This window comes from Delftia sp. S65 (genome assembly GCF_016516495.1).
GTDB lineage: Bacteria > Pseudomonadota > Gammaproteobacteria > Burkholderiales > Burkholderiaceae_C > Comamonas > Comamonas acidovorans.
Genome location: NZ_JACVUR010000003.1, coordinates 228,883 through 285,045 on the forward strand (window position 1 = coordinate 228,883; position 56,163 = coordinate 285,045).

Annotated in this window: 54 protein-coding genes and 5 pseudogenes (1 of these 59 only partly in view); 48 read left to right on the plus strand and 11 right to left on the minus strand. The window is 60.5% G+C overall.

What is annotated here, in order from left to right; genetic code table 11:
* Positions 1 to 23 precede the first annotated feature (23 nt).
* On the plus strand, positions 24 to 257 hold the full coding sequence (locus tag IAE24_RS04610) for a hypothetical protein (protein WP_071956288.1): 234 nt from the start codon (positions 24 to 26) through the stop codon (positions 255 to 257).
* 73 nt (positions 258 to 330) lie between these two features.
* Here the strand turns inward: IAE24_RS04610 and IAE24_RS04615 are convergent, their stop codons facing one another.
* The 3 genes from IAE24_RS04615 to IAE24_RS04625 all read right to left on the minus strand — a co-directional run bounded on the left by IAE24_RS04615 (position 331) and on the right by IAE24_RS04625 (position 2,583).
* Positions 331 to 1,557 carry a PQQ-dependent sugar dehydrogenase gene (locus IAE24_RS04615; RefSeq protein WP_071956287.1) on the minus strand — a complete coding sequence of 409 codons (1,227 nt, stop codon included), beginning with the start codon at positions 1,555 to 1,557 and terminating at the stop codon, positions 331 to 333.
* Between the two features lie 126 nt (positions 1,558 to 1,683).
* Positions 1,684 to 2,097 (minus strand): VOC family protein, encoded by a 414-nt coding sequence (locus IAE24_RS04620; protein WP_199959624.1) that lies wholly within the window; start codon positions 2,095 to 2,097, stop codon positions 1,684 to 1,686.
* A gap of 96 nt (positions 2,098 to 2,193) precedes the next feature.
* Positions 2,194 to 2,583, minus strand: a complete 390-nt coding sequence (locus IAE24_RS04625; RefSeq protein WP_199959622.1) for a MerR family transcriptional regulator — start codon at positions 2,581 to 2,583, stop codon at positions 2,194 to 2,196.
* Positions 2,584 to 2,658: 75 nt separating this feature from the next.
* Here IAE24_RS04625 and IAE24_RS04630 point away from each other — a divergent pair, with 75 nt between their 5' ends.
* Both IAE24_RS04630 and IAE24_RS04635 read left to right on the plus strand, forming a co-directional pair.
* Positions 2,659 to 3,768, plus strand: a complete 1,110-nt coding sequence (locus IAE24_RS04630) for an SDR family oxidoreductase (protein WP_199959620.1) — start codon at positions 2,659 to 2,661, stop codon at positions 3,766 to 3,768.
* A gap of 12 nt (positions 3,769 to 3,780) precedes the next feature.
* The gene (locus tag IAE24_RS04635) at positions 3,781 to 4,725 is read left to right on the plus strand and encodes an oxidoreductase (RefSeq protein ID WP_233626111.1); all 945 of its coding nucleotides are present in this window, start codon (positions 3,781 to 3,783) and stop codon (positions 4,723 to 4,725) included.
* A gap of 46 nt (positions 4,726 to 4,771) precedes the next feature.
* On the opposite strand, the gene IAE24_RS04640 is transcribed toward IAE24_RS04635, so the two are convergent.
* Positions 4,772 to 6,220, minus strand: coding sequence for a DUF1501 domain-containing protein (locus IAE24_RS04640; protein ID WP_199959612.1), 1,449 nt, complete (start codon positions 6,218 to 6,220; stop codon positions 4,772 to 4,774).
* A gap of 55 nt (positions 6,221 to 6,275) precedes the next feature.
* Positions 6,276 to 8,180, minus strand: coding sequence for a DUF1800 domain-containing protein (locus IAE24_RS04645; RefSeq protein WP_199959611.1), 1,905 nt, complete (start codon positions 8,178 to 8,180; stop codon positions 6,276 to 6,278).
* A gap of 352 nt (positions 8,181 to 8,532) precedes the next feature.
* Between IAE24_RS04645 and dbpA the strand changes: the two genes are divergently transcribed.
* Positions 8,533 to 9,933 carry an ATP-dependent RNA helicase DbpA gene (gene dbpA, locus IAE24_RS04650; RefSeq protein WP_034395575.1) on the plus strand — a complete coding sequence of 467 codons (1,401 nt, stop codon included), beginning with the start codon at positions 8,533 to 8,535 and terminating at the stop codon, positions 9,931 to 9,933.
* 77 nt (positions 9,934 to 10,010) lie between these two features.
* Here the strand turns inward: dbpA and IAE24_RS04655 are convergent, their stop codons facing one another.
* Entirely contained in the window at positions 10,011 to 10,226 is a 216-nt protein-coding gene (locus IAE24_RS04655; RefSeq protein ID WP_199959608.1) for a hypothetical protein, read from the minus strand.
* Positions 10,227 to 10,702: 476 nt separating this feature from the next.
* Here IAE24_RS04655 and IAE24_RS04660 point away from each other — a divergent pair, with 476 nt between their 5' ends.
* Positions 10,703 to 12,328: a GGDEF domain-containing protein gene (locus IAE24_RS04660; RefSeq protein WP_199959606.1), complete on the plus strand. Its 1,626-nt coding sequence runs from the start codon at positions 10,703 to 10,705 to the stop codon at positions 12,326 to 12,328.
* A 22-nt stretch (positions 12,329 to 12,350) separates the two neighbouring features.
* On the opposite strand, the gene IAE24_RS04665 is transcribed toward IAE24_RS04660, so the two are convergent.
* The gene (locus IAE24_RS04665; RefSeq protein WP_012206289.1) at positions 12,351 to 12,839 is read right to left on the minus strand and encodes a MarR family winged helix-turn-helix transcriptional regulator; all 489 of its coding nucleotides are present in this window, start codon (positions 12,837 to 12,839) and stop codon (positions 12,351 to 12,353) included.
* Positions 12,836 to 13,741 carry an alpha/beta hydrolase gene (locus IAE24_RS04670; protein WP_199959604.1) on the minus strand — a complete coding sequence of 302 codons (906 nt, stop codon included), beginning with the start codon at positions 13,739 to 13,741 and terminating at the stop codon, positions 12,836 to 12,838. The genes IAE24_RS04665 and IAE24_RS04670 overlap by 4 nt, the downstream gene beginning before the upstream one ends.
* 197 nt (positions 13,742 to 13,938) lie before the next feature.
* Here IAE24_RS04670 and IAE24_RS04675 point away from each other — a divergent pair, with 197 nt between their 5' ends.
* The 30 genes and pseudogenes from IAE24_RS04675 (at position 13,939) to IAE24_RS04820 (ending at position 39,343) form a co-directional block, all read left to right on the plus strand.
* Positions 13,939 to 15,114, plus strand: coding sequence for an ABC transporter substrate-binding protein (locus IAE24_RS04675; RefSeq protein WP_199137355.1), 1,176 nt, complete (start codon positions 13,939 to 13,941; stop codon positions 15,112 to 15,114).
* Between the two features lie 110 nt (positions 15,115 to 15,224).
* Positions 15,225 to 16,145, plus strand: a complete 921-nt coding sequence (locus IAE24_RS04680) for a branched-chain amino acid ABC transporter permease (protein WP_013801787.1) — start codon at positions 15,225 to 15,227, stop codon at positions 16,143 to 16,145.
* A gap of 2 nt (positions 16,146 to 16,147) precedes the next feature.
* On the plus strand, positions 16,148 to 17,098 hold the full coding sequence (locus IAE24_RS04685; protein WP_199959596.1) for a branched-chain amino acid ABC transporter permease: 951 nt from the start codon (positions 16,148 to 16,150) through the stop codon (positions 17,096 to 17,098).
* Positions 17,095 to 17,889, plus strand: a complete 795-nt coding sequence (locus IAE24_RS04690) for an ABC transporter ATP-binding protein (protein WP_047219698.1) — start codon at positions 17,095 to 17,097, stop codon at positions 17,887 to 17,889. Before IAE24_RS04685 ends, IAE24_RS04690 begins: the two co-directional genes overlap by 4 nt.
* Positions 17,889 to 18,602, plus strand: a complete 714-nt coding sequence (locus IAE24_RS04695; RefSeq protein WP_063325688.1) for an ABC transporter ATP-binding protein — start codon at positions 17,889 to 17,891, stop codon at positions 18,600 to 18,602. Before IAE24_RS04690 ends, IAE24_RS04695 begins: the two co-directional genes overlap by 1 nt.
* A 235-nt stretch (positions 18,603 to 18,837) precedes the next feature.
* The gene (locus tag IAE24_RS04700; RefSeq protein WP_200016354.1) at positions 18,838 to 21,168 is read left to right on the plus strand and encodes a type VI secretion system Vgr family protein; all 2,331 of its coding nucleotides are present in this window, start codon (positions 18,838 to 18,840) and stop codon (positions 21,166 to 21,168) included.
* Between the two features lie 8 nt (positions 21,169 to 21,176).
* A complete protein-coding gene (locus IAE24_RS04705; protein WP_199959585.1) occupies positions 21,177 to 22,265 on the plus strand; it encodes a DUF2169 family type VI secretion system accessory protein in 1,089 nt (362 codons plus the stop codon).
* Positions 22,266 to 22,275: 10 nt separating this feature from the next.
* The gene (locus IAE24_RS04710) at positions 22,276 to 22,620 is read left to right on the plus strand and encodes a PAAR-like domain-containing protein (protein WP_096916715.1); all 345 of its coding nucleotides are present in this window, start codon (positions 22,276 to 22,278) and stop codon (positions 22,618 to 22,620) included.
* A 9-nt stretch (positions 22,621 to 22,629) separates the two neighbouring features.
* Positions 22,630 to 23,448 (plus strand): hypothetical protein, encoded by an 819-nt coding sequence (locus IAE24_RS04715; protein ID WP_199959584.1) that lies wholly within the window; start codon positions 22,630 to 22,632, stop codon positions 23,446 to 23,448.
* Positions 23,449 to 23,451: 3 nt separating this feature from the next.
* Positions 23,452 to 23,700: a hypothetical protein gene (locus tag IAE24_RS04720; RefSeq protein ID WP_199959582.1), complete on the plus strand. Its 249-nt coding sequence runs from the start codon at positions 23,452 to 23,454 to the stop codon at positions 23,698 to 23,700.
* A gap of 160 nt (positions 23,701 to 23,860) precedes the next feature.
* Positions 23,861 to 24,604 carry a hypothetical protein gene (locus IAE24_RS04725; protein ID WP_199959580.1) on the plus strand — a complete coding sequence of 248 codons (744 nt, stop codon included), beginning with the start codon at positions 23,861 to 23,863 and terminating at the stop codon, positions 24,602 to 24,604.
* Between the two features lie 71 nt (positions 24,605 to 24,675).
* Positions 24,676 to 25,417, plus strand: a pseudogene (locus IAE24_RS04730) (RHS repeat-associated core domain-containing protein); the annotation flags it as partial.
* A gap of 450 nt (positions 25,418 to 25,867) precedes the next feature.
* Complete coding sequence (locus IAE24_RS30705) at positions 25,868 to 26,281, plus strand: pentapeptide repeat-containing protein (RefSeq protein ID WP_199959578.1); 414 nt, start codon at positions 25,868 to 25,870, stop codon at positions 26,279 to 26,281.
* Positions 26,282 to 26,616: 335 nt separating this feature from the next.
* Complete coding sequence (locus IAE24_RS30655) at positions 26,617 to 28,422, plus strand: RHS repeat-associated core domain-containing protein (RefSeq protein WP_325100506.1); 1,806 nt, start codon at positions 26,617 to 26,619, stop codon at positions 28,420 to 28,422.
* Entirely contained in the window at positions 28,412 to 28,732 is a 321-nt protein-coding gene (locus tag IAE24_RS30205) for a hypothetical protein (protein ID WP_199959576.1), read from the plus strand. The genes IAE24_RS30655 and IAE24_RS30205 overlap by 11 nt, the downstream gene beginning before the upstream one ends.
* Positions 28,733 to 29,223: 491 nt before the next feature.
* A pseudogene (locus IAE24_RS04750) lies at positions 29,224 to 29,562 on the plus strand (RHS repeat-associated core domain-containing protein); the annotation flags it as partial.
* Positions 29,563 to 30,487: 925 nt separating this feature from the next.
* The gene (locus IAE24_RS04755; protein ID WP_325100507.1) at positions 30,488 to 30,712 is read left to right on the plus strand and encodes an RHS repeat-associated core domain-containing protein; all 225 of its coding nucleotides are present in this window, start codon (positions 30,488 to 30,490) and stop codon (positions 30,710 to 30,712) included.
* Between the two features lie 353 nt (positions 30,713 to 31,065).
* Entirely contained in the window at positions 31,066 to 31,419 is a 354-nt protein-coding gene (locus IAE24_RS04760) for a hypothetical protein (protein ID WP_199959572.1), read from the plus strand.
* Between the two features lie 121 nt (positions 31,420 to 31,540).
* Positions 31,541 to 32,214, plus strand: a pseudogene (locus IAE24_RS04765) (RHS repeat-associated core domain-containing protein); the annotation flags it as partial.
* Complete coding sequence (locus IAE24_RS04770; RefSeq protein ID WP_199959570.1) at positions 32,214 to 32,459, plus strand: hypothetical protein; 246 nt, start codon at positions 32,214 to 32,216, stop codon at positions 32,457 to 32,459. The pseudogene IAE24_RS04765 and the gene IAE24_RS04770, both read left to right, overlap by 1 nt.
* A 203-nt stretch (positions 32,460 to 32,662) precedes the next feature.
* Positions 32,663 to 33,287 (plus strand): annotated as a pseudogene (locus IAE24_RS30210) (RHS repeat-associated core domain-containing protein); the annotation flags it as partial.
* A gap of 326 nt (positions 33,288 to 33,613) precedes the next feature.
* Positions 33,614 to 34,099 (plus strand): hypothetical protein, encoded by a 486-nt coding sequence (locus tag IAE24_RS04780; protein WP_199959561.1) that lies wholly within the window; start codon positions 33,614 to 33,616, stop codon positions 34,097 to 34,099.
* A 399-nt stretch (positions 34,100 to 34,498) separates the two neighbouring features.
* Positions 34,499 to 34,933, plus strand: coding sequence for an RHS repeat-associated core domain-containing protein (locus tag IAE24_RS30710; RefSeq protein ID WP_442778794.1), 435 nt, complete (start codon positions 34,499 to 34,501; stop codon positions 34,931 to 34,933).
* Positions 34,930 to 35,508 (plus strand): hypothetical protein, encoded by a 579-nt coding sequence (locus tag IAE24_RS04790; protein WP_199959559.1) that lies wholly within the window; start codon positions 34,930 to 34,932, stop codon positions 35,506 to 35,508. Before IAE24_RS30710 ends, IAE24_RS04790 begins: the two co-directional genes overlap by 4 nt.
* A gap of 355 nt (positions 35,509 to 35,863) precedes the next feature.
* The gene (locus IAE24_RS30715; RefSeq protein WP_233626110.1) at positions 35,864 to 36,586 is read left to right on the plus strand and encodes an RHS repeat-associated core domain-containing protein; all 723 of its coding nucleotides are present in this window, start codon (positions 35,864 to 35,866) and stop codon (positions 36,584 to 36,586) included.
* Between the two features lie 150 nt (positions 36,587 to 36,736).
* The gene (locus tag IAE24_RS04800; RefSeq protein WP_199959557.1) at positions 36,737 to 37,063 is read left to right on the plus strand and encodes an Imm58 family immunity protein; all 327 of its coding nucleotides are present in this window, start codon (positions 36,737 to 36,739) and stop codon (positions 37,061 to 37,063) included.
* A gap of 298 nt (positions 37,064 to 37,361) precedes the next feature.
* Positions 37,362 to 37,670 (plus strand): annotated as a pseudogene (locus IAE24_RS04805) (RHS domain-containing protein); the annotation flags it as partial.
* Between the two features lie 139 nt (positions 37,671 to 37,809).
* Positions 37,810 to 38,235: a DUF6896 domain-containing protein gene (locus IAE24_RS04810; protein WP_199959546.1), complete on the plus strand. Its 426-nt coding sequence runs from the start codon at positions 37,810 to 37,812 to the stop codon at positions 38,233 to 38,235.
* Between the two features lie 275 nt (positions 38,236 to 38,510).
* Positions 38,511 to 38,765 carry an SCO4402 family protein gene (locus IAE24_RS30220; RefSeq protein ID WP_442778795.1) on the plus strand — a complete coding sequence of 85 codons (255 nt, stop codon included), beginning with the start codon at positions 38,511 to 38,513 and terminating at the stop codon, positions 38,763 to 38,765.
* A 176-nt stretch (positions 38,766 to 38,941) separates the two neighbouring features.
* Positions 38,942 to 39,343 (plus strand): hypothetical protein, encoded by a 402-nt coding sequence (locus tag IAE24_RS04820; RefSeq protein ID WP_199959544.1) that lies wholly within the window; start codon positions 38,942 to 38,944, stop codon positions 39,341 to 39,343.
* Positions 39,344 to 39,362: 19 nt separating this feature from the next.
* On the opposite strand, the gene IAE24_RS04825 is transcribed toward IAE24_RS04820, so the two are convergent.
* Together IAE24_RS04825 and IAE24_RS04830 are read right to left on the minus strand one after the other, a co-directional pair.
* Entirely contained in the window at positions 39,363 to 40,109 is a 747-nt protein-coding gene (locus tag IAE24_RS04825) for an enolase (protein ID WP_199959542.1), read from the minus strand.
* Complete coding sequence (locus IAE24_RS04830; protein WP_199959540.1) at positions 40,106 to 40,360, minus strand: DUF7661 family protein; 255 nt, start codon at positions 40,358 to 40,360, stop codon at positions 40,106 to 40,108. The genes IAE24_RS04825 and IAE24_RS04830 overlap by 4 nt, the downstream gene beginning before the upstream one ends.
* A gap of 187 nt (positions 40,361 to 40,547) precedes the next feature.
* Between IAE24_RS04830 and IAE24_RS04835 the strand changes: the two genes are divergently transcribed.
* The 7 genes from IAE24_RS04835 to IAE24_RS04865 all read left to right on the plus strand — a co-directional run bounded on the left by IAE24_RS04835 (position 40,548) and on the right by IAE24_RS04865 (position 48,532).
* Positions 40,548 to 42,896 carry a bifunctional salicylyl-CoA 5-hydroxylase/oxidoreductase gene (locus tag IAE24_RS04835; RefSeq protein WP_199959532.1) on the plus strand — a complete coding sequence of 783 codons (2,349 nt, stop codon included), beginning with the start codon at positions 40,548 to 40,550 and terminating at the stop codon, positions 42,894 to 42,896.
* Positions 42,897 to 43,100: 204 nt separating this feature from the next.
* Entirely contained in the window at positions 43,101 to 43,904 is an 804-nt protein-coding gene (locus tag IAE24_RS04840; RefSeq protein ID WP_199959522.1) for an SDR family NAD(P)-dependent oxidoreductase, read from the plus strand.
* A 45-nt stretch (positions 43,905 to 43,949) separates the two neighbouring features.
* Positions 43,950 to 44,807 carry an enoyl-CoA hydratase family protein gene (locus IAE24_RS04845; protein ID WP_097201990.1) on the plus strand — a complete coding sequence of 286 codons (858 nt, stop codon included), beginning with the start codon at positions 43,950 to 43,952 and terminating at the stop codon, positions 44,805 to 44,807.
* 2 nt (positions 44,808 to 44,809) lie between these two features.
* Positions 44,810 to 45,979 (plus strand): acyl-CoA dehydrogenase family protein, encoded by a 1,170-nt coding sequence (locus tag IAE24_RS04850; protein ID WP_013801799.1) that lies wholly within the window; start codon positions 44,810 to 44,812, stop codon positions 45,977 to 45,979.
* A gap of 41 nt (positions 45,980 to 46,020) precedes the next feature.
* A complete protein-coding gene (locus tag IAE24_RS04855; RefSeq protein ID WP_199959520.1) occupies positions 46,021 to 47,661 on the plus strand; it encodes an AMP-binding protein in 1,641 nt (546 codons plus the stop codon).
* 9 nt (positions 47,662 to 47,670) lie between these two features.
* The gene (locus IAE24_RS04860) at positions 47,671 to 48,123 is read left to right on the plus strand and encodes an acyl-CoA thioesterase (RefSeq protein ID WP_199959503.1); all 453 of its coding nucleotides are present in this window, start codon (positions 47,671 to 47,673) and stop codon (positions 48,121 to 48,123) included.
* Between the two features lie 4 nt (positions 48,124 to 48,127).
* Positions 48,128 to 48,532, plus strand: coding sequence for a RidA family protein (locus IAE24_RS04865; RefSeq protein ID WP_012206268.1), 405 nt, complete (start codon positions 48,128 to 48,130; stop codon positions 48,530 to 48,532).
* Between the two features lie 87 nt (positions 48,533 to 48,619).
* Here the strand turns inward: IAE24_RS04865 and IAE24_RS04870 are convergent, their stop codons facing one another.
* Positions 48,620 to 48,898, minus strand: a complete 279-nt coding sequence (locus IAE24_RS04870) for an H-NS histone family protein (protein WP_012206267.1) — start codon at positions 48,896 to 48,898, stop codon at positions 48,620 to 48,622.
* Positions 48,899 to 49,665: 767 nt separating this feature from the next.
* Between IAE24_RS04870 and IAE24_RS04875 the strand changes: the two genes are divergently transcribed.
* From IAE24_RS04875 to IAE24_RS04900, 6 genes are all read left to right on the plus strand, one after another.
* The gene (locus IAE24_RS04875) at positions 49,666 to 50,280 is read left to right on the plus strand and encodes a TetR/AcrR family transcriptional regulator (protein ID WP_012206266.1); all 615 of its coding nucleotides are present in this window, start codon (positions 49,666 to 49,668) and stop codon (positions 50,278 to 50,280) included.
* Positions 50,281 to 50,414: 134 nt separating this feature from the next.
* On the plus strand, positions 50,415 to 50,795 hold the full coding sequence (locus IAE24_RS04880; protein ID WP_199959501.1) for a DUF2946 family protein: 381 nt from the start codon (positions 50,415 to 50,417) through the stop codon (positions 50,793 to 50,795).
* A 117-nt stretch (positions 50,796 to 50,912) separates the two neighbouring features.
* A complete protein-coding gene (locus tag IAE24_RS04885) occupies positions 50,913 to 53,123 on the plus strand; it encodes a TonB-dependent siderophore receptor (RefSeq protein WP_199959499.1) in 2,211 nt (736 codons plus the stop codon).
* 8 nt (positions 53,124 to 53,131) lie between these two features.
* Entirely contained in the window at positions 53,132 to 53,959 is an 828-nt protein-coding gene (locus IAE24_RS04890) for an ABC transporter ATP-binding protein (RefSeq protein WP_199959497.1), read from the plus strand.
* Entirely contained in the window at positions 53,956 to 55,383 is a 1,428-nt protein-coding gene (locus tag IAE24_RS04895) for an ABC transporter permease (RefSeq protein ID WP_013801805.1), read from the plus strand. The genes IAE24_RS04890 and IAE24_RS04895 overlap by 4 nt, the downstream gene beginning before the upstream one ends.
* Positions 55,380 to 56,163: the 5' portion of a DUF3526 domain-containing protein gene (locus IAE24_RS04900; protein WP_199959495.1), read on the plus strand. It continues 581 nt past the right edge of the window; the window shows 784 of its 1,365 coding nt (coding positions 1-784); the start codon lies at positions 55,380 to 55,382; its stop codon lies off the right edge, out of view. Before IAE24_RS04895 ends, IAE24_RS04900 begins: the two co-directional genes overlap by 4 nt.

Consider the following 56,163-nt stretch of genomic DNA (forward strand, 5'->3'; position numbering starts at 1 on the left):
GTCATTGGCTGGAAGCTCTCAAAATGATCGATTGGGTCCCCATAGTCTTCGTCACCTTCAAGGTGCTCGTGTTCGGCACGGCCATGTTCTTCGCCATCAAGTGGCATTACGACCAGGGCAAGAAGAAGGGGGCGAGCCGGCGTGAGCTGCTCATTGCCAGCGGCAAGATCGTTGCCATCTTCACGCTGCTGCTGTTGTGCGTGCTGCTCTTCACCTTCGGCCTGGCCACCATGCTGGGCATGGACCTGAGCCTTTGATGGCAGGTGGCGCTGCCAGCGCCGGGCCTCTGCCCGCAGGCCGTGCCCAGCGCGGCAACCATCCCCCAGCTGCCTACTTCGGTGTGAGCCGATACAGACCGCCCTTGCGGTCGTCCTCGATCAGCCACAGCGCACCATCCGGCGCCTGCGCCACGTCGCGGACGCGAAAGCCTACCGTCCAGTGCTCGGCAGGCGTGGCGCTCGCGCCGTTCACCTCGATCCGGTGCAGGGCGCGGGTCAGCAGGCCGGACGCGAAGGCTGAGCCCTTCCACTGCGGAAACATCTCGCCGCTGTAGAACATTAGGCTGCCCGGCGCGAAGACAGGCGTCCAGTAGATCACGGGCTTGGTGAGGTCCGTTCGCGTATCCGGGCTGGCAATGGGCACGCCGTTGTAGTTCACCGCATAGGAAACCAGCGGCCAGCCATAGTTCTTGCCCGGCTCGATCAGGTTGAGCTCATCGCCGCCGCGCGGCCCATGCTCAAGTTCCCAAAGACGCCCATCCGGCGCGAACGCCAGGCCGTAGGGCGTGCGATGCCCCGTGGACCAGGTCTCGGACGGCGTCAGATTCGGACCGTCAAAGACAAACGTGCGCAACACCGGCGCAGTCTTGGCGGCTTCGGTGTCCTTGGGCGGATCGATCACCGGAACCGACGTTGCGCCGGTCTGCCCCTGCATCGGATTGCCGGGCGCGGGCTTGCCGTCCAAGGTCAGCCGCAGGATCTTGCCGGCCGGCTGATTCGGGTCCTGGGCAGGCGTGAAGCGCTGCCGGTCCCCGGCCGTGAGGAACAGAAACTTCTGGTCCGGCGAAAAAGCCACGGCGGCACCCACCTGCCCGCCCTTGCCCTTGACGGGGTCGCGCCAGATGACCTTGAGGTCTTCCAGCGCAGCGGTGCCGGCACCGATCCTGAGCGTGGCGCGCGCGAGCGCCAGGCTCGACGTGCCGCGGATCTCTCCGGGCTCCGAATAGGTCAGGTAGATGGCCCCGTCGCTCGCATACGAAGGGGCCAGGTAGACACCGAGCAGGCCGTTCTGGTTTTCATGCAGCACGGGTGGCACGCCGGTGACTTCGAGCTTTTGCCCGTCCTGGGCCGCGAGAAACAGCTTGCCAACCTTCTCGGTGACCAGCATGCGCCCGTCCGGCAGGAAGGCAATGCGCCAGGGCAGATCGAATTGCGCAACCTTGGTGACCTTGAACGGAGGCGATGCAGTGGCAGGCAGGGTTCCCGCATTGATCTGCGCCAACACAGGGGTTGCAGCCATGAGCAACCAGGGAATGAGTCCAGACTTCGGCAATCGCATGCTTTGCTCCGCAGTGGGGGACGGGACAGTATCCGCGCATCACCGCCGCACCGCAGAATGCACCGCCGAATTCCGGGCTATCTGCGCGGCAAGCCTGAAGTGGCGTCCAGCCGCGTCCAGCCTCGCTCAACCAGCGGATGCAGGCATGGCCGCCGGGTCCATCCACAGTGCCGCCCACATGTGTCCATCAGGATCGGCCAGATCGCGCGTGTACATGAAGCCGTGGTCCTCCATCGGATTCACGTCGGCCTGCCCGCCATGGGCCGCGGCGGCCTCGTTCATGGTATCGACGGCGGCGCGGCTCTCAAGGGCCAGGGAAAGCATCAACCCGCAGGAGCCGGCCGGCGGCAACGGGCGCTGGGTGAAGGTGCGCCACTTGGCATGCGTGACCAGCATGACCTGGATCGCCTCGCTCCAGACCATGGCGGAACCATCCTCACTGCTGAACTGCGGGTTCTGGCTGAAGCCCAGCGCCTTGTAGAAGGCGGTGGAGGCGCCGAGGTCGGTCACGGGGAGGCTGATGAAGAGGGACTTGGTCATGCTTGGCTCCGTGGGTTGGGCTGCAGTCCTGGTGGGTGCAGGACTGCTCGGTCAGAACATCCATCATGCAGCATCTGCACTCCGGATGCTGCGCCCTTAATTGGAAGATCCATTGATTTGCTGAAGCTCAAGTTGCCTGGCCGCACTGGCTTCAAGGTTTGCGCGCTCCGCATCCAAATACCGATAAATGCTCTTGAGGTCAGTGATTTTCTTTTTGATTTCCGCCATCTTCCTTTCAATCAGTCTTGCACCCCCGGCGCAATCTATTGACTTGTTTCTCTGAGCATTCAGAATTTCGCCTATTTCCCCAAGAGAAAAACCCATGCTTTGTGCCCGCTGGATAAAGTCCAGGTCTTGCAGGGTTTGCGGTGTGTAAACGCGATAATTGTTGGTTCGCCGCAAGGGTGAAATAAGACCGATTTTCTCGTAATAGCGCAAGGTATGGCGCGTGGCGCCGCTGCGGACCTCAAGTTCTCCGATATTCATGGAAAAAATCGCTTGACTGTAGAGTTGAGTCGACAGTCTACACTTGGTTTTTTCATCGTGCCAAGGAGCAGAAAAATGAGCGTGGAGTGCTTTGTTACGGGAGGGTCGGGCTTCATCGGCCAGCATTTGCTGTCGTACCTGAGCGCGAAAGGTCACACCATTCGGGTGCTGATGCGTCGCCCGGAGCGCCTCGCTGAACTGCGCCAGCAGGTCGATGGTTTGGGTGGCGTTGCAGCCCGCGTCTTTGCCGTAGCCGGCGATCTGGAGCAAGAAAACCTCGGTCTGAGCCTTGCGGACAGAGAGGTCCTGCGGCAGGCCAAGGTCGTATTCCATCTGGGCGCCCACTTCGCCTGGGGCCTTTCGATGGAGCATGCACGTGCAGTGAATGTGGAAGGGGCAAGGCGTGTGGCGAAGTTGGCGGCCGAGCAAGAGAGCCGGTTGGTGATGATTGGCGGCTACATGCTGAAAAACCATGAACATCTGCAACGCATCGGGATTGATCCCGGCCATCCGGAGCTGACGGATTGGCCTGCCATCTATCGCCAAGTCGGTGCTTACGAGGCGAGCAAACTGGAGGCGCATTTCGCGACCCTCGGCTTCATGAATGCCAAGGGTGGAGAGATGGCTGTTGTACACCCCGCCACGGTTTGCGGACATAGCCGCACGGGGCATATGGCGGATGGCCAGCCGCTGGTGGATCTGATACGCAATCTGGTGCAGGGAAAGCTGGCTGCAGTACCCGGTACTGCCGCGCACTGGTTGCCACTGGTCACTGTGGATTATCTGGTCGAGTTGGTGTCGGCATGCGCCTTTGATCCTTCCATGGTGGGCCAGGAACTGCTGGCCCTCGATGCCCAGAGCCCTGGCTTGCAGGAGCTCCTGAAGCAGGTGGCACAACCTATTGGGCTGAAGGCGCCCGGGCATCATATTCCGCTGCGATTGCTGAAATGGCTTCTGGGTATTCGTCCCATTGCGAGGTTTTTGAATACCAGCGCCGAGGCCCTGGATTTTATCCAGACAACCCGTTTTGACACGACGGAAGTGGAGCAATTTGCCCAAAGGCACGGAATCAAAAAGCCGGATATGCGCCAGTCGTTGAGGAATACTGCAATATATGTCAACTCATATTGCATTCCAAAAGGCAAGGCCCGCCGACTTGCCCCTCCACTGCGCAGAACATCATAATCACCGCTTTCAATGGTGCCCGAGTTGCCGCTGCGCACCAAAATCAAGGAGCTCGTTTCAGTGAATCAACCAACCCATCCACGCATTGCGGTGCTGGGGCCCGGGGCAATCGGGACAACGGTTGCTGCTGCGCTGCATGAAGTCGGTCGCACGCCGTTGCTGTGCGGTCGTACGCCGCGCGACAGCCTGACGCTGCACGGCAGCGGTCTTCGCATCGTGGTTCCCGGCCCGGTCAGAACGGATCCGGCCCAGGTCGAAGGTCCGGCGGACCTCGTTTTTCTCGCGGTCAAGGCGACTCAAACTGCTGCGGTTGCGCATTGGCTGGCGGCGTTGAGCGGTCCGCAAACCGTCGTGTGTGTCCTGCAAAACGGGGTTGAGCAGGTGGAGAGTGTCACCCCGCTGTGCCCGCAGGGGCGAATCGTACCCGCAGTCGTGTGGTTCCCTGCACAGGCGCAACCCGACGGGTCGGTGCTCTTGCGTAGCGACGCCCGGATCAGCCTGCCTGACGAGGCTGCGGCCCTCGTGGTCGCGCAGGCACTGCAAGGCACCCGATGCTCGGTAGACTTGGTTTCGAATTTCAAATCCCTGGCGTGGCAAAAGCTGCTGCAGAACGCAGCGGCCGGGCTCATGGCGCTCACGCATCGCCGCTCAGGCATGTTCGGCCGGCACGACATTTCGAAGCTCACTCTGGACTATTTGAGGGAGTGCCTGGCCGTGGCACGCGCCGAAGGTGCTGAACTGGGCGATGAGGTCCCGCAGGCGATCCTCGACAAGTTCCAGGCATTTCCGGCCGACCTGGGCACGTCCATACTGGCGGATCGCGAAGCAGGCCGGCCGCTCGAATGGGATATCCGCAACGGTGTCATCGCGCGCCGCGGCCGGGCGCGCGGAGTTCCGACACCGATTGGTGATGTCCTGGTGCCGCTTCTCGCCGCAGCGAGCGACGGCCCCGGCTGATCATTCGTGCCTTGACCACAAAGCCCGCCATCGCAAAAGCAAGGCTTCAGCCCATGAACCCCAGATCGATGGGATACGCCGAGCCGCCGAAGTTGCCGATGTGCGGCAGCACCCCCGCCAGCTCGGTATTCGCCACGCCGAACCAGCGCGCCAGGGTGGCGGCGTACTGGTCCACGGCGGTGCTGGGCAACAGGCGCCCCTGGCCGACATGCCACTGGTCTTCGCTGCCGCTGCCGTTGCCCACGCTGATGGGCGGTGGCGCGCCATAGAAGGACGCGCCACGCACCGCGCCGCCCACCACGAAGTGGTGGCTGCCCCAGCCATGGTCCGAGCCGTCGCCGTTGGAAGTCAGCGTGCGGCCGAAGTCCGACGCGGTGAAGGCCGTGACCTTGTCGGCCACGCCGAGTTCGGCCGTGGCGTTGTAGAAGGCCGTCATGGCACTGCTCACCTTGTCGAGCAGCTGCGGCTGGTTGGCGATCAGGTTGTCGTGCAGGTCGAACCCGCCCAGCGAGACGAAGAACACCTGCCGGCGCGTGCCCAGCGCGTTGCGTCCGGCGATGAGCCGGGCCACCACCTTGAGCTGGTCGGCCAGCGGGTTGCTGGCAGGGAAGGCGGTGGACAGGCTGCCGCTGGAGAGGGCCGAAGAGATCTGCCCCTCGGCACTGATGGAGCGCTGCGTGACGCGGGCGTACTCGGCCTCCATCGCGTGGCTGCCGGCCGTCTGCACCAGCTCGCTCAGCAGGCCGCGCACGGCGGTCGAACCATAGACGTTGGCGCCCTTGACGGCGTTGATGGGCACGGCGCCGCCCGGGCTGATCTGGTACTGCAGCGCCTGGTCGCCCGAGAGAAACACGGCGTTGCCCGTGGCCGAGATGCAGGTGAAGAGCGACGTGGCGTTGGACGACAGCGCCAGGTCGCCCAGGTTGCCGCCCCAGCCCACGGTGGAGCCTTCGGCGCCCTGCGACTGCCAGACCGACTGCTGGTCGTTGTGCGAGAAAAGCTTGGGCGGCAGCGGGTAGCTGCGCCGGTCGCCGGTGGCATATTGGGCCCGCGTGAGCGGCACCAGCAGCGGGCCGACGTTCAGCTGCACCGCCGCGCGGCCCGCGTTGAAGAGGCCGGCCAGGCCTGTCATGGACGGGTGCAGCGCGTACTGCATGCCACCGGCCAGCGCCGTGCGGGGCTGCAGCAGCGTATTGCCCAGCGCGGCGCGGGCCAGGGCAATGCCACCGGCCGTGCCGTCGCTGTTGCCGCCGCGGATGGTGGAGTACTGCCCGTAGCGGGTGCTGTCGTAGGGCACGACGGTGTTGGCGTAATCGCAGCCGCCGTAGAGGAAGACGCAGACCAGCGCCTTGTAGTCGTTCGCCTCGAAGGCGGCGGCCTCGCCCAGCGCGGCAAGATTCAGGGCGAAGGGCAGGGCGGTGCCGGCGGCGGCCAGTTGCGTGCTGCGGCGCAGGAATGCGCGGCGCGTGTGGTGGGCGGGGTCGATGAAATTCATGGCGATATCGCTTTGCTTTGCAGACGTTCGGTCACCTGTTCGGTCGCTTGTTCGGTCACTTCTGCACCAGATATTCGGGACTGGCCATCACCAGCAGCACGGCGGCTGCCACGCGGTTGAGCTGGGTGGCGGCGTTGCTGGTGGCTGTCACCGGCGTGGCATTGAGCGCTGCCACGATGCGCGCCTGCGTGGCGGCCGATACCTGCCCTGCCGACAGCAGCAGCGCCACCTTGCGCACCAGCGCGGCGGCGTCGGCCACCAGGGGCAGCAGGTTGGCGTAGCTGCAGGTGATGTCGAAGCCGTTGGCTGCGCTGCTGCCGCCCTGGGGCAGGTCAGGCGCGTTCACGTAGTAGCCGAAGCGGATCACGTTCTGCATGAAGTTCAGGTAGCCGCTCACGCTGGTCTCGGTGACGATCTGGAACTCCGGCGCCACCTGGCCCGTCGTGGCCAGGGGCGTGGAGGGCGGCACGTAGCCCGGGCGGAAGAAGTTGAACACCGAGCCCGAGCGCAGCGGGCTCTGGCCCAGGCGGGTGGCCGGGTCGCTCAGGTTGTCGATCTTCCAGGTGCCGCGTGCCGACCGCAGCCCGAAGGTGCGGCCCCACTGCACGAAGCGCACCATGGGCTCGCGCAGGCGGCCGTACTGGGGGCTGGCAAGCCCTGCCGCGCCGCGCGCCTCCGGGTCCAGCAGCACGGTGGCGATCACGGCGCGCAGGTCGCCCCGCGTGCCGCTGCCGTTGTCGGCGAAGGCGGCGGCCACGCGCCCCACATAGGCGGGGCTGGGGTTGCTGGTGACCAGGCGCTGGATCAGCTGGCGCCCGATGAAGGGCCCGACGTTGGGGTGGTTGAACAGCGTGTCCAGCGCCGCCTTCAGCGCCGCTGGCCCCGACGTGCCCGCAGCCACGGTGGTGCCCAGGAAAGTGGCGGCCAGCGTGGAATGGCGCGCTGCGTTGAAGGCCATGGGCAGCAGCGCCTGCTGCAGCCCCGTCACCGTGCTGCCGCTCAGGTTGGTGGGCTGGTTCTTGCTGGTGTCGTAGTCGTAGCCGGTGAAGACGCGCGCCAGATTGCTCACATCGGCTGCCGAATAGGTGTCGATGCGGTTGCCGCTGCCGTCGCGCTGCTCGGTGCCGTCGGGGTTGAGGCGGTAGAGGCCGATGGTGAACAGCTGCATCACCTCGCGGGCGTAGTTCTCGTCGGGCTGGCGGCCGCTGCGGGCGTCTTCCTTCTGGTTGCCGCGCGTGCTCAGGTAGATGCCCATGGCCGGGCTGAGCGTGACGGCCTCCAGCAGCGTGCGGAAGTTGCCGAAGGCGTGCTGGTTCAGCAGATCCCAGTAGCCGGAGGCCAGGAAGATGCTCCAGGGCTGCTCCAGCCCGGTGGTGGAGACCACCATGATCTCCGACAGCGCCAATGCCACACGCTTGCGCACGGCGTCGCGTTCCGTGAAAAGCTGGCTCCAGAGCATGAAGTCGGAGGGATACGAAACGTTGTCGTAGCGCGTGCCAGCCTCTGCCACGCCATAGCCGCGCTGCATCAGCCAGGCCGTGCCCGTGGTGTCCACGGGCAGCGCGAACTGCTCGGCCAGCCAGGGACCGTAGCCCTTGGCGCGCAGCGCTGCGATCTCCTCGTCGGTGGCCGAGAACTGCGCCTGCAGCAGGAAACGCGCGGCTTCCTCGTCGCTGGCGGGGGTGGCCGTGGTGCCCGTACCGGTACCGGTTCCGCCACCAGGGCCGGTGCCCGTGCCGCCGTTGCCTCCATTTCCGGTACCGGGTGCCGTATCGCCCCCACCGCCCCCGCAGGCCACCAGCAGCGCGGCCGCCAGGGAGGCGGCCATGGTGGGGGGCATCAAGGAACTCCTGGCTTCGTGGCCGAGGTGGCCGGGCTCTGCGCAGGCAGGCAAGGAGTTCGCGGGCGCGCGGTCGGGCGGCTGCAGCGTGGAGGCTGCAGCCTGTGATGTGGGGTGCATTGCGGGCTTTCAGGCGGCGGCCGGGGCGGGGTGACGGACTGCCCCGCTCTTCGGCGCGTGGCGCAGAGTGTTCCAAGGTTTTCGGATGTGAGCGGACACTTTGCAGTCCTAAAGCGTGTCAAGATGTTAGGCGTTGCAGGGGCGGCATGCAGAAACACGGCGTTGGGCCAAGACGCATGGGTCTCGCCCGGGGCCGTCGCCGGTTGACGCGTCTTTTGCCATCCATGGCTTCAACCTCCCGCTGGCCGTCCTCTCGCACATGCTGGCAATTGGCCAGCATGCCTCCTGTTCTTTTTCAGTGACCAGCGTGTGCGCTTCGGTCTTGGAATCGCCAACTTTAAAATGCCCCCCCATGACTCCTCCCTCGGCTTCCCCCAATTCCTTCGACAAACTTGCGCTTTCGCCTGCAACGCTCGCCAATCTTGAGCGGCTCGGCTACCTTGAAATGACGGCGATCCAGCTCGCCAGCCTGCCCCCTGCGCTTGAAGGCAAGGATGTGATCGCTCAGGCGAAGACCGGCAGCGGCAAGACCGCAGCCTTTGCACTGGCGCTGCTGGCGAAGCTGGATACGCGCAATTTCTCGGTGCAAGGCCTGGTGCTCTGCCCCACCCGCGAGCTGGCCGATCAGGTGACGACCGAGATTCGCCGCCTGGCGCGTGCGGAAGACAACGTCAAGGTGGTGACCCTGTCCGGCGGCGTTCCGCTGCGCGGCCAGAACGCGAGCCTGGAGAACGGCGCGCACGTGATCGTGGGCACGCCCGGCCGTGTGATCGATCACCTGGACCGGGGCAATCTGAACCTTGATTCACTGAATACCTTGGTGCTCGACGAAGCGGATCGCATGCTCGACATGGGTTTCGTCGATGACATCGCCAAAGTCGCCAAGCAGTGCCCCCCGCAGCGCCAGACCTTGCTGTTCTCCGCCACCTACCCCGAAGGCATCGCCAAGCTGGCCGCGCGCTTCATGCGTGACCCGGTCACGGTCAAGGTCGCCGCACAGCACAGCGGCGAGCAGATCGAGCAGCGCTGGTACGAGGTGGACAAGGAAGAACGCTTGCCATCGGTGGCTCGCCTGCTGGAGCATTTCCGGCCCGAGAGCACGCTGGCCTTCTGCAATACCAAGGCGCGCTGCCGGGCCCTTGCCGAGCTGCTGCAGGCCCAGGGCTACAGCGCGCTGGAGTTGCACGGCGATCTGGAGCAGCGTGATCGTGACCAGGTGCTGGTGCGCTTCGTGAACGGCAGTTGCTCCGTGCTGGTCGCCACCGATGTGGCGGCTCGCGGGCTCGATGTGACCAATCTGGGCGCCGTCATCAACGTGGACATCACGCCCGACCCTGAAGTGCATGTGCACCGCATCGGCCGCACAGGCCGCGCCGGCCAGAAAGGGCTGGCCCTGAGTCTCGCGACGATGGACGAAATGGGCGCGGTCGGAAACATCGAACAGATGCAGGGCAGCCCATCCGTCTGGTACCCGCTGGACGAACTGACGCCGGCTCCCGGCGGCCGGCTCCTGCCATCCAAGGCCACCATCCACATCAATGCCAGCCGCAAGGACAAGATCCGCCCGGGCGACGTGCTGGGCGCGCTCACCGCAGACCTGGGCTACACCCGCGAGCAAGTGGGCAAGATCGACATCAACGAGTTCGCAACCTATGTGGCCGTGGACCGCAAGATTGCCCATGACGTGGTTGCCCGGCTCAATAGCGGGAAGATCAAGGGGCGAACGGTGAAGGCGCGCTTGCTCAAGGATTGAGGGGTTTCAGGCGCATCAGTCGGCGTGCGAATGTATGCACTTGGCTGAACGCGCTTCGCCCCTTCAAGCGGCCCTGCCTAACCCGCAGGTCCCCTCATTACCTCCCGGGCCTGCACCGCCTCAACAGCCCCCTGCAGCGCCTCCCGCTGTGCAATCAGGAAGCTCAGCAACGCTTCAGTCCCGAGCGTGGTCTGCACGGCAGAAATCCCGCAGCCCAAGTCCACAAGCAGCGATATCTGCTGCATGCAATCCTGAACCACTTGCAGCTCTTCCTCGGCAATCGGGTAGTACATGCCTGTCCCTTTCAGCGATGAGTCAGCACGGCCTGCTGGTGTCTTGAGACAGGAATGAGAACTGGCGCGCCAGCATGCGCTGTGCGGGGGAGGGTGGTGTCGGTCAATGGCGGCTCCTGTGTATGGATGTTTCGCATGGCTGCATTGAAATGAAGCCATGTCCAGCGCAGCACTGGGAAAACTGAAAGCCGCACACCATCAAGAGGGGGCGGCTGCTGCGCCTGTGTCCGGGCCGCCAAGCCCGTGTCCGCTGAGGGACGGCGAAATGTTATCGCAAATACGTTGCCTACCCAGCCGGCAGCACCCCCCAATCCCAGCCCGTCCGGCCGATTTTTCCGAAGCCGGGGACAATACCGGGTTCGCGGGTTTTTCCGGCTTGACTTGGGTCAAGGCCGGAAATGCCCGCGCAAAGACGCTGCCCAGGTGCTGAGCCGGACGCAGAAAACCCAAGATCGGACGGCAGCAGGACTGCCGAGATGGCGCAGGTGCATGTGATGGAGAGGGATTGGTGGACAAAGGCCTGGTGCGGGGGCAGAGGCCGGCCCGTGAAGCGTGATGCCCGCCTGGTGGCCTGGTTGCTGGCGGTGGTGTTCGTGTCGGTTTCTGCGGCCACGGTCTGGCAATTGGTGGCGGCGCGCCAGCGCACGCTGGCCGAGGTCGATACCAGCAACCGCAACCTGGCCCAGACACTGAACACCTATGCCGAGGGCGTGATCACCCAAAGCTCCATGCTGCTGCTGGGCATTGCCGAGCGGCTGGAGGTGGATGGCACCAGCCCCGTGCTCCTGGAGCGGGTGCTGTATCTGGTCAACCGGCAAGAGCATCTGCTGAACCAGCTCAACGAGCTGCTGATCGTGGATGCGCAGGGCCATTGGCTGATGTCGTCCAAGGGGGCGTTCCCCGAAGGATCGGAAAGCTCCGGCCGGGACTACTTCACGCACCACCGTGACGACGCATCGTCAGGCATCTACATCGGGCCGCCGATCCGCAGCCGCTCCACGGGCGAATGGGTGATCACCATCAGCCGGCGCTATACGGACGCCGAGGGCCAGTTTGCAGGCGCGGTGGTGGTGGCGCTGGGTGTGGAGAATTTCCTGCGGCTGTTCGGCAAGATCGATATCGGCGAGAAGGGGGCCATTGCGCTGAGCACGCCGGGCGGGCAGTTGCTGGTGCGCCACCCGTTCCGCGAGCAGGACCTGGGGCGGGACTTCTCGCAGTCGCCCAATTTCCTGCGCCACTACGTGGGGGCGATGTCGGGCACGGCGTCGTTCCGCTCGGCCCTGGATGGCACGGAAAGAATCTATGCCTTCCTGCGCAGCGAGCGCTATCCGCTGGTGACCACGGTGGCCCTGGGCCGCGATGAGGCGTTGAGCTCCTGGCGGCGCCAGGCGCTGCTGACGCTGGCCGTGGTGCTGGGGCTGTTTCTGGCGATTGCGTTGATCGGCTGGCGCCTGACGGCCGCGATGCGGCTGCGTTCGCGCGCCGAATGCTCCCTGGTCAGCGCGCGCGAGGAATTGCTGGACGCCAATCGCCGGCTGGAAGTGCTGGCCGCCCAGGACCAGTTGACGGGCCTGGCCAACCGCCGCCGCTTTGACGAGGTGCTGGAGCGCGAGGCCCGTCGCGCTGCGCGCGAGGGCACGCCGCTGTCGCTGCTGCTGATCGACCTGGACTACTTCAAGGGCTACAACGATGCCTACGGCCATGTGGCGGGCGATGCCTGCCTGCAGGCCGTGTGCAGCGCGCTGGCCCAGGCGGTGCAGCGGCCCGGCGACATGGCAGCGCGCTATGGCGGGGAGGAGCTGGCCGTGGTGCTGCCCAATACCGACAAGGCCGGCGCGCAGCAGGTGGCCGAGCGGCTGCGCGCGCGCATCGAGGGCCTGGCTCTGGAGCACCGCATCAGCCGCTTTGGCCATGTGACGGCCAGCATTGGCGTGGCCACGACGCAGGGCGATGAGGCTGGCGTGACCCAAGGCGCTACACAAAGCGCGACCCAAGGCGCGACACCAGGCTCCACCCAAGGTGCCGCCGTGGCGCTGGTGGAAGCGGCCGACCGTGCGCTGTACCGCGCCAAGGCCGCAGGTCGCAACTGCGTGCAGGGCTGAACTGGGTTGGGTCTGCGCGCGCTCAGTCCGTGGGCGAGCGGTGGGCCACCACCTGCTGCTTGAGGTCGCCCAGCGCCTGGTACAGGTCGTTGCGGCTGGCCTGCGGCATGTCGCCGAACATGCCCATGACCCAGGATTCATGCGCCTTGGCCATGCGCGCAAAGGTCTTGCGGCCCAGCGGGGTGAGGTGCAGCACGGAACTGCGCCGGTCGGACTCCACCTTGGTGCGCACCACCAGGCCCTCTTTCTCCAACTGGTCGGTGATGCCGGTGATGTTGCCGTTGGTCACCATCATGTGGCGCGACAGCTCGCCCATCTTCATGCCCTCGGGCGCGCGCTGCAGCTGGGCCATGAGGTCGAAGCGGGGCAGGGTGGTGTCGAATTCGCTGCGCAGGCGGTTGCGGATCTCGCCTTCGATGAGGTTGCAGCAGGTGAGCATGCGCAGCCACAGGCGCAGCGCATGGTGGTCGTCGGGCGCGGCGCGCGACTCCAGGTCGGGAGCGTGGGTCATGGCTGGTTCTGCGGTGTGGGGGCGCTCAAGCCCATCTGCGCGAGGATGGCGCGCGTCAGCGGGCTGGCCGGGTCGTTCAGGGTGAGCACGATGTCGAAATGGTTGGTGCCGGGCATGGCCACGTACTGGCCTGACGATGGACCGGGGCCACGGCGCTGGTTCCAGGCGGCCAGGTAGTCGTCGCTCTGGCGCTTGAATTCATCGGTCTCGCTCTCGCCGTAGCTGACGATGAGCGGGCAGGCCGCGCCGTGCGGCAGGAGGGCGGGGCTGGTGCGAATGGCGTCCTGCTCGCTCAGGCGCATCCATTCGTTGATGTGGGTGTGCACCAGCGGGCGCAGGTCGAACAGGCCCGACAGCGGTGCGGCGCCGCGCACCACGTCCTCGGGCACGCCGTAGTCCGCATGCCAGCCGTCGGCCAGCAGCATGCCCGCCAGGTGGCCGCCGGCCGAGCTGCCGCAGACATGGATGCGGCCCGGGTCGCCGCCGTAGCGGGCGATGTGGGCATGCACCCAGGCCAGGGCGCGGCGTGTCTGGTCCACGATGCGATCCAGCGTGGCGGCGGGCGCCAGCGAGTAGTTCAGGGCCACCACCACGGCGCCGGCGCGCGTGAAGGTGGGAGCCATGCTGCTGGAGTCGTCCTTGGACAGCAGCCGCCAGTAGCCGCCGTGGATGAAGAAGAGAACAGGGGCGCCTGCCGCCCCGGTTGCTGCCGGGAAAATGTCCAGCAGCTCGTCGGCATGCTCGCCATAGGCCACGTTCAGCGCGCAGGGCAGGCTCTGGCGCGCGGCCCGGCTGTCGTCGGCATAGGCCTTGATGATGGGGGTGATGTCGGGTACCGTCGCGCGGGCGTTGTACTGGACATCGAGTCCGGCGCGGTCGTAGTGACGGTAGAGTGCGGGCATTGGAACGGAGATGGCGCGAAATGGTTTGTATGGCAGGTATTGGTACAAGTCCCAGACTTGTTCTGCAAAATACTTTAAACCTAAACTAAGGCCCGCGCCAACCGTTCCAGCCCTTACAGAGTTTCCCGTCCAGCGTGACGGAAGACTGCCTCACCACCGATTGCCATCCGCGCGGCCCGCGCAAGGAGCACAGCAGCATGCGTTTCCTCACCCCCTTCCTGGCCGCAGCGGCCCTGGCCCCTGCCTTTGTTCCCGCGCTCGCGCAGGCGGACACCATCAAGGTCGGTATCGCCAACGATATTTCCGGGCCGTTTGCCGCGCTGGGCGCCGAGGCGCGTGACGGCTTCAACCTCGCCATCAAGCAGCTGGGCGGCAAGCTGGGCGGCCAGCCGGCCGAGTTCCTGCAGACCGACATGGGCGGCAACCCCGACCAGGCGCGCCAGCTGGTCACGCGCTACATACAGCGCGACAAGGTGGATTTCTTCACCGGCCCCATTGGCTCCAACGTGGCCCTGGCCGTGGGCCCGGCGCTGTTCGGTGCCAAGGTGCCCTACCTGTCCAACAACCCCGGCCCCAGCCAGTTCGCGGGCGCGCAGTGCAATGCGTTCTGGTTCGGCACGTCCTACCAGAACGATGCCTTCCACGAGGCAGCCGGCAAGCTGGCCGCCGACCGTGGCTTCAAGAAGATGTTCATCATGGCGCCCGACTATCCGGCGGGCAAGGATGCGCTGGTCGGCTTCAAGCGCGGCTACAAGACCGCGCCCGGCGAGGAGGTCTACACCAAGCTGGGCCAGATCGACTACGCGGCCGAGCTGGCCCAGATCCGCGCGGCCAAGCCCGATGCGGTCTACATCTTCCTGCCGGGCGGCATGGGCATCAACTTCGTCAAGCAGTTCGTGTCCACGGGGCTGTCGCAAAGCGTCAAGCTGATCGGCCCGGGCTTCTCGGCCGACGAGGACGTGATCCAGGCCGTGGGCGAGCCCATGCTGGGCATGGTCAATACCGCGCAGTGGGCGCATGACCTGGACGTGCCGCAGAACAAGGCCTTCGTCGAGGCCTTCCGCAAGGAGTACAAGGGCCGCAACCCCTCGGTCTACGCGGCCCAGGCCTATGACGTGATCATGGCCATGGATGCGGCGGTCAAGCAATCCGGCGGCAAGGCCTCGGACCGCCAGGCCATTGTCAAGGCGCTGGAGAAGGCCGACTACGCCTCGGTGCGCGGCCCCTTCACGTACGGCAAGAACCACTATCCCATCCAGGCCTATTACCAGCGCGTGATCGAGAAGGACGGCAGCGGCCGCATCACCAACAAGCTGGTGGGCAAGGTGTTCGACAAGTACCAGGACGTCTACGTCAACGACTGCAAGATGTGACCCCGCCGCCGCGCCCCCGTCGGGCGCGGCGTGCCTTGATCTTGATTTTCAAAGCCGGATGATTTGTTGACCGCGCGCGGGCCACTGCGCCTGCGGCAGGGGGCGTGTGGATGACGTGGACGCTGCTCTTGGAGCAATTGCTGAATGGCCTGCAGTTCGGGCTGATGCTGTTTCTGATCGCGGCCGGGCTGACCCTGGTGTTCGGCATCATGGACATCATGAACCTGGCCCATGGCTCGCTGTACATGGCGGGCGCCTATGTGGCGGCCGAGACCATGCAGCGCACGGGCTCGTTCACCGCGGCCGTGCTGGTGGCAGCCGTGGCCACGGGCGTGGCGGGTGTGGTGCTGGAGCTGGTGCTGATACGCCGCCTTGCCGTGCGCGACCATCTGGCCCAGGTGCTGGGCAGCTATGCCGTCATCCTCATTGCCAATGACCTGGTCAAGATGGTCTGGGGCCCGGCGCCGGTGATGCTCAACATGCCGGCCGCGCTGTCCGGCCCGGTGCAGTTGCTGCCCGATCTGATGTACCCGGCCTACCGGCTGATGATCATCGTCTTCGGCCTGGCCGCCGCGTTGGGCCTGTACTGGTTCGTGACGCGCACGCGCGCCGGCGTGCTGGTGCGGGCAGGGGCCTCCAACCGCCAGATGGCCACGCTGATGGGCGTGCGCGTGCCGCTGCTGTTCCTGGGCGTGTTCACGCTGGGCGCCATGCTGGCGGCGGTGGCGGGCGCGCTGCTGGGGCCCATCACTTCGGTGCAGGTCGGCATGGGGGAAGAGATCCTCATCCTGGTGCTGGTGTGCATCGTCATCGGCGGCATAGGCTCCATACGTGGGGCCCTGGTGGGCGCCTTGCTGGTGGGCATGGTGGATACGGCGGGGCGGGCCTTTCTGCCCATGCTGCTGCGCCAGGTGTTCTCCCCGGCCGTGGCGTCCAGCGTGGGGCCCACGCTGGCGGCGATTTCCATCTATGTGCTGATGGCGGTGGTGCTGGTGTACCGGCCTTCCGGCCTTTTCCCCGCGCGAGGCTGAGCATGGAACACAGCACATTACAGGCCCGGTTCTTCTGGACCGCGCTCGCGCTGCTGGCGCTGGCGGTGTTCCCGCTGGTGGCTCCGGCGCTGGGGCTGGACTTCTACATCTCCTTCGTGCGCCGCGTGCTGATCTACGCGCTGGCCGCCACCAGCCTGAACCTCATCCTGGGCTATGGCGGCATGGTGGCCCTGGGGCACGCGGCCTTCTTCGGTGCGGGGGCCTATGCGGTGGGCATCCTGGCGATGAACGGCGTGACCTCGGCTCTGGTGGCCTGGCCGGCCGCCGCGCTGCTGGCCGGGCTGCTGGCCACCGCCACGGGCGCCGTGTCGCTGCGCACGCGCGGCGTGTACTTCATCATGATCACGCTGGCCTTTGCGCAAATGCTGTTCTACATCTTCATCTCGCTGCGCCAGTACGGCGGCGAGGACGGGCTCAACCTGCCCGGCCATTCCGTGCTGCCCGGGCTGGACCTGGGCCACGATGTGTCCTTCTACTACGTGGTGCTGGCGCTGTTCACGGTGCTGATGGCCGTGTTCGGGCGGCTGGTGGATTCGCGCTTCGGCAAGGCGCTGCAGGGCGTGCGCGAGAACGAGTCGCGCATGGAGTCGCTGGGCTACCCGGTCTACCGCATCAAGCTGGCAGCCTTCGTTCTCAGCGGCTCCGTGGCCGGGCTGGCGGGCGCGCTGCTGGCCAACCACAACCTGTTCATCTCCCCCAGCCTCATGCACTGGACCCAGTCGGCCAACCTGCTGATCATGGTGCTGGTGGGGGGCGTGGGCCTGCGCTGGGGCGGCGTGGCCGGCGCCGTCGTCATGCTGACGCTGGAGGAAGTGCTTCGCATGTGGACCGAGTACTGGCACCTGCCGCTGGGCCTGCTGCTGCTGTGCGTGGTGTTCGGTGCGCCGCGCGGCCTGATGGGCCTGTGGCCCGCACGCGGGAGGCAGGCATGAGCGGCGCGGCCACACCTATCTCCATTCCCACTCCGGCCCTGGAAGCCAAGGGCCTGGTGCGCCGCTTTGGCGCGCTGCTGGCCACCGACCATGTCTCGTTGTCGCTGGCGCCTGGCGAGATCCATGCGCTGATCGGCCCCAATGGCGCGGGCAAGTCCACGCTCATTCATCTGCTGTCCGGCACGCTGGCGGCCGATGCGGGCAAGCTGGTGCTGGCGGGGCGCGACGTGAGCGCGCTCAACGCCCACCAGCGCGTGGCGGCGGGGCTGTCGCGGTCTTTCCAGATCACCAACATCTTCAAGCAGTCCAGCGTGCTGGACAACCTGGTGCTGGCCGTGCAGGCGCATGCGGGCAGCAGCTTCAGCTTCTGGCGCCCGCGCGCGGCCGAGACCGCGCTCTACGAGCAGGCCCGCGAGCTGGCGCGCGAATGCGCCATTGACGCCAGCCTGCTGCAACGCCCCGCAGGCACGCTGCCGCATGGCGAGCAGCGCAAGCTGGAGTTTGCGCTGGCCCTGGCCGCGCGCCCCGGCGTGCTGCTGCTGGACGAACCCATGGCCGGCATGGGGCCTGATGAAACACTGCGCCTGACCGAGCTGATCGAGTCCCTGCGCGGCCGTGCCGCCATGCTGCTGGTGGAGCACGACATGCAGGCCGTGTTCCGCCTGGCCGACCGCATCTCCGTGCTGGTCTACGGCCGCATCATCGCCACCGGCACGCCCGACGAGATACGTGGCAACGCCGATGTGCGCCAGGCCTACCTGGGAGACGAAGAAGTGAAGGAGGGCGCGTGATGCTCGAAATGCAGGCCGTGCAAAGCGGCTACGGACCCAGCCAGGTGCTGTTCGGCGTGGACCTCCGCATCGAGGCAGGCCAGGTCGTCACCCTGCTGGGCCGCAACGGCATGGGCAAGACCACGCTCCTGCGCACGCTGCTGGGTCAACTTCCGCTGCGCGCCGGCCGCATGGTGTTTGCCGGGCAGGACATTGCCGGCTGGGCCACCGACCGCATCGCCCGCGCCGGCGTGGCCATCGTGCCCGAAGGCCGCCAGTGCTTTCCCAATCTCACGGTACGCGAGCACCTGACGGCCTTTGTGGCCCAGCGCAATTCGGGCAGCCCCGGCGCGGCAGAGCCCTGGACGCCCGAGCGCGTGTTCGCGCTGTTCCCCCGCCTGGGCGAGCGCGCCTCCAACATGGGCAACCAGCTGTCGGGCGGCGAGCAGCAAATGCTGGCCATAGGCCGTGCCCTGGTCACCAACCCGCGCCTGCTCATCCTGGACGAAGCCACCGAGGGCCTGGCCCCCCGCATCCGCGAAGAGATCTGGTCCTGCCTGGCCCAGCTGCGCGCCGCCGGCCAGACCATCCTGGTCATCGACAAATACGTGGAGCGCCTGCTGGGCCTGGCCGACCGCCACCTCATCCTGGAGCGCGGCAAGGTCGTGTGGAGCGGAGACTCGGCCGCGCTGGATGGGGACAGAGCGCTGTGGGAACGGTATTTGGGAGTGTGAGCACGCGCAATGCATTCGCGGTTCAAGGCGAAATTCAAGGCGCGATGGAGGGTTGAATGGCATTGAAGATCAATGGGTGGCATGCCATTCAAATGCAGGAATGTATCCAAGATGGGCAATTGCTTACATTTACAGGATGTATCCGGCCCTGCATTTGATTGCCCTATGGCCATCGGCTTGTCTATGATCCCCGCTCACCAAGAGCAGGGAGGCCGCCCCCAGGGCGGCGCGCACTATGACACGCCGAGTCACCATACACACGCCATTGGGCGAGCAGCTGCATTTCCGTGAATTGCGCGGCCAGGAAAACATCAGCCAGCTCTTCAGCCTCGATGTGGAAATGCTCAGCGAAAGCGAGAGCATCGATCCCAAGGCCCTATTGGGCAAAAACGCCACCATAGAAATAGAAACCCAGGGCGGCGGCAGGCGCTTCATTGACGGCATCGTCACCCGCTTTGGCATGCAGGGCCAGGACCACCGCCACTACGCCTACAAGGCCCGCCTGAGCCCCTGGCTGTGGCTGGCCACGCGCAAGAGCGACTTTCGCATCTTCCAGAACCAGACCGTGCCCGACATCATCGAGCAGGTATTGGGCGCCTATGGCCATCCCCTGCAAAAGAAACTCACGCGCGCCTATCGCAGCTGGGACTACTGCGTTCAATACAACGAAAGCGATTGCGACTTTGTCTCGCGATTGATGGAGCACGAAGGCATTTACTACTTCTTCGAGCATGCCTCGGGCCAGCACACCCTGGTGGTGTGCGACGACATCATTGCCTCGCACAGCGTATTGCCCGGGGGTGCCTCCATTCCCTTTTACCCCCCGGAAAAAGCCGCCGCAGGCGATCAGGAAAACATCCACGCCTGGCATCTGGAGCAGGAAATCAAATCGGGCCGCCATTACAGCGACGACTACGACTTCAAGAAACCCCGGGCCGACCTCACCCACCTGCGGCGCGACCCACCGGGCCACGCCCATGACGGCCACGAAATCTACGAATGGCCGGGCGGCTACACCCAGCTGAGCGACGGCGAGGACTACATCCGCGTGCGCCTGAAGGAAAGCCTCACGGGCCAAAGCCGGGTGCGGGGCCAGTCCTGCCACCGGGCGCTGGCCACGGGCTATACCTTCAGCCTCTACAACTACCCGCGCGGCGACCAGAACCAGCCGTACCTGATCACGGGCCTGAGCTACCACTTGAAGGAGAATCCCCGCGTCAGTGCCGTGGCCCCTGGTGCCAAGGGCAGCGCCGCGGAAGACGGCTCCTTCCAGCGCTACGAGTTGCAGGCCCAGCCCACGAGTCTTGCCTACACGCCCGCGCGCACCACGCCCAAGCCGCGCACCACGGGCCCGCAGACCGCCGTCGTCGTGGGCCCGGCCGGAGAAGAAATCTGGACCGACGAATACGGCCGCATCAAGGTGCAGTTCCACTGGGACCGGCTGGGCGGCATGAACGAGAACTCCAGCTGCTGGATCCGCGTGGCCACGAACTGGGCAGGCCCGGGGTTCGGGGCCATCTCCATTCCGCGCATAGGGCACGAGGTGGTGGTGGACTTCCTCAACGGCGACCCGGACTACCCCCTGGTCACGGGCTGCGTCTACAACGCGGCCAACATGCCGCCCTGGGCGCTGCCGGCCAACGCCACGCAATCGGGCATCAAGACAAGATCGAGCAAGGGCGGCGCCGCAGGCGCGGGCATGAAGAACGGCCCGGGCGACGCCAACGCCATCCGCTTCGAGGACAAGGCCGGGCAAGAGCAGCTTTGGCTGCATGCACAGAAGGACCAGCTCACCGAAGTCGAGAACGACGAAGACAAATGGGTGGGCAACGACCGGCGCAAGACGGTGGACCGGGACGAGACCAGCGTGATCCACCGCGACCGCACCGAGACCGTGGACCGCAATGAGGACATCACCGTGCACAACAACCGCACGGAACGCGTGGACCACAACGAGAAGATCAGCATCGGCGACAACCGCAACGAAGACGTTGGCATCGACGAGAACATCTCCATCGGCAAGAACCGCAGCAAGACCGTTGGGGTGACTGAGACCGACTCCATTGGCAGCCAATGGAAGATCAGTGTCGGAAAAATAAAGACCGAAACCATCGGCCTGATGAATATGTACAACGTGGGCATAGGCAAGATGGAAAACATCGGCGTGGCTCGCATGACCAACATCGGCATGGCCTACAACCTCAATGTGGGCATGATGATGGTGACCACAGTGGGCATGAGCCAGAGCGCCACCATCGGCCAGAGCAAGGACACCAAGGTCGGCAGCCAGTACACGCTCACCGTTGGGGGAGGCGGCAGCGGCGGTGGCGGTGGTGGTGCAGCGCCAGGCATGGCAATGAACATCGTGGGCTCCTCTGATTCCGGCAGCGCGGCGCAAGGCAGCGAGTCCAGCATCGCAATGCAGCCCGACAGCATCACGCTCAAGGTCGGTAAGAGCGTGCTGGAAATGAAAAGCGATGGCACGGTCAACCTCAACGGCAAGCTGATCACGCTCGACGGAAGCGAGCACGTGCAGGTCAGCTCCGAGCGGATTGACCTGAACTGAGTGCCGTCATGCAACTGCAGCAGGTGGATAACTACACGCCCTTCGAATGGTTCGCCTTCGAAAAAATGGGCCCGGGCAAGCGCATGTATGACGTGCTCATCGTCAAGGCAGCCTGCCAACTCGTGCAAGACAAGCGAGGCCTGTGCCTGGCGCCGGCTCCCCAAGGTGAGGTACCGCCCATCCACATGGCGGACCAGCCCCGTGAGTTCAGCCGCGATGCATACACATCCTTGCAAAAAACGGGCGACGTGCTGCTGCACAAGATCGCCACCGACTTCCTGATCAGCGGAGCGGCACGACCCGCATCAGCTGGGGCCAGTAGCTGGGCAGCAGAAGTCACCATCAAGAGCCATGGCGCAACCCGCAAGCAAACCATGTTTCTGCATGGCGAGCGGCATTGGCAGTGGAGCCTGCTCAAGGGCTGGCATCTTAGTGCTCCCAAGCCTTGCGAACACGTGGAGCTGCGCTATGAGTTGGCCTACGGCGGCAGCTACCAGCAGGGAGATGGCTGGATCAGGCATGACCTCAACCCCGTAGGCCGAGGCCACCTTCCAGTGCACCGCATGGACAAGGAGGTGCACTATCCCGCCGCCCGGATAGAGCTCGCTGCCAATCCCCTGTCCGCTGTAGACAAATCCATTGCCATACCCGCATTGGGACCTATCGCCCGTACCTGGGACAGCCGCAAACGTCATGCGGGAACCTACGACGCGCAGTGGAAAGAGGACCTGCGGCGCAACCAGACTGCGGACTACCCCGCCGACTTCAACCCCCGCTTCCTGCAGGCTGCGCATCCCGACTGGATCTTCGAGCCCTATTGGACAGGCCATGAATCCATCCAGGTGCTGGGCCTGACCGCAGACAAGCCGCTGCACTGCGACCTGCCCGGTTGGCGCATCGCCGCCAGCGGACAAGGTTCGCAAGGCACCTTCGCGCCCCAGCCCATGAATCTGGACACCGTCGAGTTGGATTTGGATGCGAGGCGCCTTTACATGACATGGCGCCTGACCATGAACCAGGCCATGCAGACGCAGCAGGTGCGGATTGACCTGGCCGTTCAGGACACCGTCACGGCCAAAACGGCCCCGCGCAAATGAAAGGGCATCCATGGCTGACAAACACATAGCCAATCGCGAGTCCCAATGGGTTGCCATCAACAGCGAGCCCGACTGGTGCGAGGTAGGAGATGACGTCATTCCCTTTGACATCAGCCGCACGCTCGACCACGAACTTGCCCTCTATGCCAAGACAGTCTTTGCCAGAGGGGTGCCGGTACTGATGCTGGACAGCATCGTCCAAGGCGTGGAGGGTGATGCTGGCAGCGGTGTGAGCTCCAGTGTTTCCGAAGGCGCGGGACATGTCTGGGTGAAGGAAGGCAGCCCCACGGTGTTTGCAGAAGGGCGTCCCGTCTCGCGGCATCTGGACCGGGTGTTCATGAACTGCAAGCGGTGAGGGCTTGGCATGGCTGATGAAACCGGTAAAAGTGATGTACTGAATCCCTATGGACTCAACCCTAACTCGGGCAAGCCCATGCCCTGGGCCAGAGAGTCCCTGGCGGTCAGCCTTTTGCCCAATGTGACCCAAGCCAGGCTGTACACCTGCTGGGCGCCTGGGCATGAGCCTGACTGGGCCAAACCCAGGCAGCCCGAGATGAGGGCGTGGGACCCTGCGGAGGATGAGCGGCGACGCGCAGCGGCCAACAATTTGGGCATCCTGTTTTTAGGGCCTGTGTTTGGTGCACCTGCTGCGCTGGCCAGGATGGCTGGTGCGCCCGAGCCTGTTGTGGAGAGCATGGGGCAGGTGGGGTTGGATTTGGCGGGCGTTGCTGGCGTGCCTGCTGCACGTGGCGGGGTGATTAGGACGAGGCCTGTTCCAAATGTGCCGTCGGTGTCAACGAAAGGAGTTTCCCGCCCGCGCTATGAATTTGGCGTTGTTATAAAAAAACAAACAACACAATTAGATTGGAATGCGGTAGTTCCAAAAAAGGGAAAATACAAAGGGGAGAAAAGAGAGGACCATGTTCGACGTCACAACAAAAATGATTTAACAAAAGAAAAGCATGGCGTATTTAATGAGGATGGTGTTAAATTGGCAGACGAAGCATGGCAGTTGGCTGATAAGTCTGGGCTAAAGCCTGATGCAAATGGGCAATTGTCCGTTCCAATGGGAAGAGTTGTTGGTCACGAAGGTGGTTCCTTAGGAAAAGGGGCGCCGTTAAACAGTATTAGAATATCGGTTCGACCAGGAACAAATGAATTAATAACGGCATATCCGGAGTGAATTATGAAAATATTCGAAACCATTGAATGTCCAAATTGCAGGCAAGATAAATTAATTATCTCGAAAAATACAGATACGGGAAAACTTTATTTGTATTGTAGTGAATGCTTTGCTGCGTGGAATTCAATTGAAGAAGTTGCTGAAAAAAATCGCATGTTTATTGATCTAGATGGGAATTCAGAAGACCCTAGCTATGAAGAAATATTGGCTAATGGATGGGGTTTATTTGTGTCTAGAATAATTGAGGTTTAATTTTCTGAAAATAGCCATTAAGTTGAATATGTTTATTTTCGATTAAAAATCCAATTGCCATTGACTATGACATGGTTTGGGTTGTTGGTTAAATAGCATTTGATAAATATTATTACTTTCTATTTTCTCTGGTTCATAATCCAATTAAAACGGCAATCTTATGAATGGAAGAATCTCTGACTTACCAAAAGCTCTCGCGGAGCAGCTTGGTACCCAGAGTCGCCTGGAATGGCTGCTCCTCCTGCCTGATTTGGAAAATGTTCCTTCAGATGTTATTTTTCAACATCTGAGCGAAAGTATTTATCATTTCAGTTCTGCAGAAAATGGATTGACACTTGCCGTGCAATGTCTGAATCCAACGGCTGCTGAAGAGAGTTTGAAATGGGGGCTGCAGAGTTTTACTTTGGATGCATATTCCTGGCAGGGCCCTTGGTTTCAAAACACCAAGCCTAGAGACATTGAACCAGAGAGCTTGATGCAGTTGTTGAGTCCTTCTCCCGACGAAGTGATGCATATGCACCCCATGCTGTGCTTCCCCATCGAAGGAAAGGGAGGGCAGACATGGGGTGTAGTGGCCACCTTCGATCAACAAAACAGGCTGAGTACTTTCAGCCTGGTGCATTCTGGAGACTGGCGGGAGGCGGCGCCTATTCCGCAACCTGAGCAAGCCAGTGCAGTGCCTGTTGAAACGCCTACACGCAGATCATTGACTTGCCGCTCTGGAGCAAGAACACCCGAATCAGGTATCTGGGAAGGGCGGCTACCGGCTGGCCATCCCCAGGCTCAAATGCTGGCAGAAGCACCGCACAGGTTCATATTTAAACGTGCTGGTGATGAAATGGGTATCTTGGGTCTTGCCCCGTTTGATGAGGCAACTGTGGTTTGGACTTGGCTGAGAGACTAGTAACACTGATAACAGCGCAGTCAGGACCCACTGCACAGCCGTTACCACCTCGATCCCCTGTTGCACCGGCACGTCGCCACTATTGCGGCTGGGACGGCGACCGCCTCATCCACACCGAAAGCCTGCAGCACGGGAGCGACACGCGCCACATAGAACACACCATCTACGAGCCGAGCAGCTTCACAACCCTGGTGCGCCTGCCAGCGGCGACCCGCAAAGCGAGCCCCACCAGTGGTGCAGGCCATCGCCGCAGGCCTGCCCGACCAGACGACCCCAGCCACACCGAGGGACTGGCCCTCATGCGAAGCATGCTCAGCGCCATGCCGCGCGACATACAGCAAGACGCCGCCCGCCACCTACGCCACACCCTGGAGCACGGCCTGCCGCCCAGTGCCCAGGCCATGCTGGGCGAACAGGCAGACAGCACTACACGCCTACTCAACGGCATGCAGGCAAAGCTGCAGGAACAGGAAAAAGAACAGCACGCCCGCATCGCCATCCACCACTACCACTGCGACCATCTGGGCACGCCCATGGCGCTGACGGACCAGACCGGCCAGGTGGCCTGGGCCGCAAAGCTGGACCCCTGGGGCAATGTGCTGCAGGAATACAACCCGCAGGGCATCCACCAGACGATCCGGCTGCCGGGGCAGCACTATGACCGGGAAACGGGGCTGTATTACAACCGGCATCGGTATTACGATCCGGTGGTGGGGGCCTACATCAATCAAGATCCGGCTGGGTTGATGGGTGGGGTAAATGTAAGAAAATATCATGATAATCCAGCGGCATTTATTGATCCAATGGGGTTAAGTGCCTTGGCCGGATCTTTGCCTGCTGCCGGAGGGCTTGCTGCAGCCGACGGGCCACTACCTGTAGGAGATATATTGGCGGTCATTTTGCTGACAGGCGCTGCAGTCTACGATCTGACAAAATGCTTGCAGAAATCCGAAGATAAAAAGAAGTGCAAAGATGCAACGCCTGATAATATTAAAAATACAGTATCGAAATCGCCACTATTAACAACTCAGAAGGCAGTCTCTGTTCCGGCTGTAGCTGCGTATAAAAAAATGATAGAGGCGTGGAAGCACGCCTCCCCCTGTGAAAATGGACGGAGTAACAATTGTTGATGGAAACCATAGGATGGTTGCTGCATATGCTATGCGATGTTAATCCACCAGTGGAGCCAGGAACTGCGCCATTGTCAACGCCAAAATATTCATTCAAAGATATTTATCCGGATACAGTAGATTGGGGGAATAGATGAGTGAAGATATTGAATTGTTTTTTCGAAAAATATCCGTAGATAAAGAGGTGAAATTAGAATATGCGGTTCTTCATAAAGCTGACTTATCTGCTAGATTGATTTGTTCTGCTAGCTTTATAGAATGTGATTTCCGAGGAACTTATTTTTCGGAGTCTATTTTTATCAACTGTGAATTTACTGCCTGTTCTTTGATAACCGCAGTATTTTTTAAATCAACGTTTATTAACTGTGTTTTCAAAAACTCGAATATGAGGCATGTTGTTTTTGGGGAGTCCTTTATGAAGGATTGTTTTTTTCATGGAAATGATATTTTCATGGCGGATTTCTCTGGGTGCAAGCTATTGTATGTCAAGTGTAGTGAGGATAGTCTTGGTGATCCAATTATTAATGATATGAAGATATTTGAGTAACGCTTGCCATTAACTATAAGAAATGCCAATAATTTGATTCTTGAGAAAATGTTAAGATTCAGGAATTTTCAGTTTCTGCAGAGAATTTAATATGCGAAATAGGGTTTGTTAAAAATCGATTTTTGAAGAATTTGGCAATTTACAGCATGTTATGAGATGTGTAATGGAATGCAGGCCGTGAGGGGCATACGCGCGCAGGCTGACCATATTTTCCACACACCCGCCTGGGCCAGCACAGTGCACTCACGCACCGCTACGACCTGCTGGACAACCGCATCTCCACCTGCCTGCCCGATGGCCGGACCATCCACACGCTGACCTATGGATCGGGCCACGTGCATCAGATCCATATCGACGGTGAAGTCATCTGCGACTTTGAACGCGACGCCCTGCACCGGGAAATCGAGCGCAGCCAAGGCACCCTGCGCAGCCGCTACCACCTGGACCCCCTGGGGCGCCTGCTGGCCAGCCAGGCCGGGCCCGCCTCAGACGGGGCAAGCACGGCGCCTGCTGCCAGCACCCACAACACCACCAGCGGCCAAAGCATCGCAAGGCGCTACAGCTATGACGCTGCAGGCCAGTTGCAAAGCATTGACGACAGTCGCACGGGCCGCACGCTCTACCAGTACGACGCCATCGGCCGCCTGACCCAAGCCCTGGCGGGCCATGCGGCGGAGCGCTTCGCCTTCGACCCGGCGCACAACCTCATCGACCCCGATCCGCCACCGCCACAGCAGACCAGCCCTGCCAGCCCGCGCCTGCCAGGCACAGAGACACCGGACGAACAATGGGCGCGCTACGTCAGGGAGCACCTCTCAGACCCCAACTTCAACCTGCTCCAGGCGAGGGACGACGCGCTCATCGCCAGCGCCGACCCCGCGCAATGGGATCGTGTGGCGGGCAACCGGCTCAAGGTCTGGCAGGAGCACCGCTACCAGTACGACACCTGGGGCAACTGCACCGACAAACGCAGCGGCAAGCGCCAGATACAGCACTACACCTGGGATGCGGAGCACCAGCTCATTGCCGTCCACACGGAAAACCAGAACCAGCGCCAGGGTGACCAGGCGCACTGGCGTTATGCCTACGATCCCTTTGGTCGGCGCATAGCCAAATGGCAGGAACACCACGCCCCTGCAGTCCAGAAAAAGCTCGCACGCCACGCAGTCACACATTTCCTGTGGGACGGTAACCGCCTGCTGGCCGAGCACGCCCTGCAGCACAAGGACGGCAGGGACACGACAAGCCACAGGCTCTACCTGTATGAGCCCGACAGCTTCGTGCCGCTTGCCCAGGTGCAAAGCCTCTGGAACAAGGACCAGCAGGCGGGCGACAAAGCCCTGGGCAACCCCTTTGTGCAACAGTCCCTGCACGAAGCGCGCAATGACGACAAGCTCTGGAGCACCAAGGTCCTGCCGCTGCAGCGCAAACTGCAATCGCGCCTGAAGGGCGTGGTGCCGCAGGAAGCTCCCCTCAAGGCGCTGCAAAGCCGTACCTTGCATGTGCACACGGACCATCTGGGCACTCCGAGGGAATTGACCAACGCGGAAGGCCACATCGTCTGGGCCGCCAGCTACAAGGCCTGGGGCGCCACGGCCAGCATCGACCATCCGGCCGTGCTGCAGACGGTACGCATGGGCAATACCTTGACCCAGCACTGGGTGGAGCAGGACCAGGACAGCCGACCTGAGCAGCACCTGAGATTCCAGGGCCAATACTTTGACGTTGAGACGGGGCTGCATTACAACCGCTTCAGGTACTACGATCCGGATGTGGGGAGGTTTATTAGTCAGGATCCGATTGGAGTATCAGGGGGTATAAATTACTATCATTACGATCCGGTGGTGGGGAGTTATGACAATCAGGATCCGATTGGGTTGAATGGAGGAACGAACATATCAGTGTATGCGCCAGATCCATTGCAATGGATTGATCCACTGGGATTAGTGAGGTGGGCTGATGCAGTGAATAATGGGTTAGGAATTTTAGGGAACGCGGGCGGTGCAATCGTTGGCGGCGCCTTGCTGGCGGCACCAGAGCCAACCCTGGTAACAAAAGTGGCTGGATCTGCCGTGCTTTCAAAATCTGTATATGGTTTTTTGTGCAAGCTGGTATGGATTTACAAGAGCCTTGAGCGATGACCCAAGCTACGATATACCGAGCGATCAATCTTCATTGCCTCGTGCACTCGTTTGTGCTGCTGGATGCAATGATGCAGGCAGAGGGGTTGCAGATGTGATGGATTTAAGCTTGGATTTGGCTGTTGGAAAGATTCCAGTTAATAATAAAATAAAACTACCAATAAAATGGGGCATGGATGTGGACCCACCATGGAAACAGCCTGTCAGCAGTATGTTCACTCCCCGGCAAAACACTGCTCTGGATGTATTGCAAGGAGCGACTGCTGCGCAAAGCATGATGAACTCCGGGGCGTCCATTTGCAAGAGATAGAAATCAATGAAAATAGATCATAAATCATCTTTAGTGCATTTTGAAAAATATTCAGATATATGCGCTGGACTTGTATCTATTCTGATGAATTTAATGCTGGTTATTAATTTATTCGAGAATAATGTAAGTTTACTATTTAGTTTCTTATTTTACATTTTTTGTGGATTGTATATATTTAGCGCAGGCTCAAGGGAACTAAGAAGAAAAAATACTAGAGGTTATTTTATTTTCTTTTTATTCTATCTAATTCCATATTTTTTTTCTGGTGTATTTTGTTTATATTTTTCATTATTTAATAATTCTTAAAAACCCGCGAAGAATTCAAAATATCAATAAGCGTGCAACGATATTTTTATTCAAGTAGTAGCAAAATATGCCTGCACTACACTCAGCATCGTAGCTGCAGACACCTTGGCCCTGCTGGGGCTAGCAGTCCCAATGTGCCACGCACATTCATGCAATATATGTAGTGCAACTGCAGAGAAAAAAGAGAACAGCAACAGCGCATCGCCATCTATCACTACCACTGCGACCACCTGGGCACACCCATGGCCCTGACGGACCAGACCGGCCAGGTGGCCTGGGCTGCCAAGCTGGATCCCTGGGGCAATGTGCTGCAGGAATACAACCCGCAAGGCATGCACCAGGCGATCCGGCTGCCGGGGCAGCACCATGACAGGGAAACGGGGCTGTATTACAACCGGCATCGGTATTACGATTCGGTGGTGGGGAGTTATATCAATCAAGATCCGATTGGTTTGATGAGTGGGACTAACCACTACGGATATGTTAGAAATTCGCCTGTTAATTTGGCCGACCCGCTTGGTCTTGAGCCAGGAACAATGGCGCAACGGGGCTATTTAAGCAATAATAGAAAGAGCTACCACGGATTGCTAGGCGAAGACAGTAACGGAGTAATGCTTTTTGATGAAGGCAACAACGACTTTCACAGTTACAACACGAGGAATTCTTGCAAGAAGAGTACAAGTGGCTGCACTCTTAAAAAACGTATCCGAAGGACTAATGCGTTATCCTGCCCCAGGTGCAAAAGGGGAGCCTATACAAAACGGCCAGCGCGGTTTCGCAATTCCTGTGGGCCCCGTGAGCCATGTAGTTAATTCAGATCGTACAATGGTCGTTAACGTTACGGAAAATTCGCACCTAATCTACCCAGGAATAGTACGCTGTTGGGTCTCAGAAAGTGCAATATGAAGCTCTACAATAGGGGCTTCGAACAGCTAGATTCGAAAATAAAGGCATAAGTATGCAAATAATGAGGTTTCTAATACTTTTAGGGCTACTTTCCCTAGCCTCATGCACTTACACAACAAAATCTGCTGTTGATGTGAGAAAATTAAGAATAGAAGAACATACAAGCCGTGAATTAATCGAATTGTTGCAAATTTTTTCTGAGAAAAATAAATTAAAAATCGAATGTTCCAACAGCAAGTTTCCAGAGGAACGAGAGTTATTGATTTGCAGTCTAAAAAATAACGATGATTCATTAATCAGCGTTATCAAGAGAATAGAGGATAGAGAGTTCAATTTTAATCTATATAAATCAGATGAATTAAGCCGAAAGTTATTTCGTGATTTATTAGAGATATTTGCCAATGAAAAATCCTCTATGGAGACGCAGAGCAATTAAATCTTAACGATCCAGAGAGGAAAGACGATCTGCGCCATGGAATTGGACCCCTGGGGAAATGTGCGAAGGAGTACAACCTGCGGGGCATCCACCAGGCGATCCGACTGCTGGGGCAGCACCATGACAGGGAAATGGGGCTGTATTACAACCGGCATCGGTGTTACGATCCGGTGGTGGGGAGTTATATCAATCAGGATCCGATTGGGTTGACTGGAAGTGCAAATATGAGCAGCTACCCAACAAATCCTGTGGATTGGATTGACCCACTGGGATTAAATAAGATGGGGAGAGGTAAAAGTGGTTTTACGGGAAAAATCCTAAACCTCCGGTAAAGCCAGATCCAACATCAACGGGGAAAATTGCTGAAGGCTGGAATCAGACGAAACAGAAAGTTTCCGATGTGACGGATTCATTTGCAGAATTGAGGAACAAAATCTCAGGCAAGGATGATATGCAGAAGAGGACTGAAGAAGCAATTGTTTGCACGAAACAGGAGAATAAAGAAACCAAAGAAGTTTCAATTCCCACAGACATCATTGTCCCGGACTCTAGAGGTGTTGGGGTGATAAGACCTCCATCTCCATCCGAAATCGGAGTTGGGGGAAAATGCATTAGCCAAAAGCTAAGAGTCATGCCGTCAGGGCCACTCCCAGGTATGTCAGCGCCTGGTCAATAAAATCTTTGTATGAGAATATATATATATAAAGCAATAGTCATTGCTATATCAGTCTATGCAGGATATTGGCTGGGTATCTATAAAAATAATCAATACACTATGGAGTATATGAATTTCTTAAATAGTCAGTATATTGCAATAAGAGCAGCCAATGGAATTCATGGCATTTCAAATATGAAAAACCATATTATGAATAAAAATCTTTTACTTTGCGAAATGAAAAAGGAAGTTTCTCGTCTTTCAGAAGATTGGATGGATTGCAAATCTGATAAAGCTTGTTCAAAAGAAGTTGACGGTGGGTTTTTTTCAAATATCGATGGAATAATATCTGAATTTAAAAATGAAACCTGCGAAGATAACTAATTACCAAAATACCATTAAATTCAATACTATATTAGCGAGCAGCATGCAAGCCTAACTGTAAGCACAATACAAATAACAAACAGATCATCCCTATCCACTACCAATACAGCGCCCCCCAAAACAGAGGGGCCAGGTGGCCTGGGCCGCAAAGCTGGACCCCTGGGCAATGTGCTGCAGGAGTACAACCCGCAGGGCCTGCACCAGGCGATCCGGCTGCCGGGGCAGCACCATGACAGGGAGACGGGGCTGTATTACAACCGGCATCGGTATTACGATCCGGTGGTGGGGAGTTATGTCAATCAGGATCCGACTGGTTGGTTAGGCGGAACTAATCATTTCAATTACCATGAAAATCCATTGAATTGGACAGATCCGATGGGATTACGCTCAATTGGTCCCCCTGCGGCGGGAACATACTATCCACGAGGACAAATACCAAGACCTATTTTGCGTAGCGATCTGCCTCGTCGCGCAGCATATGAGGCTGCTGCGAACATGACGCAAACGCCAAATCCGGGGTATCCAGGAGATCCACTTGATCTTCCATGTATTGAATGGGATTGTTCAGATAAAAATTCACTTACTTGCAAATCTGGCGATTTAAAAAAATCTACGCACTTCATTCCCCCTGCAAATTCAACTGCAGATCCTCCACAGGGATGCCGCTGCGTATATGCAGGTAGAGATCCAGCGTATCAAATGCCATTCGATCCAAAAGTAGATCCATTCTCCAATGCTTATGATGTTAAAGATAATTGGAAGAGAGGGTCAAGAATTATTCGCCTAGGAAGATAATGAAAAAATTACTTTTCTTAATTGGTTGCTTCTTCATTGTTGTCACACTTGGGTTGCCTGATGGAGTGAATGTTCAGTCAGGAGTAAAATCATCTCCGTTCTATTTTATTTATTGGCTGGCGCTTTCGTTTCTAGATTTTTTTGGAAAATGGGGTGGTGTATTTTGGGGCGTGGCATTTATTATTTTCGCTATTTTAATAGGAAATAAAAAAAAGAAAAGCCAGCACGATGGCAATAAAAATTAATAATTACATTGTATCGAATTAATTAACAGCTTACGCGAAATTAATAGAAACGAATGGACTACTTAGTCCATCCAGCGCGTCGACACAAACTAAAGACCAGTGGCGAAAAATCTAGTGAGCAATGTCTTTTCGTACAGTCCTCACCCCAAATCGCTACACATTCGACAGCAACAATCACAGCCTGCACCAAGCGGAACACCTGGAACACCATGGCCAGCGGCGATCCCCAAGACCAACCTACCTGCTGGTGAAGGCCATCGGCGCAGGCCTGCCCGACCAGGATGACCCCAGCCACACGCCGGCCCTGGCCCCCATGCAAACCATGCTCAGCGCCATGCCGCGCGACATGCAGCAAGACGCCGCCCGCCATCTGCGCCACACCCTGGACCACGGCCTGCCGCCCAGTGCCCAGGCGATCCTGGGCGAACAGGCCGAGAGCACCGCGCGCCTGCTCAGCGGCATGCAGGCCAAGCTGCAGGACCAGGAAAAAGAACAGCACGCCCGCATCGCCATCCACCACTACCACTGCGACCACCTGGGCACGCCCATGGCCCTGACAGACCAGACCGGCCAAGTGGCCTGGGCCGCCAAGCTGGACCCCTGGAGCAATTTGCTGCAGGAATACAACCCGCAAGGCATCCACCAGGTGATCCGGCTGCCGGGGCAGCACCATGACAGGGAGACGGGGCTGTATTAAAACCGGCATCGGTATTACGATCCGGTGGTGGGGGTTATGTGAATCAGGATCCGATTGGATGGAATGGAGGCACTAATCACTATGACTACCCAGTAGATCCGCTTTCGTGGATAGATCCACTGGGGTTGCAAGGGCAAGGAGGTGTTGGTGCGGCTGCAAGTACAGCAAATAAAGCAAGGAAATCTGCAAATTTTGGAAAAGATGTGGCAGATGCACAGCAAAAGACGAAAAAAGCCAATCGGGAATAATCAGATTTATACAAATGTATTGCTGTACCAACACCGCCCAATTGTCAGAAATCCGCTCAAGATCTTGAGGCAATGAATGAACAAGCGGGAGAATCCGAAAAAGAAGCTATCAAAGCTATGCGCGAAGCATATAAAAGTGGCTTGAAGGTACCCGGAACGCTAACCGGGGGACCGCTTGCAAAACCAATCCCATAAATAGATTTAGTAAGATGATTAATTTTTATTTCGAAAAAATCAAGAACATACTTCATGCGGCAATTTTATTGCCATCAACAATATTTCTTATATCTGGTTGTAATCAATCAGCTGAATTTAAATTAAAAAACAAGAATATTCACGAACATTCTATTATTGATATAAATGATTATGAGATTTATATTCCAGATTCCTGCAAATTGAGTTACTTAAACTACGATGACGACATGGGTTTTGCGACAATTTTGTGTAAATCAGAAATTGATAACGAATTAAATGCGGTAAGCCTTCTTGATTTAAGGAGAAATAAAGAAAAAGAATCCATTGTGAAACAAACCATGGCGCAGAAAAGAAAAATTAAATCTCATGAATGCGGCATTATTCTCTACCCTAAATTATCTTGTTATTCGGCGGAGATTGGTGTATTAATAAGTTCTGATAATACTTTTGTTTTGGAGGAGTTTATTGAATATCAAGATGAGGCTGGCGATTCACGGTAAAAAGATTGAAATAAATAATTTACTCAAAAATAAGATTCTGCAGGAATTTAAAAGATATCAAATTTACTTTGATGGAAAAAAATCTAGCTAATTTATTATTTCCGCTCTAGCTTCTTAAAGAAGATAACCTGTTTTACTTGAGTATATCGCTTGATTCAGTATTTGCAAAATATCCGGGGCAGTTCTACTGATAATTCTCTAATAATTGTAACGCGCTAAAAGTCTTTCGAATGCAGATGGACGAGTAATCCTGGACCCGATCTCTGGGCGAACAGACCGAGGACACCACGCGCGTGCTCGGCATGCATGCAGGCCTAACTGCAGGAACAGGCAAAAGCGTAGCAGTCGCGCATCGCCATCCTCCATTACCACTGCGAACATCTTGGCACACCAATTGCCCTGACAGACCAGACCGGCCAGGCGGCCTGGGCCACCAAGCTGGGCCCCTGGGGCAATGTGCTGCAGGAGTACAATCCGCAGGGCATGCACCAGGCGATCCGGCTGCCGGGGCCGCACCATAACAAGGAGACGGGGCTGTATTACAACCGGCATCGGTATTACGATCCGGTGGTGGGGAGTTATGTGAATCAGGATCCGAACGGGTTGATGGATGGGGTAAATTTCTTCACCTATCCCTCAAATCCACTGACAAGAAGCCACGATAGTATTCCTTCCTCTCCTAAATCAATGCCTTTACCAGTTGGCAAAAAATGCAATAAATCCCGACTGAAGAGCGACCCCACCGGGCCAGGCACCGCTCCTACAGCAGATACGTACGATATATTGGAAATTATGCAAAAAATCAGGACTAGAACAATAGGCACTCGACGATGAGATATTTATTTTATGTATTTGCTATTTGTTTGAATTTTTCTTCATCGTACGCCAAAGATATTGAAAATCGAGAGCCAGAATGTTTGGTTGGCGTAGATTCAAAGAAATTTGTAGCCAGTTTTCAAATCATTGATAAAGATCAAAAAATATGGATTATTAATGATAGAAGTAATGAGAAAAATGAAATCAACTATTCTTGGATGGTTGAACCTGGGTTAATAAAGAATGGTAATTTTCTTCCTGTAAAATATGCATTTGGTGTCGGACATAGAAATGAGTATGAATCAAAGGGGAAGCAAGAAAATTCGCTATCGGTTCTGTTGGAAGAAATAGAAAATAGTGGAACGATTTATATAAATAGCCCTGATAAAAAGAGTAGGCAGAAAATATCGAGGAATTTGGAAAATGTTCAAATTCATATGCTTTTAAACAAAGATGAAATAATTCTCTATTCCAGGAATATTGAAGGGAGAAATGCTATTTTCTCAAGTAAGCCTACACATGCAAGGATGACCATGAGAACTCCATATAAATCGCAATCTTACATCTGCTTAGTAGAAATTGATTATCAATAGAATTCTTGCTAGGAGATCATTGATTGGTTTGTTGCGGATTATCTATATCTTTGAATTCGGTGTATTTATTGCTATTAACGCAAGTGGGGTATTTATTCTAATTAATTGACTGTGCTTTGGGGCCAGGCTGGGTATTTACTTAGGGAATTTCTGCACAAAGCACGGTTTCTACTTTGTAGGCATTGAAAGTCATTGATTTTTAACAGCCTGCTTTTCGGAAGTTTGATTTATACAGAGCTTCCATAGGCTGAGGATATGTCCGAAACAGCGAAGTTGCGCGGGTGGGTATGGTCAGGATGGAACAGTAACCCAACTCCATCGCAGACGCACAAAGCCCTCTCCAGGTACCGAGCCAATGGGGCCGCCGACAGCACCACAGGCCTGCTCAGCGGCATGCAGGCCTAAACTGCAAAAACAGGAAAGAGAACAGCACGCCCACATCACCATCTTCCACTACCACTGCGACCATCTGGACATACCAATTGCCCTGACGGACCAGACCGGCCAAGTGGCCTGGGCTGCAAAGCTGGTTCCCTCGGGCAATGTGCTGCAGGAATACAACCCGCAGGGCATCCACCAGGCGATCCGGCTGCCGGGGCAGCACCATGACAGGGAAACGGGGCTGTATTACAACCGGCATCGGTATTACGATCCGGTGGTGAGGAGTTATATCAATCAGGATCCGATTGGGTTGATGGGAGGTAATAATCACTATATCTACCCTGTAAATCTCACGGGGTGGATAGATTCGTTAGGCTTACAGCAAGCCTGCGTTGTTAATTTTCCAGATTATCCGGTTGAGTACGCCGAAGGTAAAACAAGCACATGGCTTGGTGGGCATAGTGGTGTGTTGACATATGATACTTCAGGGAAAACACAATACTTCGAATACGGTAGATATAACCCAAATGCAAAAGGAATTATGGGCTCTAAACTACCCCAAGACGACGGAAACGTTCGGAAAACTCCAATGCCTAATCTAAAAATAGGTAAAGATGGTGTTCCAACAGATGATTCCATGAGGAATCTGGAGGAGCAGCTTTCAAGAGATCAGGCAAAGGGTCACCGGCAAAGTTAACCTGTAGTTCTGCCGACCCTAAAAAAGTTGCTGACTACGCAGAAGAAATTTCAGAAAATAAAGATAGAGAAAAATATAATTGAAATCCATTCAATTCCAATCACTGCCGCACTTTTGCAATAGATGCCGCCAAAGCAGGTCAATAATTTTATGAAAATAAACAAATCATTTATCTTGATAATTGCGCTAATTTTGGTGATTATTTACTTGGCATACTCGGTTGTCGATAAATCAATAGCATTATCTTACTCAAGTCAAGGGTGTGAATCAGCGCGCGCAGATATTGATAATGTCATTTCACTCATCGAGCGAGAATGGAGAGGGATGGATATGGAGCAGACTGCATATAAGTTAAAGAACTCATCCATCAATAAAAAAGCAGTTAACCCTCAAATAAAAATGGAAAATGATCTGATATGGTATGGCGATGTTAGATTTATCTTCTCTTCGGGTAGATTGGCAAAGGTTGAATATTGAAAATTAGATTATGTTTTTTGGGAAAAAATAAATTCCAAATTATATTGTTGAAGCAATAGAAAAGTAAATGATGTAAGTTATTTATAATAAATTATATTTCCATCAATAATAGTCATATAAATAATTACTTCTTCTAAATACAGCAACTTCCATGGAAACATGGGATAGTAGCTTAGTATTAAATACTCATAGTTCAAGCGCAAGTTTAAGGAATTTTTCAAATTTTTGCGCTTACTTATTCTATTAATCTCACCCTCGCTCATGCGATTAATTATCTGCAGCAAGACCACAAACTGCAGAAACAGGAAAAGAACAGCGCGTCCGCATCGCCTCCACCACTACCACTGCGACCATCTGGGCGCACCAATCGCCCTGACCGACCCCAGACAGGCCAGGTGGCCTGGGCTGCCAAGCTGGACCCCTGGTGCAATGTGCTGCAGGAATACAACCCGCAAGGCATCAACAAGGCGATCCGGCACCATGACAGGGAGACGGGGTTGTATTGCAACCGGCATCGGTATTACGATCCGGTGGTGGGGCCTATATTAATCAAGATCCGATGGGATTGAATGGCGGAATCAATCTATCAATTTACATAAGAGACCCAAATTGGGAATAGATGCGAAAGTTGGACTTGACGAAGTGCCTGTTAGAGTGCTTGATGTTCCTCCCGATATCGCAAAGATAAGATGGGAACAGGCTCAAGACGCCGCCGCTGCTCGTTCAAATAGAACAAGGTATTGATTATGGTAGATTATTCCCTTATTAAAAATATTGCTTTTGGCATAAAAAAATATGTAGAAAAACAGGAGATTCTACATCTTTCTTTCATCAGAGCCCATAGTGATCTTGTGAAGCTATCAAATATAGAATTTCTTCCTCGCAGCGGATTTGTTTTTGATGAAGAAATGAATAAATGGGAATTTAAAAAGCATGGATGTGGTTATGAATTCTCTCATGAAGGTACGGTTATTGATATAAATGATTATTTCCTGTCGAATGGAGATTTTTTTAGCGCAAATAGATTATTTTTCTATTTCGAATCGATTAAATTTAATTTCAAAAACCAAGATGCAGACGATGCGATCAAATCTGCCTTGATTTATTTGGAATCTACAGGAGAGATCGTGAAGGTGCTACCAACGGGGTATTATAAGTTCCTTTCATCTTAATGCTGTCATTAATTTAATTATTAATCTAGTTAATAAGGGAGATAAAATCTTATTTATTTTATAAAGTGCATAACACGCTCCAGGGCTACTCACAATCGGCGGGTAACAGGATAGGAGATATTGAGATGCCTCGCTTGAAATATCCTGAAATGAGAATGGAGTTGCTCGGATATTTGAGGAAACTCAAGGATTTGAAGTATCAAATGAAAGCCTGGGTGAACCATGATTTCCCTGCAGGCGTTCAATACGACCATTTTGATTAGGCCATACATTTCATTTTTGACGATACGGATCTTGGCAGTGATGCTCGTATGGCGATCGGTGAAATTCTTCTCGATGGGCAGGAGGCAGCGCTGATGGGGCAGTTGGTGGATGCCATCAATGCCGTCTTTGAGGCGTACGGCACGGACATGCCGGACAGCTTCTACATGCAAGTTGGCGAATGGACGAGGGTGGTGGCCTGTGCCGAAAGGGCGTTCGATTGTCTGGAGGGGAGCAACGCCGCTGGCTGCCCCGAGCCGCTGGATTGACACGGGCATGCCTGCCAGCCGACTAGCCGGGGCAAGGCCATGGCTGATCGTGATGTCCAGTCGGTGGTGAAGAGTACCGTAGCGTTTCCAGGTTCGTGGAACAGCAAGATGTTTTCCACGCCGGTAGCCCACCCCCAAACCTGCCAGACAATCCATAAAAACCGAGGCACCGTTCCATGACAACTTCAACCCCCCTTCCCGAGCCCGAATTGAGAGCCTTCGCCGCGGCGGCGGCCGAGCAGCAGCGATGTGCAGACTGCGCGGTGTTGTGGAAACCGGGTTGGGAGTCCTTGTCGGGAGCGGACAAGACTTCGCATCTGCTGCAGGTCGGCGCGCTGGGTACGCCGGACACCCGGGAGATGCTCGATGAATATCACCCACAGGGCACGAACCAGTGGTCGCCGGATGCCCCCATCGCCCTGGGCTGGCACCCGTACAACCGCTGCACGCTTTGGCGCTGCCACCATTGCAATGCCGCTTTTCTGCGCTACACGGAATACGGCGGCTACTACCAGGACGATCGCATCCGCCCGCTGCTGGCGCATCTGATCGTCACGCCCGAGCAGGGCCGCGTCTGAGCGGCGCTGCTCGGCCGGCTCAGGTCCAGTCGAAGGTGAACAGCACCGTGCGGCTTTCCGGTTCGTAGAACAGCAGGATGCTGTCCGCGCCCGTGGCGCACCAGTTGTAGCCGGCCACGTTGGCCACGTGGAAGAAGGGCTTGCCGTCGCGGGTGATGCGGATGCCGTCGTCTTCCAGTTCATCGCCCATGCCGGCGTTTTCCGCTTCGTCCAGCTGAAAGGCCGGGGGAATGGGCGGGTGGCTGGTCCAGTTGCCGTACCAGATGCCGCCGCCCAGGCTGTCCAGGTAGTCGTGCTCCATGGGCTCGCCCTTGCCGTAGCGCGAGTAGCTGGCCAGGCGGCCGTGTTCGGCGTAGTAGGCACTGGCCTTGGCGTGGCTGGCCAGCATTTCGTCGGTGTGCTCGCAGGCGAAGGCGTCCTTGGTGAACTGGCCGCCATGCTGCGGCGCGCGCTGGAAGAAGCCTTCGTTGCCCAGGAAGCGGTAGCGGTTGTCGGGTGTCAGCTCCAGCGCAAACCAGTTGGGGGCGGTGAAGGCGTTGTGGTGGGCTTCTGTCTCATCGCCTATGCAGCCCTCGAAGGGCTCGACGGGGCACAGCATGTGGACCACGGTGCCGGCCAGTTCGGGCCGCACCAGGCCCAGGTCGATGGAGATCAGCGGCAGCAGGTGCTCGGCCAGCCAGGGCTGGTCGGCCACGAAGATGTCGGCGGCGGCGGGAAAGGGGCTGAGGCCCGGCTTCAGTTCGCGGACTTCGGTTTGCTGGGTCAAGAGGGACTCCTGGGTGAGGGGATGGTGGTGCCGGGGGTGATCTTGAAGATGTCCTGGTCCGATGCGGCCGCGCTCTCGTGGTAGATGTCGTAGAGGTACTGCGCCAGTTCGGCGTGGGTGACATCGCAGGGAATGGCCAGCAGGGCGGGCGCGCGCTTGCCGTCGGCGCCGACGTTGAAGCAGCGCCACTGGGCCTGCGCGCGTTCGATGGCGATGATGCGGCCGAAGACATTGAACCGGTATTTTTCCAAGGGAGATCCTCCTGGCGATCCGGCATCGTAGCGGCTGTCGAGGCGCTCATGCGTGTTCTCCCTAGGTTCGTGCCGGCGTTTCGTCTATATATTTCAAACCTAAACTATTCAGGCTTAAAATTGTTGGGCCTGAATTCTGAACCTGGGGCGTCCTGTGCCGTCGCCCTGCGAGAAAAGGGTTTGCGGTATGAAGATCGTCTGTATCGGTGGAGGTCCCGCCGGCCTGTACTTCGGCCTGCTGATGAAGCTGCAGGACCCCGCCAACGAGGTCACGGTGGTGGAGCGCAACCGGCCCTACGACACCTTTGGCTGGGGCGTGGTGTTCTCGGACGCCACCATGGACAACCTGCGCGAGGCCGATCCCGTGTCGGCCCTCACGATTGGTGACGCCTTCAACCACTGGGACGATATCGACATCCACTTCAAGGGCCGCAGCCTGCGCAGCAGCGGCCACGGCTTCATCGGCATAGGCCGCAAGAAGCTGCTCAACATCCTGCAGGCGCGCTGCGAGGACGTGGGCGTGAAGCTGGTGTTCGAGAACTTCGTGCAGGACGACCAGGCGATTGCGCGCGAGTACGACGCCGACCTGGTCATCGCCTCGGACGGCATCAACAGCCAGGTGCGCACGCGCTATGCCGATACCTTTCGGCCCGATATCGACCAGCGCCGCTGCCGCTTCGTGTGGCTGGGCACGACCAAGGTGTTCGATGCCTTCACCTTCGCCTTCGTGCAGACCGAGCATGGCTGGTTCCAGGCCCATGCCTACCGCTACGAAGACGGCATGTCCACCTTCATCGTGGAGACGCCCGAGGAGACCTGGCAGGCCGCCGGCATCGAGCAGATGAGCCAGGAAGAGGGCATTGCCTATTGCGAGAAGCTGTTCGCCCCCTGGCTGGACGGCCATGCCCTGGTCAGCAATGCCACGCACCTGCGCGGCTCGGCCATCTGGATCCGCTTTCCGCGCGTGATCTGCAATACCTGGGTGCACTGGAACGCGCTGGACACGCCGCGCGGCCCGCGCAGCGTGCCCGTGGTGCTGATGGGCGATGCGGCGCACACGGCGCATTTCTCGATTGGCTCGGGCACCAAGCTGGCGCTGGAGGATGCGATCGAGCTGGCGCGCAGCCTGCGGTCTGCGGGGGGCATCGAGGCCGGCCTGCGCCACTACGAGGAGGTGCGCAGCGTGGAGGTGCTCAAGATCCAGAACGCGGCGCGCAATTCCACGGAATGGTTCGAGAACGTGGAGCGCTATGCGGGCCTGGAGCCGGAGCAGTTCGCCTATTCGCTGCTGACGCGCTCGCAGCGCATCTCGCACGAGAACCTGCGCCTGCGCGATGCCGCCTGGCTGCAGGGCTTCGAGCGCTGGATTGCCGAGCATGCGGGCGAGACGGTGCCCGAAGGCCGCCGCCCGCCCATGCCCATGCTCACGCCCTACCAGGCGCGCGGCCTGCGGCTGAAGAACCGCATCGTGGTCTCGCCCATGGCCATGTATTCCTGTACCGACGGCGTGCCTGGCGACTTCCACCTGGTGCACCTGGGCGCGCGTGCCATGGGCGGCGCGGGCCTGGTGATGGTGGAGATGACCTGCACCTCGCCCGACGCGCGCATCACGCCCGGCTGCCCCGGCCTGTGGAACGACGAGCAGGCGCAGGCCTTTGGGCGAATTGTCGATTTCGTGCACGCGCAGGGCGGGGCGCACATTGGCGTGCAGCTGGGGCATGCGGGGCGCAAGGGATCCACCCAGCTGGGCTGGCAAAAGATCGACCATCCGCTGGAGCAGGGCAACTGGCCGCTGCTGTCGGCATCGGCCCTACCCTATATCGAGGGCCTCTCGCAAGTGCCCGCCGCCATGACCCGCGCCGACATGGACCGCGTGCGCGAGGACTTCGTGGCCGCCACGCGGCGCGCCGCGGCAGCGGGCTTTGACTGGCTGGAGCTGCACTGCGCCCACGGCTATCTGCTGTCCAGCTTCATCTCGCCGCTGACCAACCGGCGCGATGACGAATATGGCGGCAGCCTGGACAACCGTCTGCGCTTTCCGCTGGAGGTGTTCGAGGCGGTGCGCGCAGCCTGGCCGCAGGACCGGCCCATGTCGGTGCGCATCTCGGCCCATGACTGGGTGGAGGGCGGCATCACGCCCGACGATGCGGTAGAGATCGCACGCCACTTCAAGGCGGCGGGCGCCGACATGATCGACTGCTCCTCGGGCCAGGTCAGCCCCGACCAGAAGCCGGTGTACGGCCGCATGTACCAGACGCCGTTTGCCGACCGTGTCCGCAACGAAGCCGGCATACCGACCATTGCCGTGGGCGCCATCTTCGAGGCCGACCATGCCAACGCCATCATCGCCTCGGGCCGCGCCGACCTGTGCGCGCTGGCGCGTCCGCACCTGGCCGATGCGGCCTGGACGCTGCGCGAGGCTGCGCGCCTCGGTGCGCAGGATGTGGATTGGCCGAACCAGTACCAGCCCGGCAAGCGCCAGTTGGAAACCAACTTCGAACGCGCCGCCGCCATGGCGCAGTTGGACGCGAAATGAAACTACACCCCCTGAGTCGCTTCGCGCCTTCCCCCGTGTGCACGGCGCCCTCTCTCGCTTCGCGGGAGGGGGGCATACGGGCCACCGGCGACACCGTCGGTGCGGGGCGGCGCGGCCGGCCCAGGCCCTTCCTCGGCGTCCCTCGCTGTGTGGCGCGCCGGTTTCATAGGTTGCGGGTGGCTCGCATCGCCACGGGTGATTGAAATGACCATATCTTTGAATCTTCTTGAAGGGCGCCATGCCCTGGTGACGGGCGGGGCGCGCGGCATAGGCCTGGCCTGCGCGCGGGCGCTGCTGGCGCGCGGCGCGCGGGTCACGCTGCTGGGACGCGATGGTGCGGCGCTGGAGGCTGCCGTGCGCGAGCTGGGCGGCACGGCCCAGACAGCACAGATGGTGCAGTCCGTGCAGGCGGATATTGCCGACGAGGCCTCGGTGCGCCAGGCCTTCGCGCAGGCCGAGGCGGCCTTCGGTCCCGTGCAGGTGCTGGTCAACAACGCGGGCCAGGCCAGCAGCCAGAAGTTCGAGCGCACCGATGCCGCACTGTGGCAGGCGATGCTGGCCGTCAACCTCACGGGCACCTTCCACTGCATGCAGGCCGCGCTGCCGGGCATGCTGGCTGCGCGCTGGGGCCGCATCATCAATGTGGCCAGCACGGCAGGGCTGATCGGCTATGCCTATGTCAGCGCATATTGCGCGGCCAAGCATGGCGTGATCGGCCTCACGCGCTCGCTGGCGCTGGAGACGGCGGGCAAGGGCGTGACGGTGAACGCCGTCTGCCCCGGTTATACCGAGACCGACATCGTGCGCGGCGCCGTGGCCAACATCGTGGACAAGACCGGCATGACGGCGGATGAGGCCCGCGCCAGGCTGGCCGAACGCAACCCGCAGGGCCGCCTGGTCCAGCCCGAGGAAGTGGCCGAGACCGTGGCCTGGCTGGCCCTGCCGGCGTCCGCCTCGGTCAACGGCCAGTCCATTGCCGTCGACGGCGGCGAGGTGATGACCGGCTGAACCCGGTCCACTCCCCCCGTTTTCTGAATTCTTGATGGAGACACCATGAGCACCCAGCCCGAAGAACACAGCATGAAGCACCACAAGCGCCCCCTGGCCGGCTACGAGGCCAGGACCTTTGTGTGGCAGGTATCGGCCGACGGCAAGATCGGCACCATCACCCTGAACCGGCCCGAGCGCAAGAACCCGCTGACCTTCGGCTCCTACGCCGAGCTGCGCGACCTGTTCCGCGCCCTGGTCTATGCCACCGACATCAAGGCCGTGGTGGTCACGGGCGCGGGCGGCAATTTCTGCTCGGGCGGCGATGTGCACGAGATCATCGGCCCGCTCACCAAGATGAGCATGCCCGAGCTGCTGGACTTCACGCGCATGACGGGCGACCTGATCAAGGCCATGCGCGCCTGCCCGCAGCCCATCGTGGCGGCGGTGGACGGCATCTGCGCCGGCGCGGGTGCCATGGTGGCACTGGCCGCCGACATGCGCCTGGGCACGCCGGCCGCGCGCACGGCGTTTCTCTTCACCCGCGTGGGCCTGGCCGGTGCCGACATGGGCGCCTGCACGCTGCTGCCGCGCATGATCGGCCAGGGCCGCGCCTCCGAGCTGCTGTACACGGGCCGCGCCATGACGGCCGAGGAGGGCGCTGCCTGGGGCTTCTTCAATGCCTTGCACGACGCCGAACAGATCGGCGAAGCCGCCCACGCGCTGGCCGCCCAGCTGGCCGCAGGCCCCACCTTTGCCCATGGCGTGACCAAGAAGCTGCTGCACCAGGAATGGAACATGGGCGTGGACGAGGCCATCGAGGCCGAAGCCGAGGCCCAGGCCATCTGCATGCAGACGCGCGACTTCCACCGCGCCTACGAGGCCTTCGTGGCCAAGCAAAAGCCTGTCTTTGAAGGAAACTGAAAATGCGTGATTCCTCCTGGCTGGACTGGCCCTTCTTCGACGACGCCCACCGCACGCTGGCGCATGAGGCCGACGCCTGGTGCGCCCAATCCCTGGGCGATGTGGACCACCACGATGCCGATGCGGCCTGCCGCCAACTGGTGAAGGCCCTGGGCCAGGCCGGCTGGCTGCGCTATGCCGTGCCGTCCGGCCCCGGCGGCGCCTGGGGCGGGGCCTTGCCCGAGGTGGACTCGCGCGCGGTCTGCATCCTGCGCGAGACCCTGGCCCGCCATGAAGGCCTGGCCGACTTCGCCTTTGCCATGCAGGGCCTGGGCAGCGGCGCGATATCGCTCATGGGGTCGGATGCGCTGCGCCAGCGCTACCTGCCGCGCGTGGCGCGCGGCGAGGCCATTGCGGCCTTTGCGCTGTCCGAGCCCGATGCGGGCTCCGACGTGGCCGCCATGGCCTGCGAGGCGCGGCTCGAAGGCGACCACTATGTGCTCAACGGCGCCAAGACCTGGATCTCCAACGGCGGCATTGCCGACTTCTACTGCGTGTTCGCCCGCACGGGCGAGGCGCCGGGCGCGCGCGGCATCAGCGCCTTCGTGGTCGATGCGGACACGCCGGGCTTTTCCATTGGCGAGCGCATCGAACTGATCGCGCCGCACCCGCTGGCCACCATCCGTTTCGACAACTGCCGCATACCCGTGTCGCAGCGCCTGGGCGAGCCGGGGCAGGGCTTCAAGCTGGCCATGATGACGCTGGACATCTTCCGCGCCTCGGTGGCCGCCGCCGCACTGGGCTTTGCGCGCCGCGCGCTGGACGAAGGCCTGGCACGCGCCAAGTCGCGCCGCATGTTCGGCCAGACCCTGGGCGACCTGCAGCTGACCCAGGCCGCGCTGGGCGACATGGACACGGCCATCGACGCATCGGCCCTGCTGACCTACCGCGCCGCCTGGATGCGCGATGTGAAGAAGACGCGCACCACGCGCGAGGCGGCCATGGCCAAGATGACGGCCACCGAATCGGCCCAGGCCGTGATCGACCGCGCGCTGCAGATGTTCGGCGGGGCGGGCGTGGTCTCGGGCATGCCGGTGGAGACGCTGTACCGCGAGATCCGCGCGCTGCGCATCTACGAGGGCGCGACCGAGGTGCAAAAACTCATCATCGCGCGCGAGCTGCTCAAGGCCTGAGCGGCAGGCTGCCCATTCAACGCAAAGCCAGGGAACATCGCATGCAAGCCTCCGCCCACATCGATACTTTCGCCCGGGACAATCTGCCGCCACCCGACCAATGGCCCGAGTTCCTGCTCGACGGGCCGGACGTGGCCTATCCCGAACGCCTGAACTGCGCGGCCGAACTGGTCGATGCCATGGTGGCGCGCGGCCAGGGCGGGCGCGTTGCCCTGCGCTGGAGGCAGGGCGCGGACCAGGCCGCCATGACCTATGCCGAACTGCAGGCGCTGACCAACCGCATCGCCCATGTGCTGGTGGAAGACCTGCAGCTGGTGCCCGGCAACCGGCTGCTGCTGCGCGGCCCCAACAACGCCATGATGGCTGCGTCCTGGCTGGCCGCCATCAAGGCCGGGCTGGTGACGGTGCCCACCATGCCGCTGCTGCGTGCCAAGGAGCTGCAGCAGATCATCGCCAAGGCCCAGGTGCAGGCCGTGCTGTGCGATGTGCGCCTCAAGGACGAGGTGCAGCTGTGCCTGCAGCCCGGCCACGAGCACCACTGCCCCGGCCTCTCGCACGTGCTGTATTTCAACGACGGCGCAGCCGATGCGCTGGACGCCCTGGCCGCAGCCAAGCCCGACACCTTCGCCTGCTGCGATACATCGGCAGACGATGTCTGCCTGATCGCCTTCACCAGCGGCACCACGGGCGCGCCCAAGGGCTGCATGCATTTCCACCGCGATGTGCTGGCCATGTGCGACCTGTTCCCGCGCCATGTGATCCGGCCGGGCCCGGACGACATCTTCTGCGGCACGCCGCCGCTGGCCTTCACCTTTGGCCTGGGCGGGCTGCTGTGCTTTCCGCTGCGCGTGGGCGCCAGCACCGTGCTGGCTGAGAAGCTCACGCCCGAAGGGCTGCTGCAGCTGGTGCAGGATTTCCGCGCCACCATCGTCTTCACCGCACCCACCTTCTACCGGCAGATGGCGGCGCAGGCAGCGCGCTTCGACCTGTCGTCGCTCAGGAAAAGCGTGTCGGCCGGCGAGGCCCTGCCGGACGCCACGCGCCAGCTGTGGAAGCAGGCCACGGGCATCGAGATGATCGACGGCATCGGCGGCACCGAGCTCATCCATGTGTTTGTGTCCAGCCCGCCCGAGGAGGTGCGCGCAGGCGCCATCGGCAAGGTCGTGCCCGGCTACGTGGCCCAGGTGGTGGACGACGACATGCAGCCCGTGCCCGACGGCACGCCCGGCCGCCTGGCCATCAAGGGGCCGACCGGCTGCCGGTATCTTGCCGACGAGCGCCAGAAGCGCTTTGTGCAAAACGGCTGGAACCTGCCCGGCGACACCTTTGTGCGCGACGCCGACGGCTATCTGTTCTATCAGGCGCGCAATGACGACATGATCATCTCGGCCGGCTACAACATCGCCGGCCCCGAGGTGGAGGATGCGCTGCTGCGCCACGAGGCCGTGGCCGAATGCGGCGTGATCGGCGCGGCAGACGACGAGCGCGGCCAGGTGGTCAAGGCCTTTGTGGTGCTCAAGCCCGGCTTTGCGGCCGGCGACGACATGGCGGCCACGCTGCAGGCCTTCGTCAAGGCCAGCATTGCACCCTACAAGTACCCGCGCGCCATTGTCTTCGTGCCGGCCCTGCCGCGCACCGAGACCGGCAAGCTGCAGCGCTTCGTGCTGCGCAAGATGCCGTGAGCGCGCGCCATGGCCTCCGCCTTCGTCAGCCAGGTGCAGGTGCTGTTTCGCCATTGCGATCCGGCCGGCATCGTCTTTTACCCGCGCTATTTCGAGATGGTCAACGACCTGGTCGAGGAATGGTTCGACAGGGGAATGGGCCTGCCATTCCACACCCTGCATGTACAGCGCCAGGTGGGCACGCCCACGGTGTCGGTGCAATGCGATTTCACGGCGCCCAGCCGCTGGCACGACACGCTGCGCCAGGTATTGGAGGTGCGCCGCATCGGCGGGGCGTCGTTCCAGTTCGATGTGCGTTTCGAGGGGCCAGATGGCCAACGCCGGCTGTCTGCGCGCATGACCATCGTCACCATGGATTTGCGCAGCATGAAGGCCACGCCACTGCCGGCCGATCTGCGCGAGCGCCTGCGGGCCTATCTGGTGCCGCAGGACGGTTTTATGGATTCAACGAGAACAGGATGAAGCAATGAAGACTCTGCAACCCCCGGACTGGCTGGCGCCCCGAGGCTATGCCAATGGCATCCTGACCGAGATGACGGTCGGCTCCCGGCTGGTGTTCGTCGGCGGCCAGATTGGCTGGAACGGCCAGCAGCAATTCGAGTCGGACGACTTTGCGGAACAGGTGCGGCAGGCGCTGGCCAATATCGTCGCCATCCTCGCCGAAGGCGGCGCCAGGCCCGAGCACATCGTGCGCATGACCTGGTATGTGACCGACAAGCAGGAATACGTGGCTGCCTATCCGGCCATTGGAAAGCATTACCGCGAACTGATCGGGCGGCATTTCCCTGCCATGACGGCGGTGGAGGTGGCGGATCTGGTGGAAGACCGGGCCAAGGTGGAGATCGAGGTCACGGCGGTGGTGCCGGCCTGATGTCCATCCGCGCGCCATTCGCGCGCCAACCGGGCAATGCCCGCGCATGTGAGCCGCCGAGCGGGCGGGCACATGCGCGGCAGGGACTCACTTGATTTCGAACAGGGTGCGGTCCTTGCCCAGGATCCAGTTCGGCGGCTTGCCGCGGCCGGTCCAGGTCTTGCCGGACTCGGGGTCCTGGTATTTGGCGGGAGCGCTCTTTTTGCCATCGGGCTTCCAGGGGAAGACCTGTTGTGCCGTGAAGCCGAACTCACGGACCAGCTCCTGCACCGATGCCAGGGCCGCTTTGGACTCCAGCTTGCGGGCATCGTCGATTTGCTGGTCGAGCAATTTTTTCTGGGCAATCAGCTCTTGGTATGTAGTCATCTTGATGGAAGAATTTCTAAGTGCGGCTATTTGTGTGAAAACTGCGCAGCAAGAGCCTGGACCCAGGACTCTTTGCAGAATGGTCAATTCTGGTGCATGTGCAGTGGGGATGAAGAACTCACCGTAAGTACAAATACTGATGATGTTGGCGCTCTATGGAGGGTAGGGCGCTTCTTCTCATGCCCGGGCATATTCCAAGGCGATCCGCATTATATCCAGGGCAATCTGGATAACCGGCACTTTACAAAAGCTGTTGTGCCGTTGTTACATTTGCAGAGCACTGTGGTTGGCGCTTCCTCCTCTGGAGACGACGTGCTGTCATGGCTTTTTCAGGGGAGTGCGCAACGTTGGCCGCGAAAGTTCCGCCTTGGTTATGGAAAACAATCAACATTTGCATTTTATCAATCAAATCATAAAAGCGATTTATAAAATATATTACATGTGATTTGATCGAGTTATTCAATGCATTGATTGATACCTGTGGTTTCATTTGAATAATCGATTTGCGGGATAGGTTTTTTTATTGTCAAAGACCGCTCGTTCGAATGGTGAATGGCGGCGCCTTCTGTCTATACAGGACAAGCGCATCGGCTTCCCGATTGCCGGAGCCATTGCAGCCTGCAGTTGTTTCAAGGGTGATTCTTGAATCGGATTTCGCGGCCCGGCCATGCGGCAGTCGGCGGGCGGGCGGCACCGAACGCTTGATTGGCGCGCTACCAACAGCCTGTTAGGATCGCCGCACTACAACGATCCACCACCTGGCAGACATGGCAAGAAGGCAGACCAGCGCCCACGACGGCAACGAGACCCGCGAGACCCTTCTCAAGCTGGCCGCCCGTACCTTCGGTGAGCAGGGCTACTCTGCCACCACCATGCGCAACATTGCCGAGCAGTCCGGGATCGAGGCCGCCAGCATCTACTACCACTTCGCCTCCAAGGAGGAACTGGTGGACGAGGTCATGGAGCAGGGCGGCAACCGCATCATCAGCCAACAGCAGGAGCGCCTTGCCGCGCTGGGCGCCGACGCCACGGCCGAGCAGCGCTTTCGCGCAGCCGTGCTGGGCCAGATGGCGGGGCTGGTAAAGCATGGCGACTTCGCCCTGGCCCACGGCCGGCTGCTGGGCCAGCTGCCCGACAAGGTGCGCGAGCGCCAGATCAAGCGCCGCGAGCGCCACCAGAAATTCTGGAGCGGCCTGCTGGAAGACCTGCGTGCCGAAGGCCGCCTGCGGGCCGACGCCGACATCCACCTGGCGCGCATCATGATCCTGGGCAGCATCAACTCCATACAGTCCTGGTTCAACCCCCGCAAGGGCTCGCTGGAGAAGGTGGCGGACCAGATCTGCGACATGTTCTTCCGGGGCGTGGGACCGGCAGATAAATAGGCGCAAGGCTGAAAATCGCCAATCGGCCTGTCACATGCCGGTGGCATATTCCCGCGCTGCTGTCTTGGCCCTGTGCAGAAAATGGCGGCGGGTTGTTAATGATATTTAACTGTCAATAGTAAGATCGCTGTCTTATGCGTCTGCTTGTTTTGCGCCTGCTATTGCTGGCCGTGTTCTTCAACACGGCCATTGGCATGCCCCTGCACGGCGCAACGCATATCCGGCAGGCGGTGGCCGGGCCTGCACAGGCTTTTGCGGGCCTCAACGGCTGCGAAGATGATGCGCAGGCCGGCCAACGCGGCCAGGCTGGCGAAAAGGCTGAAGTCGTCGAAGCCGCCGAAGCCGTCTGCGTATGGTGCATGGGCCATGCACCGCATGCGGCGGCCTGGCTGCCGCACTTCGGCCTGCCGCTGGCCGTGGCCGCGCCGCCCGAGAGGGTGCCGCCGCGCACCGTGGGCGGCGCCATCCCCTCGCAGAACCGCTGGGCCTTTGCATCGCGCGACCCCCCGCGCTGAACCCGCAAGCACTTTTCTCCTTCTCTGCCGCCAGCGCCCATTGGTGCTGGCGGCATGTCCGTGTTTGCGCGCGCCGGCTGTGGATGCCGGCGGCATGCGCCCGTGCCCGTTTTCATCATGACTGTCTTCTTCTTCCCCGCGAAGCCGCTTCCCCGCCTTCGCCCGCTGCCGCTTGCCCTGAGCGCTGCCGCCTTCCTGTCCATGCCTGCGCTGGCCCAAGGCCAGGATCCGTCCTCCGGCCCTGGCCCCGGCCCCGCCGCCGCCGCCTCCGCTTCCCCGCAGGAGCAGGCGCTGCTGCCTGCCGTGGAAGTCGTGGGCCGAACGGCCTCGGGCGCCTATCACACCGACGAGGCGGCCGGCGCCAAGACCGACCTGCCGCTGCGCGAGCTGCCGCAGTCGGTGCGCGTGATCACGCGCCAGGCCATGGACGACCTGGGCGCCACCAAGCTCGACGACGTGCTGGACTACGTGGGCGGCGTCTCGCGCCAGAACAACTTTGGCGGGCTGTGGGACAACATCGTCATCCGCGGCCTGCCCGGCGACCAGAACGTGGGCATGGCTACCCTGTTCAACGGTTTTTCCTCGGGGCGCGGCTTCAATGCGCCGCGTGACCTGGCCGGCGTGGAGCGCATCGAGTTCCTCAAGGGCACGGCCGCTGCGCTCTACGGCAGCAGCGAGCCGGGCGGCACGCTGAATGTGGTCTCCAAGCGCCCGCTGTGGACGCCTTCGCATTCCGTGGAAGCCTATGCGGGCAGCTACGGCCTGCGGCGTGGCGCGCTGGACACCACGGGACCGGTGGGCGAGAACTTTGCCTACCGGCTCAACATCGCCGTGGAGGACCGCGACAGCTTCCGCGATTTCGTGGGCGCCAGCCGCCAGGTGATCGCACCGGCCTTCACCTGGAAGCTGGGGCGCGATACGGTGCTGGAGTACTCGGGCGAGCTGCTGCGCCACAAGACGCCGCTGGACCGCGGCGTGGTGGCCGTGGGCGACCGGCTGGGCGCCATCTCGCGCAGCCGCTTCCTGGGCGAGCCGGGCGACGGCGATGTGACGGTGGAAAACCGCACCCACCAGTTCATCCTCTCGCATGAGTGGAATGCGCAGTGGCGCAGCCGCCTGGGCCTGTCCTATCGAGAAACCTCGATCAACGGTTTTTCCACCGAGCCGCACGCGCTGCTGGCCAATGGCGACCTCACGCGCCAGCGGCGATTTCGCGACTACCAGTCCGACGACATCGCCGTGCAGGCCGAGCTGCAGGGCACGGTGAAAACGGGCACCGTCGAGCACGAACTGCTGCTGGGCCTGGAGAGCTTTCGCTTCGAGATGGACACGCTGATGCTGCGCGCCAACCCGACGGCAGCCAATCCCTACGCCATCAACATCTACAACCCCATCTACGGCGGCGCGCGCCCCGTGCCCACGGCCAATACCGACACCTTCGAGCGGCAGCGCAACACGGCGTTCTACCTGCAGGACGCCATCAAGCTCTCGCCCCAATGGCGTGTGGTGGCCGGCCTGCGCATGGACCGCTACGACCAGTCGCTGCACAACCGCCGCACGGGGGCGACCACGCAGCAGGACCCGGCCTCGACCTCGCCGCGCCTGGGCCTGAGCTGGCTGCCGCTGCCGCAATGGACCTTCTATGCCAACGCGGGCCGCTCGTTCCGGCCCAACGTGGGCATCGATGTGGCCGGTGCGGGATTCAGCCCAGAATCCGGCCGTTCCATGGAGCTGGGCGCCAAGTGGGAAAGTGCCGACCAGCGCATGGGTGCCACGGCAGCGCTGTTCGACATCCGCAAGCGCAATGTGCTGACGGCCGACCCGGGCAACGCCGGCTACTCGGTCTCGGCCGGCGAGATCCGCAGCCGGGGCCTGGAATTCGACTTTGCCGGCCAGGTCACGCAACGCTGGCGCCTGAACGCCAGCCTGGTGCTCAACGATGTGGAGATCTCCCGCGACAACACGCTGGAGGTGGGCGGGCGCCTGCTCAACGTGCCCAAGGTCAATGGCAGCGTGCTGGCCGTCTATGAAAACGCCTTCTCCAACGGCCAGCGCTACGGCATCGGCGGCGGCGTCACCCACATGGGCAAGCGCCTGGGCCAGGCCCGCACGCAGGCCGAGGCCGATGCCGGCAAGGCCGCCTTCGAGCTGCCCAGCTACACCACGGCCAAGCTGGTTGCCTACTGGCGCATCAGCCCCACGCTGCGCCTGACGCTGGACGTGGACAACCTCTTTGACAAGACCTACTACACCAGCTCGTACAGCCGGCTGTGGGTGACGCCGGGCACGGCCCGCACCGTCACCGTAGGCCTTCAAGCAAAGTTCTGAGCCCCGCCATGCATCCATCCCTTCCTGTTTCTTCCAACCCCACTTCTGCCTCCACGCCCGTGCTCCAAGCGCTGGGCGCCGTGGTGGACTATGGCGAGCGCACCATCCTCCAGGGCCTGGACCTGGCCGTGCATGCGGGCGAGATCTATGCGCTGCTGGGCGCCAACGGCGCGGGCAAGACCACCACGCTGAGCCTGCTGCTGGGCTTTGTGCGGCCGCGCAGCGGACAGGTGCGCGTTCAGGGCGTGGACCCGGTGACGGCGCCTGCGCAGGCGCGTGCCCTGATCGCCTATATCCCCGAGAACGTGGCGCTGTACGAGCACCTGAGTGCGCGCGAGAACGTGGCCTACCTGCTGGAGCTGGCGGGCCAGCCGGCCGCGGCAGGCGCCATCGGCCAGGCGCTGTCTGCCGCAGGGCTGGACGCCGCCGCGCACGACCGGCGTGTCTCCGGCTTTTCCAAGGGCATGCGCCAGAAAGTGGCGATTGCGCTGGCGCTGGCGCGCAGGGTGCCGGCACTGCTGCTGGACGAACCCACCTCGGGCCTGGACCCACAGGCCACGGCCGAGTTCAGCCGACTGCTCATGCAGTTGCGCGGGCAGGGCGTGGCCATTCTCATGGTCACGCACGACCTGCTGGGGGCCGCCGACGTGGCCGACCGCATGGGCTTCATCGCAGGCGGGCGCCTGGTCGAGGAAGTGGCGGCCAGCGGAGAGGAGCGCTTCGATGTGCGCGCACTGCACCGCCACTATGCAGGGGTGGGCACGGACACGGGCACGCACACGCACACGCACACGCACACGCACATTGAAGCCGACACGCAGGGAGCGGCGGCATGAGCGCGGCCTGGACCATTGCGCGCGAGGAATGGCGCCTGCTGCTGCGCGACCGCGTGGCCGTGCTGGGGATGGCGCTGTGGCTGCTGCTCAGCGCCGCTGCAGCCTTCACCGCCTGGGACCAGCGCAGCGCGGCCCAGGCCCAGCGCGAGCGCCACCAGTCCCAGGTGGACAGCGAGTTCGAAGCCCAGCCCGACCGCCATCCGCACCGCATGGTGCATTACGGCCACTTCGTGTTCCGCCCGCTCAATCCGCTGGCAGCCTTCGATGCGGGCATCGACGCCTACACCGGCCACACGCTGTTTCTGGAGGGCCACCGCCAAAACAGCGCCAACTTCGGCGATGTGCGCCAGTCCTCGCTGCTGCTGCGGTTCGGCCAGCTCACGCCGGCCTTTGTGCTGCAGGTGCTGGCGCCGCTGCTGCTGATCTTCATGGGCCATGCCTGCATTGCACGCGAGCGCGAGGCCGGCACCCTGCGCGTGCTGCTGGCCCAGGGCGTGGGCACGCGGCAGTTCGTGGCCGGCAAGCTGCTGGCGCTGGCGGGCGTGGCGGCCCTGGTGCTGCTGCCGGCCCTGCTGGCCCTGGCCTGGATGGTCGTGGCCACGCCGGTGCCCATCAGCCTGGTGGCCACGCTGGCGGCAGGCCATGTACTGTGGCTGATGCTCTGGGCGGTGGGCATCGTCGCTGTCTCGGCCTTCATGCGGCGCGGGCGCGATGCCTTGCTGGCCCTGCTGGCGGCCTGGGCCGTCGCCGTGGTGCTGCTGCCCCGTCTGGTGCCGGAGCTGGTGGGATCTGCCCTGGCGCTGCCCACGCGCTTCGAGACCGACATCGCCACCGCGCGCGAGCTGGCGGCGCTGGGCGACAGCCACAATCCCGACGATCCCTATTTCGCCGCTTTCCGCGCCAGGGTGCTGGCGCAGTACGGTGTCTCGCGCGTAGAGGACCTGCCCGTCAACTACAAGGGCCTGGTCGGCATGGAAGGCGAGCGGTTGACGAGTGAACTCTTCAGGCGCCATGCCGAGGCCAGCTTCGATCTGCAGGCCGAGCAACTGCGCCGGGCTGACGCATTTGCCCTGATCAGCCCCGTGATCGCGCTGCGCCGCCTGTCCATGGCCGTGGCCGGGACCGACCTGCAAGGCTACCGGCGCTTTCTGGAGCAGGCCGAGCAGCATCGCTACCGCATGGTGCAGGCCCTCAACCGCCTGCAGGTGGACAAGCTCAGCTATGCGGGCGACCGATCGAGCCGCGACAACCGCATCGGCCACGAGCACTGGCGCGGCGTCTCCGATTTCCACCACGAGCCCGATCCACCGCTGGCGGCCCTGCGTCGCGCGGCGCCTGCCGCCTATGTGCTGCTGGCATGGCTGGCTGTATTGACGGTGGCCTTGCTGCTGGCCACGCAACGGCTGGGGAGGGTGGCGCGATGAGCTGGCTCCTGCATGAATGGCGTCTTCTGACGCGCTCGCGCCTGGCGCTGTGCGCCCTGGCCTTGCTGTTGCTGCTGTCCACGCTGGCGGTGCTGTCTGGCCTGCGCGAGATCGCCTCGCAACGCCTGACCCTGGACCGCCTTGCGCAACTGCAGCAGCAGGACATGGCGGCCCAGGCAAGCCGGCATGCGCAGTCCGGCGATGCAGGCTCGGTGGCCTACTACGGCTTTCACGCCACCTGGGATGCGCCATCGTCCACGGCCTTTCTGGCCCTGGGCTTGCGCGATGCCGCGCCCTATGTGCTGCGGGTGCGCGCCCTGGCGCTGCAGGCACAGCTGCATGAAGGCGAAAGCTTCAACCCGGAACTGGCGCTGGCGGGCCGCTTCGACTTCGCCTTTGTGCTGGTCTACCTGGTGCCGCTGTTCCTGATCGCGCTGCTCTACGACCTGGTGTCGGGCGAGCGCGAATCGGGCCGCCTGGGCATGCTGCAGGCCATGCCTGGCACCGGGCGGCGGCTGTGGCTGCGCCGTGCGGGACTGCGTTCCGTGCTGGTGCTGGCCTGCGTGGCGCTGCCTGCCCTGGCAGGTGCACTGGCCGGCGGGGCAGCGGCGGGTGCCCTTGTCACGGTGCTGCTGTCCGCCACGGCCTATGTGGTTTTCTGGAGCGGCCTGTGCCTGGTGGTTGCCGCGTTGGGCGGCAGCTCGGTCGCCAATGCCATGGCCCTCATGGGCTGCTGGGCCGTGCTGACCCTGGTGCTGCCCACGCTGGCCAATGCCGCAC

What these genes read in the sequence shown, in the direction of transcription:
- IAE24_RS04610 (WP_071956288.1), top strand. Translation starts at nt 24, where the DNA reads ATGATCGATTGGGTCCCCATAGTCTTCGTCACCTTCAAGGTGCTCGTG.
- IAE24_RS04615 (WP_071956287.1), bottom strand. Translation starts at nt 1,557, where the DNA reads ATGCGATTGCCGAAGTCTGGACTCATTCCCTGGTTGCTCATGGCTGCA.
- IAE24_RS04620 (WP_199959624.1), bottom strand. Translation starts at nt 2,097, where the DNA reads ATGACCAAGTCCCTCTTCATCAGCCTCCCCGTGACCGACCTCGGCGCC.
- IAE24_RS04625 (WP_199959622.1), bottom strand. Translation starts at nt 2,583, where the DNA reads ATGAATATCGGAGAACTTGAGGTCCGCAGCGGCGCCACGCGCCATACC.
- IAE24_RS04630 (WP_199959620.1), top strand. Translation starts at nt 2,659, where the DNA reads ATGAGCGTGGAGTGCTTTGTTACGGGAGGGTCGGGCTTCATCGGCCAG.
- IAE24_RS04635 (WP_233626111.1), top strand. Translation starts at nt 3,781, where the DNA reads ATGGTGCCCGAGTTGCCGCTGCGCACCAAAATCAAGGAGCTCGTTTCA.
- IAE24_RS04640 (WP_199959612.1), bottom strand. Translation starts at nt 6,220, where the DNA reads ATGAATTTCATCGACCCCGCCCACCACACGCGCCGCGCATTCCTGCGC.
- IAE24_RS04645 (WP_199959611.1), bottom strand. Translation starts at nt 8,180, where the DNA reads ATGCACCCCACATCACAGGCTGCAGCCTCCACGCTGCAGCCGCCCGAC.
- dbpA (WP_034395575.1), top strand. Translation starts at nt 8,533, where the DNA reads ATGACTCCTCCCTCGGCTTCCCCCAATTCCTTCGACAAACTTGCGCTT.
- IAE24_RS04655 (WP_199959608.1), bottom strand. Translation starts at nt 10,226, where the DNA reads ATGTACTACCCGATTGCCGAGGAAGAGCTGCAAGTGGTTCAGGATTGC.
- IAE24_RS04660 (WP_199959606.1), top strand. Translation starts at nt 10,703, where the DNA reads ATGGCGCAGGTGCATGTGATGGAGAGGGATTGGTGGACAAAGGCCTGG.
- IAE24_RS04665 (WP_012206289.1), bottom strand. Translation starts at nt 12,839, where the DNA reads ATGACCCACGCTCCCGACCTGGAGTCGCGCGCCGCGCCCGACGACCAC.
- IAE24_RS04670 (WP_199959604.1), bottom strand. Translation starts at nt 13,741, where the DNA reads ATGCCCGCACTCTACCGTCACTACGACCGCGCCGGACTCGATGTCCAG.
- IAE24_RS04675 (WP_199137355.1), top strand. Translation starts at nt 13,939, where the DNA reads ATGCGTTTCCTCACCCCCTTCCTGGCCGCAGCGGCCCTGGCCCCTGCC.
- IAE24_RS04680 (WP_013801787.1), top strand. Translation starts at nt 15,225, where the DNA reads ATGACGTGGACGCTGCTCTTGGAGCAATTGCTGAATGGCCTGCAGTTC.
- IAE24_RS04685 (WP_199959596.1), top strand. Translation starts at nt 16,148, where the DNA reads ATGGAACACAGCACATTACAGGCCCGGTTCTTCTGGACCGCGCTCGCG.
- IAE24_RS04690 (WP_047219698.1), top strand. Translation starts at nt 17,095, where the DNA reads ATGAGCGGCGCGGCCACACCTATCTCCATTCCCACTCCGGCCCTGGAA.
- IAE24_RS04695 (WP_063325688.1), top strand. Translation starts at nt 17,889, where the DNA reads ATGCTCGAAATGCAGGCCGTGCAAAGCGGCTACGGACCCAGCCAGGTG.
- IAE24_RS04700 (WP_200016354.1), top strand. Translation starts at nt 18,838, where the DNA reads ATGACACGCCGAGTCACCATACACACGCCATTGGGCGAGCAGCTGCAT.
- IAE24_RS04705 (WP_199959585.1), top strand. Translation starts at nt 21,177, where the DNA reads ATGCAACTGCAGCAGGTGGATAACTACACGCCCTTCGAATGGTTCGCC.
- IAE24_RS04710 (WP_096916715.1), top strand. Translation starts at nt 22,276, where the DNA reads ATGGCTGACAAACACATAGCCAATCGCGAGTCCCAATGGGTTGCCATC.
- IAE24_RS04715 (WP_199959584.1), top strand. Translation starts at nt 22,630, where the DNA reads ATGGCTGATGAAACCGGTAAAAGTGATGTACTGAATCCCTATGGACTC.
- IAE24_RS04720 (WP_199959582.1), top strand. Translation starts at nt 23,452, where the DNA reads ATGAAAATATTCGAAACCATTGAATGTCCAAATTGCAGGCAAGATAAA.
- IAE24_RS04725 (WP_199959580.1), top strand. Translation starts at nt 23,861, where the DNA reads ATGAATGGAAGAATCTCTGACTTACCAAAAGCTCTCGCGGAGCAGCTT.
- IAE24_RS30705 (WP_199959578.1), top strand. Translation starts at nt 25,868, where the DNA reads ATGAGTGAAGATATTGAATTGTTTTTTCGAAAAATATCCGTAGATAAA.
- IAE24_RS04760 (WP_199959572.1), top strand. Translation starts at nt 31,066, where the DNA reads ATGAGAATATATATATATAAAGCAATAGTCATTGCTATATCAGTCTAT.
- IAE24_RS04770 (WP_199959570.1), top strand. Translation starts at nt 32,214, where the DNA reads ATGAAAAAATTACTTTTCTTAATTGGTTGCTTCTTCATTGTTGTCACA.
- IAE24_RS04780 (WP_199959561.1), top strand. Translation starts at nt 33,614, where the DNA reads ATGATTAATTTTTATTTCGAAAAAATCAAGAACATACTTCATGCGGCA.
- IAE24_RS04790 (WP_199959559.1), top strand. Translation starts at nt 34,930, where the DNA reads ATGAGATATTTATTTTATGTATTTGCTATTTGTTTGAATTTTTCTTCA.
- IAE24_RS30715 (WP_233626110.1), top strand. Translation starts at nt 35,864, where the DNA reads ATGGGGCCGCCGACAGCACCACAGGCCTGCTCAGCGGCATGCAGGCCT.
- IAE24_RS04800 (WP_199959557.1), top strand. Translation starts at nt 36,737, where the DNA reads ATGAAAATAAACAAATCATTTATCTTGATAATTGCGCTAATTTTGGTG.
- IAE24_RS04810 (WP_199959546.1), top strand. Translation starts at nt 37,810, where the DNA reads ATGGTAGATTATTCCCTTATTAAAAATATTGCTTTTGGCATAAAAAAA.
- IAE24_RS04820 (WP_199959544.1), top strand. Translation starts at nt 38,942, where the DNA reads ATGACAACTTCAACCCCCCTTCCCGAGCCCGAATTGAGAGCCTTCGCC.
- IAE24_RS04835 (WP_199959532.1), top strand. Translation starts at nt 40,548, where the DNA reads ATGAAGATCGTCTGTATCGGTGGAGGTCCCGCCGGCCTGTACTTCGGC.
- IAE24_RS04840 (WP_199959522.1), top strand. Translation starts at nt 43,101, where the DNA reads ATGACCATATCTTTGAATCTTCTTGAAGGGCGCCATGCCCTGGTGACG.
- IAE24_RS04845 (WP_097201990.1), top strand. Translation starts at nt 43,950, where the DNA reads ATGAGCACCCAGCCCGAAGAACACAGCATGAAGCACCACAAGCGCCCC.
- IAE24_RS04850 (WP_013801799.1), top strand. Translation starts at nt 44,810, where the DNA reads ATGCGTGATTCCTCCTGGCTGGACTGGCCCTTCTTCGACGACGCCCAC.
- IAE24_RS04855 (WP_199959520.1), top strand. Translation starts at nt 46,021, where the DNA reads ATGCAAGCCTCCGCCCACATCGATACTTTCGCCCGGGACAATCTGCCG.
- IAE24_RS04860 (WP_199959503.1), top strand. Translation starts at nt 47,671, where the DNA reads ATGGCCTCCGCCTTCGTCAGCCAGGTGCAGGTGCTGTTTCGCCATTGC.
- IAE24_RS04865 (WP_012206268.1), top strand. Translation starts at nt 48,128, where the DNA reads ATGAAGACTCTGCAACCCCCGGACTGGCTGGCGCCCCGAGGCTATGCC.
- IAE24_RS04870 (WP_012206267.1), bottom strand. Translation starts at nt 48,898, where the DNA reads ATGACTACATACCAAGAGCTGATTGCCCAGAAAAAATTGCTCGACCAG.
- IAE24_RS04875 (WP_012206266.1), top strand. Translation starts at nt 49,666, where the DNA reads ATGGCAAGAAGGCAGACCAGCGCCCACGACGGCAACGAGACCCGCGAG.
- IAE24_RS04880 (WP_199959501.1), top strand. Translation starts at nt 50,415, where the DNA reads ATGCGTCTGCTTGTTTTGCGCCTGCTATTGCTGGCCGTGTTCTTCAAC.
- IAE24_RS04885 (WP_199959499.1), top strand. Translation starts at nt 50,913, where the DNA reads ATGACTGTCTTCTTCTTCCCCGCGAAGCCGCTTCCCCGCCTTCGCCCG.
- IAE24_RS04890 (WP_199959497.1), top strand. Translation starts at nt 53,132, where the DNA reads ATGCATCCATCCCTTCCTGTTTCTTCCAACCCCACTTCTGCCTCCACG.
- IAE24_RS04895 (WP_013801805.1), top strand. Translation starts at nt 53,956, where the DNA reads ATGAGCGCGGCCTGGACCATTGCGCGCGAGGAATGGCGCCTGCTGCTG.